Raw genomic sequence first — 55,466 nt, 5'->3', positions numbered from 1 at the left:
GCACTCGACGCCGAGACGCTGGCGGACGCCATCCTCAACACCGTCGAGGCGGGCGTCGCCTTCTACACCCCTGACGGCCAGCTCAGACTGTCGAACCAGCGAGCGGCCGACATGGTCGCCGCCGTCGGCTTCCGGCTCGACACGCCCCCGTACGCCGGCACGCACGTCCTCGCCGCCGACCGCAAGACGACCATCCCCGCCGAGGAGCAGATCATCCCGCGGGCGCTCCGCGGCGAGGAGATCGCCGGACACATGGAGTGGTTGGGTCCGGTCGGCGAGCAGCACGCGATCCTCGCGACCTCGAGCCGGGTGGTCCGCCCCGACGGCGAACTCCTCGGAACGGTCGTGGTGGCGCACGACGTCACCGAGCTCGCGAACGCCGTCAGCGTCCGTGAGGAGTTCCTCACCACCGTCTCGCACGAGCTGCGCACGCCGCTGACGTCCATCCACGGCTACCTCGAACTCGTCACCGACGACGCCGAGGTCGACGCGCCGCAGTTGCTGCCCGCGCTCGCCGTCATCCGCAGGAACGCCGAGGCGTTGGAACGGCGGGTCCAGGAGTTGCTGACGGCCTCGGACAGCACCGTGGTGCTGCAGCGGAGCAACGTCGACCTGGCCGTCGTCGCCGCGGACGCCGTCGCCGCTGCGCAAGCCACGGCCCCGAACGCGACGGTCACGCTCTCCGCAGACGGGCCGTTCATCGCCGCTGTGGACGCCGTCCAGGTCCGCCGGGCGGTCGCCGAGCTCGTCGTCAACGCCGCGAAGTTCTCCCCCGACGGCCGGATCCAGGTGACGCTCACCCGGGCGGAGCACGCCGTGCAGCTCCGCGTCTCCGATGACGGCGTGGGGATGACCGCGGACGAACTCCGTCAGGCCTTCGACAAGTTCTACCGAACGCCGTATGCGAACGAGCGCGCCGTCCAGGGGGTCGGGCTCGGCCTGCACGCCGCTCGGGCCATCGCCGAAGCGCACGGCGGATCACTCGTCCTCGCGAGCACGCCCGGCGTCGGCACCGAAGCGACGTTCACGATCCCCGTCGCCGGTCACGCGGCCGCGTGACCGGGCCGAGGGTCGCTCAGCTCCGGCGCTCCGACTCCCGGCTCCGGTCGGAGCCACCCACGGCCTCCGGCAGGGCGTCAGTCAGGACGATGACGAGGTCCTGGGCCTTCCAGTCGAGGGCGACGCACCCCTCACGCGCCTCGGTGAGCTGACGGAGCGTCGGTGTCCGCCCCTTCCGCGGGACGACGAACGATTCGATGTGCAGTACGTGTCCCTGGTCGCGGACGCGCGAACCGACCTGCTCGGCCCACGGCAGGCTCCGGAGGTACTCGTCGACCTGGCCGGTGACCGGGTGGGGCTTCGCGTCGTCGAAGGTGGTCGCCCTCGTGTCCATGAGGTCCGTGATCGCCGCGCGCAGGTTCTTCACCCCGTCCCAGAGGATGCTGGCCGCGATGAACAGGGCTGCGGCCGAGTCCGCCCACCAGAACCCGAGACCGATCCCGGCGACACCGACGATCGATCCGACCGCGGTCATCCAGTCGGCCTTGTTCATGTCGGCGTCGGCGTACAGCACCTTGTCGTGGAGCTGACGCGCCAGGCGCATCTTGATCCGGCCGAAGACGATCGGTAGGGGGATGGTGAGGGCCATCACGCCCATCATGAGCCAGCCGAGCCAGACCGGTTCGCCGAACAGGACGACGGCGCCGATGGGTGGGTGCTCCGCGGTGATGAGGCCAGAGACGGAATCGATGGTCAGGAAGGCCCCCATGGCGAAGAGTGCCACGCCCGCGACCAGATGGGCGACGCCGACGGCCCGGTGGAAGCCGTACGGGTACTTCGGCGTCGGCGGGCGGCGGATGATCCGCACCGCGACGAGGAACGCGATCGGCGGCGCCAGGGAGAGCAGGTCTTCGATCCACGCGGCCTTCATCGCCTGCGAACTGCCCATCACCAGGAAGACCATGGTGATCGCGACGGCCAGGAACGCGAGGGTCGCCCACTCGATCCGGATCGCCGCACGGAGCGCGCGTTCCTCCGCCTCCGGCAGCTCGGCGTGGCCGAACCGGGCGGTCATGATCGTTCCGCCTCGTCGAGGAACCGTTCCAGGGCCACTTGGAACCCGTTCTCCCCCAGGCGGACGATCATCACGTGCCGCTCCATCCCGTCGACGCCCTCGACCTCGCGGTACGGACGCGTGATCGCTCCGAGGTCCACCCATGGCGTGTCGTCGCGGAACCCGCCGAGCACGACGTCCAGCTCGCCTCGCTCGAGCGCTTCGAGCAGCGCGGTCTCGCTGCCGTCGGTCCATTCGATCTCCGCGCCGAGCTCGTCGGCGAACCGCGCGATCAGAGCCGGCTCGGAGCCTGCGGGTTCACCAGAGCCGTCGAGTTCCACCCACGGGGGGTTCTCGGTCACCCCGACCCGCATGACCCCGTCGGTGACCCGGTCGAGCGTGCCCTCGGGGTCCTTCGGCACCTGCAGGCCGCATCCGGTCAGGAGCAGGATGGCCGACACGACGGCGATCGATTTCAGGCGGGCGTTCCTCATGCGGCAGACGATAGCGAGGTTCAGTGCCGTCCGCACCCGCCTCCACGCGGCGCGCAGGAGGTGTATGGGGCCGACCCGCGACGACGACCAGGGGTACCCCGCGCACGCGGGATGCCCCTGGAACCGCTCGCCCGATTACGCCTTGATGAACGCGAGGAGGTCAGGGTTGATCACGTCGGCGTGCGTCGTGAGCATGCCGTGCGGGAAGCCCTCGTAGATCTTCAGGGTGGAGTCGCTCAGGAGTTCGTGCTGCTTGAGCGCCGCGTCCTTGTAGGGCACGACCTGGTCGTCGTCACCCTGCATGACGAGGACCGGCACCGTGATGGCCTTGAGGTCCTCGGTCTGGTCCGTCTCCGAGAACGCCTTGATGCCCTCGTAGTGCGCGATCGCGCTGCCGGTCATCCCCTGGCGCCACCAGTTGGCGACGACGGGCTCCGACAGCTCCACACCCTCCCGGTTGAAGCCGTAGAACGGGCCGGAGGCGACGGCCTGGAAGAACTCGGCGCGGTTCGCGGCGAGGGCGCTGCGGAACCCGTCGAAGACCGAGATCGGCGTGCCCTCGGGGTTCGCGTCCGTCTGGACCATCAGCGGGGGCACCGAGGAGACGAGGACCGCCTTCGCGACCCGACCCTGCGGCTGCCCGTACTTCGCGACGTACCGGGCGACCTGGCCGCCACCGGTCGAGTGGCCGATGTGGATCGCGTCGTGCAGGTCGAGGTGCTCGACGACGGCCGAGACGTCGCTGGCGTAGTGATCCATGTCGTGCCCGGTGCCGATCTGCGAGGAACGCCCGTGCCCGCGGCGGTCGCTCGCGATCACCCGGTAGCCCTCGGCCAGGAAGAACAGCATCTGCGCGTCCCAGTCGTCGGACGACAGGGGCCAACCGTGGTGGAACACGATCGGCTGGGCGTCGGTGGAGCCCCAATCCTTGTAGTAGATTTCTGCGCCATCGTCCGTGGTCACAAACGGCATGATCAACCTCCGCGTTCGAGTCCACCCCGAACCGCTCGGGGCGAGTGAATGAGTGATGTTCCCGCTCCCCGGTGGACGAGCAGTCGCTTCACGATATCCGCGCGGATGCAGCCACGCCCGGCCCTGCCCTGATGTCTCGACAGCTGTCGAGACGAGGTGCTGACCCCGTCGGATCGGTGCGGGCTTGCCAAGCCTCCGCCGGGCGGATAGCATCGCGTCATACGATTAACCGACTCGATGACGAGGACACCATGGCACGCAGGAAGCAGACGGTCACCATGTGGCAGGTCGCCGAGCGCGCCGGGGTGTCGCAGGCCACGGTCTCCCTGGTCCTCAACAACGTCGAGGGCAATCGGGTCGCCGAGGCCACCCGCAACCGCGTCCTCGACGCTGTGAAGGACCTCGACTACCGCACGAACGCGTTCGCGAAGTCCCTGCGCAGTGGCGAGTCCGGCATGATCGGCTTCATCTCCGACGAGGTCGCCAGCGCACCCTTCGCCGGCCAGCTCCTCAAGGGTGCCCAGCTCGCAGCCTGGGAGACCGGGAACGTGATCCTGAGCGTCGACACCTACAACGAGCCCGACCTCGAGGCAGCGGCGATCGACATGATGCGGTCGTACCGCGTGCGGGGCGTCGTCTACGCGTCGATGTACCACCGCCTCGTCGAGCTGCCCGCCTCTCTCGACGGGGTCCCCACCGTCATCGTCAACGCGCAGGACCGCGCCGGCACCGTTCCGAGCGTCTTCCCCGACGAGGAACTCGGCGGATACGCGGCGACGCGCCACCTCATCGAAGCGGACCACACCCGGATCGCCATGATCAACATCCAGGACGTCGACAGCGACCTGCCCGCCGGGATCGGCCGCCTGGCCGGGTTCCGGCGAGCGCTCGCCGAGGCCGGTATCGGCGAACGGCCGGAGTGGATCAGACACGGTTCGGGCATCGTCGAGGACGGTCTCGAGATCACGACCGCGCTGCTCGCCGCCGAGGACCGACCGACGGCCATCTTCTGCGGCAACGACCGCACCGCCTGGGGCGCCTACCGTGCCATCGAACGCCTCGGCCTCTCGGTCCCCGACGACTGCGCGATCGTCGGCTTCGACAACCACGAGATGATCGCGCCCTACCTCGACCCCGGATTGACCACCGTCGAGCTGCCGTATGAGCAGATGGCGCGCGCCGGCCTCGAGATCCTGCTCGCCGGAGGCGGCGATCAGCCCAGCAGAACCCCGATCGAATGCTCATTGATCCCCCGTGGATCCGTGTCGAAGGCGAAGGTGCCATCATGACCACCGCATCACCACCCCGTGTCAGCACGAAGCAACGTCTCGTCAGGCCCCGTCGAGGGCCTCGCGAGCATCTGAAACGCGCGCTGCGAAGTTGGCAGTTATACGTATTACTGCTGCCGGCGACCATCTCCGTGCTGCTCTTCAAGTACTGGCCGATGTACGGCGCGCAGATCGCCTTCCGCGACTACAACCCGGCGGACGGGTTCGCCGGCAGCCGGTGGGTCGGACTCGAGCACTTCGCGCGCTTCATCGAGTCGTTCCAGTTCGAACGCCTGCTGGCCAACACGCTGACGATCAACGGTCTCGGCCTACTCATCGCATTCCCGGTGCCGATCATCCTCGCGCTCATCGTGAACCAGCTGCAGAGCGAACGCTTCAAGAAGTTCACGCAGACCGTGCTCTACTCCCCCTCGTTCATCTCCGTGGTGGTCGTCGTCGGCATGATCCACCTGCTGTTCTCGCCTCGAGCCGGCATCGTCAACAATGCGCTCGTGGCGTTCGGCGGGGAACCGATCTTCTTCATGGGCTCACCCGACTGGTTCCGTCCGCTCTACATCGGCTCGGACATCTGGCAGAACGCCGGATTCTCGATGATCGTCTACCTGGCGGCGTTGACCGCGATCGACCCCGCACTGCACGAGGCGGCGCGCGTCGACGGCGCCAACAAGTGGCAGCGGATCCGCCACATCGACATACCCGGCATCCTCCCGGTGATCACCATCCTGTTCATCCTCGCCATCGGCAACCTCTTCAACCTCGGGTTCGAGAAGGTCCTGCTCATGCAGACCGACCTCAACCTGCCGACGTCCGAGGTCATCCAGACCTACGTCTACAAGGCCGGGCTGCAACAGGCGCAGTTCAGCTACTCGGCCGCGATCGGCCTCTTCAACTCCCTGATCAACCTGGTCCTGCTCCTGACGTTCAACTGGATCGCCAGGCGAGCAGGCCAATCGAGCCTTTGGTGATGACGCGATGACGCACACGATCTCCACCCCGCCCCAGCAGACCGAACGGCGCACCGTCCGGACACCCGTCCGCCCCGGACCGCCGCCTGCCCGGCCGGACCGCCGAGGCCGCCTCGCCGACCCGCTCTTCAACGTGGTCGCGATCGGCACCCTCGTCCTCGCGATCTGCGCCATCATCTACCCGCTGTACTTCATCGTCATCGCGTCGTTCAGCGAACCGGCGGAGATCCTCAACGGCAACGTGTGGCTCTGGCCGCAAGGGTTCACCGTCGAGGGCTACGCTCGGATCTTCGCGGACGCGACCATCTGGCGCGGCTTCGCGAACTCCGTCCTCTACACGGTCCTCGGCACGGCCATCAGCGTGATCTGCATCCTCTGCGGCGCCTACGCCCTGTCGCGCAAGGACCTCTACGGCCGCACCGTCTTCATGCTGTTCTTCATCATCACGATGTTCATCGACGGCGGGCTCATCGCCCGGTACCTCGTGGTCCGCGACCTCGGCATGCTCGACACCGTCTGGGCCGTCGTGCTCCCAGGGGCGGTGGGGGTCTGGAACCTCATCATCGCCAGGGCGTTCTTCGAGAACAACGTGCCGACCGAGCTCCGCGAGGCCGCGCAGCTCGACGGGGCGAACGACTTCCGGTTCTTCCTGCAGATCGTGTTGCCGCTGTCGAAGCCGCTCATCTTCCTGATGATCATGATCCACCTCGTCGCGAACTGGAACGCCTTCTTCGACGCCCTCATCTACCTCGACGACGAGAGCAAGTACCCGCTCCAGCTCGTGCTCCGCAACGTGCTGATCCAGTCCGAGGTCACCTCCGCAGGGGGCACCGGCGGCCTCGACTCCTACGCCGCCGCGCAGCGCATCGGTGAGCTGATCAAGTACGGGATGATCGTGATCTCCAGCATCCCGTTGCTGATCATCCTCCCCTTCATGCAGAAGCACTTCACCAAGGGCGCCCTCCTCGGCGCGGTGAAGAGCTGATCCCGCGCGCCTCTACATCCGCCGCCCGATCACCGCGGCGACGCCCGCCCAGCAGCATCCCTCTGTCCAGCAGCACCACCGTCCCAGCACCATCACCACACCGAAGGAAGACCATCATGAGACACCGTCGTTTCACCGCCATCACCGCCCTCGCGGCGGGTGGCGCCCTCCTCCTCGCCGGCTGCACCGGCGGCGGAGGATCCACCGAGGTCGCCGACAAGTCCGACGACTTCGGCTTCAACCAGACCGGCCTCCCGATCGTCGACGACACCCTCACCCTGTCGTTCGGCGGGACGAAGTCCGCGCTCGCCCCGAACTACGGCGACATGCAGCTCGTCCAGCAGTGGCAGACCGACACCAACATCGCCATCGACTGGAAGAACCTGCCCGAGCAGGTGTACGCCGAGAAGAAGAACCTCATGCTCGCGAGCGACGAGCTCCCGGACGTCCTCTACAACTCGGGGCTCACCGACGCCGAGATCGTGCAGAACGGCGAGAACGGCACCCTGCTCCCCCTCGAGGACCTCATCGAGGAGTACGCGCCGACCCTGTCCGGCATCCTCGAGGACCGCCCGGACATCCGCGCGGCGATCACGGCGTCCGACGGCCACATCTACACGCTGCCCTCCGTCGAGGAGCTCGGCATCCTGCAGTACCCGAACTTCCTCTACATCAACACCGCCTGGCTCGACGCGCTGGGGCTGCCCATGCCCAGCACGATCGACGAGTACCATGCCGCCCTCGAGGCGTTCAAGACGCAGGACCCGAACGGCAACGGCAAGGCCGACGAGATCCCGCTGTCGTTCCGGACGGACTCCTTCTGCGCCAACCCGAACGACCTCATCGCAGCCCTCGGTGGCCAGCCCGAGAACAACGACCACCGCATCGTGCGTGACGGCGAGGTCGAGTTCACGGCCAACACCGACGGCTACCGGGCCGGCGTCGAAGCCCTGTCCGACTGGTACGCCGACGGCCTGATCGATCCCGAGTCGTTCTCGCAGGACGACCTGGCCTACCTCTCGAAGGGCAAGGCCGACACCGCGGTCCTCGGCTCCTTCTTCTGGTGGGAACTCAAGGAGATGGTCGGCGAGGACCGGATGGGCGACTACGCCATGCTGGGCGTCCTCAAGGGTGTCGACGGCGAGCAGCTCGCGAGCGTCGCGAACAACCAGGAGATCAACCGCGGCGCGATGGCGATCACCCGGGCGAACCAGTACCCGGCGGCCACCATGCGTTGGGCTGACCGGCTCTTCGACCCGGTGATGAGCGCGCAGGTGAACTGGGGACCGGTCGGGGTCACCCTCGAGGAGAACGCCGACGGCGTCCTCGTGCAGATCCCCGCGCCGGCGGGCGAAGCCGAGGGCGAGCGTCGTCAGAAGGTCGCGCCCGGCGGTCCGAAGATCACGACGACGGAGGACTTCGAGACCGTGGTCGCCCCGGAGCCGCGGGCGAAGGAGCGCCAGGACCTCGTCAACGAGTTCTACGCCCCGTTCAAGGCCAACGAGGCCTACCCGCCGGTCATGCTCTCCAACGACGAGCTCGACGCGACGTCCTTCGCCGTGACCGACATCAACACCCTCGTCAAGGAGAAGTTCGCCAGCTGGATCGTGAACGGCACCGTCGACGACGAGTGGGACGGCTACGTCTCGCAGCTCGATTCGATGGGGATCGACGACGTCATCGCCACCTACCAGCAGGCCTACGACCGCTTCCAGGACGGCGGCGAGTAGTCCCGTCGGGGGCGGCGTCCGCGCCGCCCCCGACTCCGCCTCCCCCACCACACCGATCCACCGCCCGCACACCGACCGACATCCGTCAGGAGCATCATGACCACGCCCTCGACCGCCACTGAGCGGTCCCTTCGTCCGACAGCCCACTTCACCGCCGAATCCACCTGGCTGAACGACCCGAACGGGCTGGTGTTCCACGACGGCGTGTACCACCTCTTCTTCCAGAACAACCCCACCGGTTCCACCTGGGGCAACATCTCCTGGGGGCACGCGGTGTCCTCCGACCTCGTCAGTTGGGAGCACCGTCCCGTCGCCATCCCGGCCGAGGACGGCGAGATGGCCTTCTCCGGGAGCGTCGTCATCGACCACCGCGACACGGCCGGGTTCGCGATCGACGACCGGCCGGCGCTCGTCGCCGTCTACACCGCGGCCCGCCACCCGGAGGGCGACACTCCCGGCTCCCAGGCGCAGGCCCTCGCATACAGCACGGACGGCGGCGAGGTCTGGACCCGCTACGCCGGCAATCCGGTCCTCGACATCGGGTCGACCGAGTTCCGGGACCCGAAGGTGTTCTGGTTCGGCGACGACGGCGGCCACTGGGTGATGGTCGTCGCCGATCCGGTGGAGCACCGCATCGGGTTCTACACCTCGCCGAACCTGATCGACTGGACCCTCGTCTCGCACTTCGGCCCGGCGCACGCCACGGGCGGCGTGTGGGAGTGCCCCGACCTCTTCCCCCTCCGCATCCGCGGCACGGACGAGGTTCGATGGGTCCTCGTCGTGAGCCTCAACCCGGGGGCGATCGCCGGCGGGTCCGGCACGCAGTACTTCGTCGGCGACTTCGACGGACACGTCTTCACCGCCGAACGACTCAGCACCTCGGTCGATCCGGCCGACTACGACTGGCTGGACTTCGGCCGCGACTACTACGCGGCCGTGTCGTTCAGCGATGTTCCAGACGGCCGCCGACTCATGATCGGCTGGGCGAGCAACTGGGACTACGCCAACGAGACCCCGACGGGACCATGGCGGTCGGCGATGTCGCTCGCTCGCGAGATCGAGCTCGTGCGCACGGAGGACGGCCGGGTGCACGTCGCGCAGACGCCCATCCTCCCGGGGGACGACGTCACCCGCTTCGACGTCGCTGTGTCCTGCGCCGACGGCGTGCACACGACGCTGACGCTCACGCCGGAGACGAGCACCGACGAACGCTTCGTTATCACGGTCGACGGCTCGGAGCGCAGGATCAGCTGCGACCGCACCGACGCCGGGAACACGACGTTCCACCCGGCGTACCCTTCGGTCGACTGGGCCGCACTCCCGACCGACACCGACGACACCGTCCAGCTGACGATCATCGTCGACGCCCACCTCGTCGAGGTGTTCGTCGGCGACGGCCGCGTGACGTTCACGGAGCAGGTCTTCCCCGCGGCACCGTTCACGCGGCTCCACCACGGCGAGATCGATGAAGGCTGAGGGTTCCGACCGAGCGTCTGGCACCAGGGCTCCGACGCGGCAGACTGGCATTATGACGGAACACGCGAATCCACCCCGAGCTCGGCGGCGGATCGGCTGGTTCCTCCCCCTCGTCGGCGCTCCGGTCGTGTTCTTCGTCGGCATCTTCATCGCGGGCGTGCTCGACCAGCTCGGCGCTCCCGAACCCCTGTGGCGGGTGCCGTGGGCGCTCGCCATCGGCGGCTCCCTCGTCGCGGTCGTCGTCTTCCTCATCCAGGTCGTGCGGGCCCTCGGTCCGAACGCCGGTCGGCTGACGCCCGCGGAGGCGGCCCAGCAGGCAGCCGAGGTCGAGGAGTACGTCCGGCTCACCGGTGAGCAGCCGGAGCCGCGGCGGATCAGCGGTGTCCTGCTGGCGGTCGCCATCGTGCTCACAATCCTGTCGGCGATCATCCTGGTCGTGGCGTTCCAGGACATCGCCTCGATCCTGACCGCCCCCGGCGGCTCGAAGGCGTGGCTCCTCCTCGCGATCGTCGCGACGCCCGCCGCGTGGTGGCGCTTCGCCACCGCGCGGGCAGCCGAACGGGCGTACCGATCGGGGCAGGAGGCTCGCCAGGCACGGACGACGCCCGGCGCAGCGGGCGAGCCGGGCGCGGCAGGGGGCTGGCCGCAACCGGGTCCGAGTGCCGTCCGCACACGCCGCCATCGCATGTGGGTCCTCCCGCTCCTCGCCATCCCGGCCGTCATCGTCGTCGCCGTGCTCGTCATCGTCGGACTGCGCGCGGTCGACGCACCGACGGAGGCCATCCGGACGGTCTCGTTCACGATGGTCGCCGGGATCATCGTCGCCCTCGTCACACTCGTCGTCGGTGTCGTGCGGTTCCTCAGCGCTCCGCCGCGTCCCCGAGCGCCGCGCGCTCCCGGGGTGCCGACGGCCCCGCGACAGGCCGGGCTCTACGCGGACCTCGCCGCACAGGACGCTGCCCGGCAGGGGCTCACCCTCGAGGAGTACGGCGTCTACAAGGGCGACGTCGGCAGTCTCGTCCGGCCGGTCACCTCGGCCGGCGGGCTGTTGTTCATCGCCATCCTGCTGACCGTCCTCAACGTGTTCATCCTCGTCCTCATCGGTGTCGGGATCGCGCAGGCGAACGGGCTGGTGCCCACCAACCCGGACGACCACGCGCTGTCACCCGTGCAGTGGGGCTTCCTCGTCCTCGAGATGCTGTTCGTCCCGGTCGCGTGGTGGTACTACCTCGTCGAACGGCGCGCCCAGAAGCTGCGGATCGCCCGGGGCCTGCCGAAGACGCTCGGCTCAGCCGAGCTCCCGCCTCCCCTGGGCGTCGTGACCACTCCTCCGAACACGGAAGGCCCAGGGCCGGCACCCGGGCCAGCGCCGGTGCCCGTACCCGCGCCCGGGTGGGACGGCGGCCCCGCGCCCCAGTGGGCCGGCGGCCCGGACTGGGCGGCGAGCGTCGACGTCCACCGCCTCGATGCGTTGCGCTGGAGCATCGAGCAGGAGATCAGCACGCTCCGGGGGTTCCGACGCCGGTTGAAGACCGACGGCGAGTACTCCGTCTTCGGGCTGGTCCTCGGCATCCCGTTCCTCGTTCCGCAGCTCTTCGGAGCGATCGAGGCGTTCACCTCGGCACCCGAACCAGGCCTCGGCGCGCTCCGGGAATGGATCTCCCGGCCGGCGGTCGCCGGCTGGGTCATCGTCGGTCTCCTGCTCATCGCCGTCTCCGTGGTGTCCATCCAGGTACGGGTCCGGCGGGAGTTCGCGATCTACCGGCGAGCCGGCTGGGTGGCGTTGCAAGCACCGACGGGCCTGGTCGAATGGACCGGCGAGGGCTCGCCGCACATCACCTACGACCATCGGCTGGTCGGCGGCCCCAGGGAAGTGCGACCCCAGGATCTCGGTCGGGCGTTCATGCTGGTGTCGGGCCCCCGGATGCCGTCACCGGTGTTCGTCGGTGCCCTCCGGGCCGTGCGGGCGACGACGGTCGCGCGCCGGCTGGAGATCCACCGCCTGGCCGTCCTACGGCAGCAGATCGGCTCCAGGCGCGCCATCCCCGCACCGCTCGTGTTCGAGCGGACGGACGGGTGTCTGTTCGGGGCGCAGCACGACGGATGGCTCACGGTGGTGATCCCGCGTCCCGCGCAGGACGCCCAGCGGATCCGCCTCGCCCGGGTGAAGCTGACCCGCGCCGAGCGGGAGAGCCTCACCGTCTGAGGTGGCCCGGTGCGCCGAAGACACTCGTCTCACGGCGGGCGTCTCCGGGAATCCTCCGATCGGTCGATGGTCCGGTGTCGGCCTGGTGCCTACCGTTGCAGGATGCCCCGAGACCTCGCTGCGGACCATCCACCCCTGATCGGCGACAGCCGACCCGACCGCGATGGACTCGCGCGTCAGCGGCGGCTCCGGGCCGCCGGAGTCCTGCTGCTCGTCCACGGCGTCCTCATGGAGGTGCTCGTCGCCTGCGCGCTGCCGGTGATGCTCGTGCTCGGGGTGAGCCCGGCGGCCGTTCCCGATGGGATCGAGGTGTTCGCGCTCCCCTATCTGAACGAGAACCTGGCGTTGATGATGGTGATGAGCGGGATCTTCGGGATCCTCCGCACGATCGGTGCGGTCGGCGTCCTCCGGAATCGGGCCTGGGGATTCGAGCTCTCGGTCATCAACAGTGCCGTCACGCTCGTCCTGATGATCTTCATGTTGCCCGCCGGTGTCGCCGACGGGCTCCTCGCCGGTGCGGCGTTGACGCTGCTCCTCATGGCCCGATCCGGCGAGCGCCCGATCCTCCAGGTGCCATGAGGAGTGCCGGCGGCGGGCAGGGGCCAGCGTGGGATTGATGCAGCGGGAGGAGCGGGCCACGCCGGCCCAGTCCCCCGACTGGCGCGTGACCCGCACGATCGCGATGATCGTCGATGCCAGTGCCCCCGATGGCATCGTGCAAGCAGTCCGACTGGCCTCGCCGGACGCCATCCCTCGCGAGTGCGACCCGACCCGGCGCGCGAGCCCTTGGCCCGGCGCCGGTCGATCATCCCCAGCAGGAGCCACCCTGCCATAACTAAGCGGGCCGCACCAGTTAGTCGAAGAGCTCGTCCGATGGATCCCCCGATTTCCCGACCCATGGAACCGGGAGACCGGGACTGGTACCTTCAGAACCCCAACAGGGCCATCGCTTCGTGACGGCCCGATCACAGGCGCAGAGTCGAGGAGATCCGGATGCCGGCTACACGTCGCATTCCGACACAGGAGCGCGGTCAGGCGACACAGCAGGCTGTCGTCGAGGGAGCCGCGAAGGTGTTCGACCGCATCGGATTCGGGAACGCCAGTCTCTCGATGATCGCGGAGGCCTCGGGCGTCTCGCAGGGCTCGATGTACTTTCACTTCAAGTCGAAGGAGCAGATCGCCCTGGCGGTCATCCACGAGCAGCACGCCCGGTCCTTTCCCGTCATGGCGCAGATCAGCGCGCAGTACGACGGGGTCCTCGAGCGACTCATCCGCGCTTCGCGGGCCATCGTCGACCAGCTCGAGCACGACCCGGTCGTCCGCGCCGGCATCCGACTCGCCCTCGATGAAGGCTCGCTCAGCGCACCGGCGGGCGACTTCTACGAGGACTGGATCGCCGGGACCGCACTCGAGCTCGCTTCCGCACTCGACGAGGGCGTGCTGCAAAGCTCCATGAACGCGCCAGACCTGGCGCGGACCCTCATCGGCTTCTTCACGGGGGTGCAGCTCACCGCCCAGGCGACCCTCGGCCGAGGTGATGTCGCCGCGTCGGTCGACCGGATGTGGCGCCTCACGATCGACGCCATCGTTCCCGAAGCCGGTCGAGCCGCCGCGAACCGGATCCGCGAGCAGGCGTTCGAGCAGTAGTGGCCCGCGCTTCACGAGCGTGTCAGCGGCGCACCGCTCGTGTCTGCGGTCGACGGCAGGATGGACGAGTGATCACCGTCCTGTCCGCCCCGACCAATCGGGGCCTCCGACCGCCGCAGCGCGGAAGCGTGCCCGGCGCGGCGAAGGCTCCCGAAGCGCTGCGCGAGGCTGGACTGTTCAGCAGGCTCGCATCGATCGGCGCCCGAGACGGCGGGGTGGTCCTGCCGGGCCGGTATCTCGACGACGACGACGCCCGCGACCCAGGACGCGTGCGCAACCAGGACTCGCTCATCGACCACACCCGACGACTCTCCTCTCGCATCGAGGACGCGTGGTCATCGGGCAGCACTCCGCTCGTCATCGGAGGAGACTGCAGCGTCCTGCTCGCGGCAGGAGTCGCATCGGCGCGACGCGGGCGCATCGGCCTCATCCACGTCGACGGCCACACCGACTTCCGTCACCCGGGCAACAGCGCCGAGTGCGCGAGTGTGGCAGGAGAGGACCTCGCAGCCGCCGTCGGTCTGCACTGGCCGGCGATCGCCGACATCGACGGGCTCGCGCCCTACTTCGAGCCGGCTCGGACATCCCACCTCGGGCATCGCGACGACGACGAACATGCCGAGGAGGCACGTGCCCTGCTCGGCTACGTCGTCGCCGCGTCGGAGCTCGCCTCGGGCGGCCTGGCCGCGGCGACCGCATCCGCTCTCGAAGTGGCGGGTGCCTCGTATTGGGTGCAGATCGACGTCGATGTCCTCGATCCGACCGTGATGCCCGCGGTGGACAGCCGCGATCCCGGCGGCATCGACGCCGCACAGCTCACCGAGCTCATCAGCGTTCTCGCCCCTCGTGCAGCTGGCATCTCGATCACCGTGTTCGACCCCGACCTGGACCGGGACGGCTCGTATGCACGACTCCTCGTGGACATCCTCGCGCGCGGACTCTCTGCAGCCGTGCCGCGCAGCTAGGCTCGCCGCATGCTGCGAAGGGGGAAAGCATGACGGAGGTCGCCGCACCGCTGCTGGAGATGCTGTGGGAGGACGCCGATCCCGCGGAGGTCATCGCCGCACGGTTCGGGCTCGACGACGCCGCTGCGGCAAGCCGCTGGGTCGCCGCAACCGTCGGTGAGCACTGGGGCGTCGAGGTCGACTCGGTCACGCGGGTCGTGATGAGCGGCCACAACGCTCTGGCCTGGATCAGCGCGGCGTCCGGACCGTTCCTCGCGAAGTGGTCCGTCCTCCCGCCGAAGTTCCCTCGGCTCACGGCCCTGACCCAGCTCACCGCCTGGCTCGGTGAACAGGGACTGCCCGTATCGGCGCCCGTGCCCTCCCTCGACGGGCGGTTGCAGGTGGAGACCGGCGAGCGGACCTCGATGAGTCTCCAACACCAGATCACCGGGCTCCTGCTGGACGTCGCGGAACCCCAGCAGGTCCGAGCGGCCGGGGCCGCCCTCGCGAAGCTGCACTCGGCCTTGGCCCACTACCCGGACACCGAGGACATGGGTGCGTTCGCCGGCCCGCCCAAGCCGCTGGCGGAACGGATCACCGACTGGCTGGAGTCCGGTCGTTCGGGTGCACTGACGCCCGCAGCGCGTGAGCAGATGTTCGGGTTCCTCGCCGGTGCGCCGTCCGAGCAGTTGTCCGCGCAGCTCGTCCACGGGGATTTCCGGTCCTCGAACATCCTGTGCACCGGGCACGACATCACGGCGGTCTTGGACTTCGAGGAAGCCCGATTCGACTACCCCATCATGGAGTTGGCCCAATCGGCGGTGATGCTGGGGACCCGTTTCCGAGACTGGGGACCGGTCCCGCCCGACGTCCACACCTGGCTCCGCGAGGGGTACGAATCCGAGCGCCCGCTGACGACGGCGGAGGCCGGCTGGTGGAACCTCCTCGTGCTCTGGTTCTCCTTCCTCCTCGTCCCTCCGAAAGAAGATCCGACCGGATGGGGCCGGGCGGCGCGCGCGCTCCTCCCCGAGATGACCGCCTGACGCGGAGCGTCGACTGACACGTACCGCGGGCCCTGCTGCCGGTGCAGGTTCAGGTGAGGACGGGCAGCGCCCAGCTACTCAGGACCGCACCCGCGGCGAGCACCGCACCAGCCGCACAGACGAGGCCCGCACTGATCCTCCGGGCGAGACCGAGACGGCCGCGCAGCCGTGTGACGGTGTCGACGTACTCCTCCAGCTCCCCCGCGAAACGACGCAGCAGCGCATCGTCGGCAGGCGTTGTCGGAGTAGCGGTCGTCGGCTCGGACAGACGTTCCACCGCGCGCGCACAGGCTGCTATCCGCAGTTGCATCGCTCCCGCGACCTGCTGAACGATGACCCCTCCAGCCAAGATCAACGCCCCGAACGAGGTCACCAGGATCGGCAGCGTTTGCGCCAGTTCCGCCTCCGAGTAGTCGTCGAGCGGACCGACGTACGCCGCGCCCACAACGAAGCCGACGCCCAACACCGCCACGACGACGACCAACGCACCGGGCCAGGTGGCGAGGGGCTCATCGACCAGCTTCCGGAACCGCTGGATGTTCTGCACCTGAGCCATGCATCGAACCTACCGGCGTCAGGAATCCTCGTACAGCGCGGGTCGGATCGTCGGGTATGCCGGGCATCCGTACGGTTACCGCTAGTAACCTGGTACCTCCTAGCGACCGAAGGAGCGCGATGACCTCGAACCCGCCCGTATGGAACGTGATGCTGGACACCTGTCCGTCTCGGACCTCGCTCGCGAGGATCGCGAACAAGTGGACCGCCATGATCGTGATCGCGCTGAGCGAGGGTCCCGCGCGCTTCGGGACGGTCCGGCAGGCGGTCGGCGGGATCAGCGGGAAGGTGCTGGCCAGCACGCTGCGCGACCTCGAGCGCGACGGCATCCTCACGCGAACCGCCTACGACGAGATGCCGCCGCGAGTCGAGTACGAGCTCACACCGCTCGGGCAGACGCTGCGAGAGCCTTTGATGGCGCTGGGTCTGTGGGCCGAGCAGCACATCGAAGAGGTCCTGGGAGCACGAGACGCGTTCGACGACCGACGCGCCGACGAAACGGGTTCGACGCCGGAGTCCGAGAAGCTGCCACGAAGGGGCTTCTGACCCGGCTGGTTACCTTGATGTAACCGGGGCCCGGTGTGCGCTACTGGGCTCATGAACATTCTCGTACACGGCGCCACCGGCGCCCAGGGCGGCCCCGTCGCCGCCAAACTCATCGAACTCGGCCACACCGTCACGGCCGGCGTCCGCAACCCACAGGCGTATTCGGCTGGAAATGCGATCGCTCTCGACCTGGACGACGTCTCCACGCTCACCAAGGCCTACGAGGACGTCGACGGCGTCTTCGTGCACCTGCCGCTCGGTTCGCCCGAGCAGCTGCAGACCTGGGCGAAGACCATCGCCATCGCGATCGGTTCGGCTCGGCCCGCGCGGGTGGTGGTGTCGTCCAGCGGATACCCGGTCGACTTCACAGCCGAGCACCCCAGCGCGATCGTGACGCTCCTCCGTGGACTCGAGGGAAGCGGTGTGTCGACGGCGGTCGTCGCACCACGGTTGTACTTGGAGAACCTGCTGGCTCCGCACATCGTCGGCGCCGTCCGGACCGACGGCGTGCTGCGGTACCCGCTCCGCGAGGACTACGCCGTCTCCTGGTCATCCCACCTCGATGTCGCAGACGTCGCCGCCGGCCTGTTCGCCGACACCGACATCACCGGAGTCATCGATCTCGGCGCGCTACCGGGCCTCGTCGGCGCGGACCTCGCCCGGAGCTTCGGCGAACACCTCGGCCGTGAGGTGCGGTTCGAAGCGCAGAGCCCCGCAGAGATGGGCGCCGAGATGGCCGTCCTGATCGGCGAGGAAGCGATCAAGCCGGTCGTCGCGATGTACACCCACCGCTTGACCCAACCTTCGGACGTGATCGACGAGTCGACCAGCGCTCAGAAGCGACTGGGGATCGCGCCCCGCTCCGTGTCGCAGTGGCTCGCGGATATGGGAGTCTGACCCGCCGCGAGGCCGCCGACCCTGAACTGGCCCCGTCCAGGCGACACTGGACGGGGCCAGCGGACTAGAGTTCAGGCCAGGGGCGAGAGCGCGATGATGCGGAGGACCGGTGAGTTCTGAGACCTTCGTGTTGCTCGCCGTCTCCGTGATGGTCGCCGGGTCGTGCGCGCTGCTGTTCGTCGTCGACAGCCGCCAGTCGCTGTCCGGCCGGTACATCAACCTCTGGCTCACGGCCTCGATGCTTGCCGTGCTCTGCACCGCTTCCTATCTCGCCGCGACGGCGCTGGGGAACCCGCCGCTGGCAGTCGCGTTGGGGAACGGTGCGATGGTCGGGGCCGTCGGGTTCGTCTGGCTGGGCTGCCAGGCGTTCAACGGTCGACGGGTCCGGTTCTGGCAGGTCATCTCCGTGACACTGATCGCGACGATCCTGACGTTCCTCCCCGATCCCCACGCCCCGAACTGGGCGGGTGTCATCCCGAAACTGCTGGGCCTGAGCCTCTTCGCCACGCTGACCGCCGTCGAATCGCGGAAGGGTCTGTTCGGATCGTTCCGCGTGAGCTGGGCGATGACCATCGTGCAGGCCCTCCACGCGTCCTACAGTGCGGCACGGGCTGCGGTCTTCGGCCTCGACGGCCCCGATGGTGGCGTGTTCGAGCGCTACTTCAACACCGAGATCACGACGGTGATCAACCTCGTGTTCGTGGTCGTCACCACCCTGGTCCTGGTGTTCCTGCGGGTCGAAGAGCTCTCGAGTCGGCGTGCGAGCGGAGGCCCCGGTTCGTTCACGACGGCTCGTCGGCTCCAGGCACTCCATCGGGAGCACCCCGGTTCCGTGATCCTCTCCGCCGAGATCGTCGATCTGCCCGTGGTCAAGACCGCCTACGGCGTCGCGCACGCGAACGAGCTGGTGAGCCGGCTCATCGACAGTGTCGTCCAATCGAGTCCGGATGCCCTCGCCGTCGCCAGCACCCGTCGAGGCACGGTCCTGCTCCTGCTGCCGCAACAGGACGAGAACGGGGATCGGGCACTCGACGCGACGATCGAGGACGCCTACTGGAAGCTGTCGGTCGCGCTCGTCGACGGCTACGCGAGCACCCTGCGGATCACCACGCTCTGAGCCATGCCGCGACCACAAGCAGCGCGCCGGCGATCTCACCCCGGCTCCTGAACATCTCCCGCGCGCACCCAACGCGTTCATAGGAGTCGTCGTACCGCAACGCCCGTTCCCACGGTCGGGGGGGGGCGTGAGCGACCCGCCGGCCTGCGTCAGCGGGGGTCGAGGCGGCCGTTCGTGAAGGCGACCGTCGCGGCGGCGATCGTGTCGATCGGCACGTCGATTCCGGCAGAACCGACCTGGAGTCCGAGGTTGCTGATCGTCCGGTGGTGCTTCGGCTTCAGCGTCGACCGCACACCCTCGGTGGTTCCGGTGACGCCGTCGACCATCCGGTAGGTGAGCACGCGGTGCCGCAGCCGTTTGCGCGAGGTGACGGATGAGATCAGGTGCCACGGGAGGAAGATCGAGCCCTGCAGCATCGTCCACTCCATCCCTGCGGCGTCCAGTGTGAGGACGGAGCCGAGCGATGCCCGCTTGCGGGCCGTGCGGATCAGATACACCGTGCCGAACACCAGGTACCCCGTGGTCAGCAGGACCAGACCAGAGGCGAAGAGCGCCGAGCCGAGGCTGGTCTGCGTCATCCCCAGAGCAACCGCTCCGACAGCCGAGAGGACGGCGAGCACGCTGGTAAGCACGATCGTGTTGCGGAACACCCGCCGGATCGCCGGGGCGTCCGTGCCGACGATCAGCGGCGGGAAGGCGTTCGGCGTGTTCGTCATGCCCCGAGTCTGCTGCATGTCGGGCTCAGGGGTTGCTGCGGCGGCGAGTCGCTGTCGCGATGCGAAACGCTGCTCGTCCGGCGGAGCATCGACGCGGCCTGTCACGACGTCGCGGTATCGCGCGAACCCCTCGAACCCACCCGTCAGCCACCTCCTGAGGTCAGCCCCGCTTTCGACCGAGACGATCGCCGTCGGTCCGTCGAAGGTGGGCAGAGCGGCGGCGTCGCGCCCGGGCCCTGGGACGAGCAGATTCGGCGCCCCCTGCGGATTGACGATCACCAGATTGCCGGCGACACACAGCTCGAAGATGAAGTCGCACTCCTGCGCGGAAAGCGTCGCATGCCAGATCCCACCAGTGACCGGCCCCTCCTGATCGAGCGGATCAAGGTACAGGTCGGAGGAGGATCCGTCGAAGGAGAAGCGGTGGGGGGCGATAGCATGGCTCGCGTCGTCGACAGGTTCCGATGCCACCGCGGTGTGCCTCTCCAGGAAGTCCGCGAGCCCCGCGCGGTCCGCGTCCACGACCTCATCTCGGGTGAGATTCATGAAATACAGCGAGAAGCCCATACCGGCACGATAACGGACCCGAGAGTCGGGCGGCGGGCTCGATCGTGATCCATACTGGGGCGATGACGGCAGGTACGGCTCCCACCTGGGCCCTGGAGCGCGGGGTCTTCAGTAGCGGCGACGAGACGCTCCGAGCGGCGATCGTCCGTTCAGGCGGGACGATCCTGGAATGGAATGACGCCTGGCTGGCGGACGGCCGGCTTCCGGACGTTCCGGGGGCAGTGGTCTTCCACGGCTCCCTGGCGAACGCGGACTGGATCGTCCGAGAGACCGACTGGCGACCTGGCGCCTTCTGCGCGACCGGCCGGTTCGCGTGCTCGAGCTGGCACCCTGCCGTGCGTGAGCTGCTCCTGACACCGACCTCGGTGCTGACCACGGTCTCGGAACTCGTTGCGACGGGCGCACCCGAATCCTTCGGTGACCGCGTGTTCGTTCGTCCCGACAGTGCGCTGAAGCCGTTCAGTGGCCGCGTCCTCGAGCGCGCATCGATCACCTTGGAGTCCCTCGACCACGGCTTCTACTACGACGACGCGGACCTCCCCGTCATCGTCTCCCCCGTGGTCGAGGTGCGCGACGAATGGCGTCTGGTGGTCATCGACGGAGCGGTCGTCGCCGGCAGCGGGTACGCCGCCGACGGGCGAACGGCCGGGGCACCGCTCGGTGCAGACCATCCCGCGTGGGTGTTCGGTGCGGGCGTCCTCGAGTCCCTTCCGCTCCCTGAACCGGCGTTCATCATGGACGTCGGCGAGGGCCCGGACGGCCTGCGGCTGGTCGAACTCAACCCGTTCAGCGGTGCCGACTTCTACAGCTGCGACCCGGACGCCATCGTCCACGCCGTCAACCGCCTGCTCAGCGCAGCCGATTGAGGCGGAGTTCCAGGTCTCGCTAGACGAGTTCCAGAACGGCGGTCGAGCCGAGCACCATGCCGATGGCCGCTTCGGTCTTCGCGTCGTCGGTGTACGCGCCCAGCCGGATGTCTCGGCGACCACCGCTCATGAAGGTGAGTTCCACGAAGACGGTCTCGACGGCCTCTGAGCCCTCGACGTCCTCGTCCCGGTACAGCTTGGTCTCCCACGAGACGCTCACGATGCTCTCGGTGTTGAAGAATTCCCGCTTCTTCCCGGTGCCGACGTCAGCAAGGAACCATGCCATGTTTGTCCCACATTCTCCGGCCGAAAATCGACCAAGGATCGTATTCTACCGGCGATGTCGACGCGAACGGATTCGGACGGGTCGTCCGCCGGACTCCGCGTCCGGCTGGAGCGCGGCGCAACGGCTACGGACGGATCAGCACCTTGAGTGCCTCACGGGAGTCCATGAGGCGGTAGGCCTCGGCGATCTCGGAGAGGGGCAGCTCACGATCGAAGACCTTGCCGGGTGTGATCGTCCCGTCGAGGACCTGCGGCAACGCAGCTTCGATGTAGGCGCGGACGGTCGCCGGGCCGCCGGTCAGGGTCACGTTCTTCCCGAACAGCGACGAGAACCCGATGGGCGCGTCCTCGTACTGCGGGACCCCGACGCGCGAGATCGTTCCGCCGGGGCGCACGACGCCGTAGGCCTGCTCGTACGCCGGCAGGTGTCCGACGGCTTCGAGCACGACGTGCGCGCCCTCCCCGCCGGTGAGCTCGAGCACCCTCTGGACACCCGCGTCGCCCCGTTCGGCAACGACGTGGGTGGCGCCGAACTCTCGGCCGAGGTCGGTGCGGGCCTCGTGACGGCCCATCAGGATGATCGTCTCGGCGCCCAGTTGGCTCGAGGCGAGGACGGCGGACAGGCCGACGGCGCCGTCGCCGATGACGACGACGGTCTTGCCGGCCTCGACCCCGCCCGTGTGTGAGGCGTGGTACCCGGTGAGGTACACGTCCGAGAGCGTCAGGAGTGAGGGCATCAACGCCTCATCCGTCCCCGCTGGGATGACGACCGCGGTGCCGTCGGCCTGGGGCACCAGCAGCTGCTCGGCCTGGGTCGCGGATGACGCGCCGTCGAAGAACCCGCCGTGCACGCACGAGGTGGTCACGCCGTCACGGCAGAACGCGCACGTGTTGTCCGACCAGGCGAACGGGACGATCACGGTGTCCCCGACGGCGAGGCGTTCGACGGCATCGCCGACCTGCTCGACGACGCCGATCGCCTCGTGTCCCATCCGGCGTCCTTCAGGGGTCTCCTCGAGGGAGTGGTACGGGTGCAGGTCGGAGCCGCACACGCAGGCGTAGGTGACGCGGATGATCGCGTCCGTCGGATGCTGGATCGAGGGCTCGGGGACGTCTTCGACGCGGACGTCGCCGGCGTTGTACATCAGGGTTGCTCGCATGAGCGTTCCTCTCGTGTCGGTCGTGCAGTGTGGTGCGGTGCAGTGTGGTGCGGTGTGATCGCGCTTCAGCGGTTGTCGTACTCGGCGTCGGTGACGTGATCGCCCCAGTGGGCACTGTCGTCGCCGTCGGGGGTCTCCCAGAGCGCGAGGTGGGTCATGAAACTGTCGGGTGCTGCGCCGTGCCAGTGCTCCTCACCGGGAGGCGTGTACACGGTCTGTCCTGCGCGGACCTCGATCACGTCGCCGCCGCGCGCCTGCACGAGCGCGGTGCCCTCCATGATGCGGAGCGTCTGGCCGAGCGGGTGGGAGTGCCAGGCGGTGCGAGCTCCGGGGCTGAACCGGACCAGGCCGGCGCTCAACCGTTGGCCTTCGTCCTGCGGAGCGACGACGGGGTCGAGCCACACGTCGCCGGTGAACCACTCGGGAGGATTCTTCACCGTGGGGGTCGTGGGGAGGATGCGCATGATCGTCCTTTCTCTGGATGGGTCGTGGCGATGGCGACGGTGGACGGTGAGCCCTGCCCGGTCCACCGGACGGAGGCGCCCGAACGTCACATCACGAGTGAAACGCGATCTCGCGCAAGCAGGGAGTCTCTCTCGAACGGTGTACTGCCAGTGCATCCCACACCCGCACGGACCGCCGTACGGTGGGTGGCATGGACAACAAGGCCGAGGTACGTGAGTTCCTCATGTCACGGCGCGCGCGGCTCTCGCCCGCGGATGTCGGACTCACCGCCGGTGCGAACCGCCGCGTGGCAGGACTGCGCCGATCAGAGGTCGCGATGCTCGCCGACCTGAGCGTCGAGTACTACGCCAAGCTCGAGCGCGGTGACATCGCGGGCGCATCCGCCGCCGTGCTGGAGTCGCTCGCCCGGGCGCTGCTCCTGGACGAGACGGAGCGGATGCATCTGCTCGATCTCGCACGTGCGGCCGACGGCATCCCGACATCCGGCCGCCACCGGCGTCGTGCCAACGCCCAGCAGCCCTCCCGCGTCGCGTTGCAACGCACGCTCGACGCGATCACCGGCGGCCCGGCGTTCGTCCGGGACCGTCACCAGAACCTCGTGGCGACGAACCCGCTCGGCGCTGCGTTCTACTCGCCGGTCATCGGAGCCGGCGGGAGGATCCCGAACCTGGCGCGATTCCAGTTCCTCGACCCGGCCGCGCGCGACTTCTACCCCGACTGGGAACTGTTCGCTCAGATGTGCGTCGGCATCATGCGGGTCGAGGCCGGCCGGGATCCACACGACCGCACCCTGCAGGATCTGGTCGGTGAACTGACCACCCGCAGCGAGACGTTCGCCCGACTCTGGACGGCGCACGACGTCCGTACACACGGATCCGGCACCAAACGGTTCCACCATCCCATCGTGGGACAACTCACGCTCACCTACGAGGAACTCGCCGTCACGGCCGAGGACGGGCTCAGCCTCCTCGTCTACACCGCCGAACCCGGGTCTCCATCCGCCGAGCGCCTCCAGCTCCTGGCGAACTGGGCATCCGAGGCCGCGATCACGGAGCACTCATGACCCTCACGGAACTGCTCGCCGCCCTGAACGCCGGCGAGACCATCGCAGGCGGTTCTCCCGGGCACGCGGTCATGCACGACACCAGCCAGGAAGCCCTCCGGATCGCGGGCGAACTCAACGCCGGGTATCACCCACCCGCCCGGGTGAGGGAGCTGCTGGCCGAGCTGACCGGCCGTCCCGTCGATGAGACGGTGACGTTGTTCCCTCCGTTCACCGCCGACTTCGGCAAGAACATCCGACTCGGCGCCCGGGTTTTCATCAACTCCGGATGCCGCTTCCAAGATCAGGGCGGCATCTCGATCGGCGACGACTGCCTGATCGGGCACAACGCCGTCATCGCCACGCTCCAGCACGGCATGCAGCCCAGCAGGCGGGCCGACCTCATCCCCTCCCCCGTCGTGATCGGGCGGAACGTCTGGCTTGGAGCCAACGTCACCGTCCTCCCCGGGGTCACGATCGGTGACGACTCCGTCATCGGCGCCGGCTCGGTCGTCACGAAGGACATCCCCGCTGGGGTGATCGCCGTCGGCTCCCCCGCGCGCGTCGTCCGCGCCCTCGACGATTAGCCGGCGTCGACCGGTTTCGGGGCGTCCACTCCCGCGGCCGGGCATGCGGCCACCTCAGACCGCGAAGTCGCTCGGCCACCCGTGATCGGCCAGGGACCGGCGGACACGTTCCACGTCCTCGTCGCTCGGCAGCTCTGCGGTGACCTGGGCGATCGCCGTGGCGACGTCGACCCGGCTGAGCGAGGGATCACCCTCCGCCGCGAGGCGCGCACCCACCTCGGCGACCTCGGCGTCACTCAGCCGCCGGCGGAGGAGCGCCACGAGGGGGACGAAGTCCTGCTCCGGCAACCCTGCGGGGTATCCGGCTCGGAGCCAACGCACGATGCGGGCGACCAGCCCTCCGCGCTCCCCGAGCAGGTTCGCGCGATCTCCGCCGGCGTCGGTGTGATCGGCCGCTTCCGCACGGACGTCGTCCGGGCTGCCGAGCGGCCACCCCGCGCTCGCGAGCCGGGCAGAGACCCGGACGAGGTCCTCCGGGAGCGCCGGTCCGAGGAGGAGCTGTTCGACCCGCGCCCGCAGCCGATCGTGGCCGACCGGCTCGCCTGAGGCATCCGCGTTCTCGGCCTCGACGATCAGGCCGCCGACGACCTGGTCCAGCTCCTCGGGGGTGAGGCTCCGTCGAAGGATGCCGAGCAGCGGCACGTAGTCGTGCTCGGGCACGCCCGTCGGGTATCCGGCGCGGAGCCAGCCGACGACCCGCGCCACCACGCCGGACCCACCGTTCGCGACCTCGACGCCGGTCGCGTCTCCGCCGTTCTGCTCCGACATGCTCAGCCCTTCGGGGTGAAGGTCGGGAACACGTGGTCGAAGCTGACCTCCTGCCCGAAACCGGTGGCGACGATGATCGTGAGTCCGACCAGCACCGCCGCGACGACGACGGCGAAGCACAGGACGCCGATCGCGCGGAGCAGCGCCGGCGGAAGCGCGGGCGTGCCGGATCCGCTCCGGTCTGCGGAACCGGCGCCTCCGGCGACCGCGAACGACCGGACACCCACGGCGAACAGGGTGGGAAGACCCGCGCCGAGCACGAGGGCGATGACGGCCACCTGGGCGGCGGCTTCGAGGAAGAGCATGAACATGTCCGACGTCCTTACGCTGCGGTCTGCTGCGACGAGCGGGCTGGGGCGTCCTGCCAGTCGTCGTTCACGTTGTGGGATCCGATGCTGTCGCGGCGGGATCGGAGGTAGATGAAGAGCGCGACGCCGGCGAGGATCGCGACCATGAGGATTCCGCCGATCGCGCCGCCCACGAGGTGCCCGACCCACCACATCACCGCACCCATGAGCGCGGCTGCCGGCAGCGTGATGACCCAGGCGACGACCATCCGGAGGGCCACCCGCCAGCGCACCTGCGCCCCCGGTCGGCCGACCCCGGAACCGAGGATCGATCCGGTCGCGACGTGGGTGGTGCTGAGCGCGAAGCCGAGGTGGCTCGAGGCGAGGATGACGGCGGCGGAGGAGCTCTCGGCGGCCATGCCCTGCGGGGTGTTCAACTCCACGATGCCCTTGCCGACGGTGCGGATGATCCGCCACCCGCCGATGTAGGTGCCGAGCGAGATCGCCAGGGCGCACGCGAGCTTCACCCACAGCGGAACCGACTCGGTGTCGTCCCAACCGCCGGCCGCGATGAGCGCGAGGGTGATGACGCCCATCGTCTTCTGTGCGTCGTTCGTGCCGTGGGCGAGCGAGACGAGCGACGCGCTGCCGATCTGCCCGATCCGGAACCCGCGGTGGAGACGCCCCTGAGCGATGTTGCCGATGACGCGGAAGACGAGCCAGGTACCGATCGCGGCCACTGCGCCGGCGAGCACGGGCGACATGAGCGCCGGGAGGATGACCTTGCCGACGACGCCGTCGAGCTTCGAGCCGTCACCGGCCCAGTTCACGCCGTTCAGGCCGAGGCCCGCGAGCGTCGAGCCGATGAGACCGCCGAAGAGCGCGTGCGAGGAGCTCGACGGCAGCCCGAGGAGCCAGGTGAGCAGGTTCCAGATGATGCCACCGATGAGCCCGGCGAGCACGATGAGCAGGAGCGCCGAGCCGCCTCCTTCGAGGAGCGCCGGGTCGGGAGCGCCCGACGAGTCCTGGATCTTGACGACCGCGTTCGTGACGGTGAGCGCGACCTCGATGCTCAGGAACGCGCCCACGAGGTTCAGCACCGCCGAGAGGGTGACCGCGACCTTCGGCGGCAGCGCGCCGGTGGCGATGGAGGTCGCCATCGCGTTCGCGGTGTCGTGGAATCCGTTGGTGAAGTCGAAGGCGAGTGCCGTGATCACGACGAGCGAGAGCAGGATGATGGGGTCCACGGCGACGAGCTTGCTCCTCGATCGCTGGATCGACAACGGGTGCTCGGGCGGATTCACCCACTGTTCACGTTTCGTGGAAGCCGTCGGCGGCACGCGGCGGAAAGCGACGCCTACCGAGCTGTGTCGCTCGTCAGTCCACTGGCTGTCCCTTCTCCGGTGCTGAGCGCGACAAGGTCCACTACCGTGGTCGCATGAAAGCACGAGCGGTGACCGTGGGAATGCCCGTCCGTGACCTGACGCAGGCGATCAGTTGGTATCGAGCTGCTTTCGACCTCGGCGAGCCGGACCAGCTCCCGATGGACAACCTCGCCGAGTTCGATCTCGGAGCGTTCTGGCTGCAGTTGGCTGAGGATCCTGAGCTGGCCGGCCGACAAGGCATCTCCGTCAACATCAGTGTCGTGGACGCCGCCGCGGAACGTCAGAACCTGCTGTCTCGCGGCCTGGCCGTGACCGAGGTGCAACGATTCGAGGGTGTCGTCGAGTTCTTCGCGTTGACCGATCTCGACGGCAACACGATCGGTTTCGTCACCGAGCTCGGCTGATCACGCGGCGCAGTCGAACGCGAGCGCCGTGATCACCCGGGCGCGCAGGCTGATGCGGCCCGCGGCGACGAGGTGGGACCCGACCTCAGCGACCGACCAGACCGGCCGACCAGAGGACGAGATTCACGAGGATCGCGACGACTCCCACGACGAGGACGACGGCTGTCCAGAACATCACGATGCGGAGCAGCCGAGTCTGAGGCGATTCGCCGGGTCGATTCCAAGGTGCGGGAGCCATGGAGAAACCCTAGCGTTCGGTCGGCGACGCCGTCCACAACACCCCGGATGTGCGCTTCTCCTGGTGTGGTCTTCGGCATCGCCGCGGCCACCACGTCGACGGTGAGCGCCCGCACGCCTTGACCGGGCCCGAGGGCCGCGGACCGTGCTCAGCTGTGCGTCGTGTTCGCCCGCATCTCCTCGACGGTCATCTCCGGTGCACCGCCGGCGGCCGCCGCAGGGTCCATCCAGACGAAGTCCCAGTGGTGGCCGTCGAGGTCGTCGAAGCTCTTCGAATACATGAAGCCATGGTCCTGCTCGCCGGCAGGTGTCGCCCCGCTCGCGATGGCCTTCTCGAAGATCGAGTCGACGTCGCCTCTGCTCTCGGCACTGAGCGCGAGCTGCACCTCGGTCGAGGTGGTGGCGTCGATGATCGTCTTGCTCGTGAACTCCGCGAAGAACTCCCGCGTCAGCAGCATCGCCGTGATCGTGTCGCTGATGACCACGCTCACCGCGTTCTCGTCGCTGAACCCCTCGTTGATCGAGTACCCGAGTGCCTCGAAGAACGCCCGTGACCGGGCCAGATCGTTGACGGGCAGGTTGACGAAGATCATGGTGGGCATCAGGGCCATCTCCTTCGATGGTGCCGGCGGCCCGGTGCCGTCGATCGTGTCTGAATCCTGGCGAGGGTGGCGGACGACGTCAAGAGGGACTTGAGGAGAGACGGTCGGGTTGCTGACCTGATGCGTTCGCGTCAGTCTTTCCGCCGCCGGAGGATGCTCCACCAGACGAGCCCGGCGAGGCCGATCGCGAGGTACACCGCGCTGAGGATGTAGCCTCCGGCACTGCCTCCGCCCATGGCTGTGGTGACCGAGACGAGGAAGGCTGCGAGCAGTCCGAGGACGGTGATCCATGCTGCGATCCGGCGCTGTATCGTGCGCCTGTGTGCGGTGGTCATGGATGGCCTTTCCGGTGCGCGTTCGAGCGTGATTCCCATGGGGAGGCTGCAACGCACCCTACCCGGCCCGCCTGGTCGACGAGGTCGGCAACCGGTCCCGGTGATCGGTGGTCTCGGTGTATCCGTGCGGCGCCGGTAGCCCATCGTCGCCGAGACTCACGAAGACGATCCGTTCGATGGTGAGGATGCTGCGGCGACTCACCATGTTGCGCACTTCTGCCCGCATCGTGAGCGAGGTCCGGCCGAACGAGGTCGCGCGGAGCCCCATCTCGATGAGGTCCCCTTGGAGGGCGGAGGAGACGAAGTCGATCTCGGAGATGTACTTGGTCACCGCCCGCGGGTTCCCGAGTTGCAGGATCGCGTAGATCGCCGCCTCCTCGTCGATCCAGCGCAGGAGGCTGCCTCCGAACAGACTCCCGTGTGCATTAAGATCCTCCGGACGGACCCAGCGACGCGAATGGAACGTGATCCCCTGCGCCTGCTCCGACCGCGCTGCAGAGCCGCTCGACCCGACACTCACGGTTCGGCCTCAGATCACCGGCAGGATGATGTCCCGCACCAGCGCGTCGAGCTTGGCATCGGCCTCGAGGAACTGACGCAGCGTCCGGCGCGTCGCACCGAAGTCGTCGAACTCGTCGATCGACATGCCGTCCACCAGGTACGCCCTCCGGAATTCCGGGACGCGCTCCAAGAGCGTGTCGACGATGTGCTGAGCGACCGGCACGTCGATGCGGTGCGGGTCGACGGGGATCCGGTTCTCGTTGATGCGCAGCTGCCAATCGAACGGAGGCGAGACCACCAGATCACCGCCGACCAGTTCGGACCACTGCAGGTGGTTCCGGAAGGCAGCGGAGAGGATCCTCGACCGGTACCCGCGTTCGGTGAAGATCCGGTGAGCCTCCTTCAACGCGGCTACGCCCGCCCACTCGAGGTAGCCGGGATCGATGAGGATGCGGTCCTTCGCGACGGACGCCTTGAGCCAGTCGTCGAGGCGCCCGCCCATGATGGTGACGACGGAGCCGAACTCCCAGTCCGGCAGCCCTTCAGCAGCCCGCCGATCAAGACCGCGCTCGATCGCCTCGCCGACAGCGACGGCCTGCGCCACCGTGAACGAGACCGTCGCGTTGATGCTGACACCGCGATAGGTCGCTTCTTCGATCGCGCGGATACCGACAGCGGTCGCGGGGATCTTCACGATGATGTTCTCGGCCAACGCCGAGAACCTGACGGCCTGCTCGACCAGTGCGTCGGCGTCTCGGTGCAGGCGCGGGTCGGTCTGGATCGAGAGACGACCGTTGCGGCCGTTGCTCTCCCGGAACGCCGGTTCAAGGAGCACGGCCGCCTGGATCGACAGTTCCTCGACCACCTTCCAGCCGAGCTCGGACTCCCCTGCCGTCGGGAACTCGGCAGCGAGTGCAGCGATCCTCGGCGCCCAGACGTCGAGGTTCTGTGAGATCGCGGCGAGGGCGATGACCGGGTTGCAGGTCGCGCCGACCGCACCGAACGCGATCGACCTGGCGAGTTCCCGGGGGTCCGCGGAATCGTTCCACAGGCTCGTCGGCGTCGAGGCCGCCGCGACGGCGAGCGGCAGGGTTTCGGCTGTGGTGAGGGTGTCGGTCATCAAAGTGCCTCCGGGAGTCGAGTGGGCGATCGCCGGAGCTGCGGCGACGCAGTGCGACCAGCCTACCCACTCCTTGACAATATGTCCTAACAATATGATCCAGGATCCTGGCCGACCTGACATACTCGCCTTTTGGAAAGCCCTGATATTGTCAGGACAAGTTTTCACTACGCATCGAAGGAGCCGCATGGCACAGCCCGAGCAGACGCTCCCCGTCGAACTGTTCCTCGATCTGGATCGGTCCGGCCCCGTGCCGCTCTACTACCAGATCGCGACCCGGCTCGAGCAGGCCATCCATGATGAGACACTGCCTGCGGGATCGCGCCTCGAGAACGAGGTCGCGCTGGGCAATCGCCTCGGGCTCTCCCGCCCGACCATCCGTCGAGCCATTCAAGAACTCGTAGATAAGGGCCTCCTCGTCCGTCGGCGTGGCATCGGTACCCAGGTCGTCCACGGCAAGGTCACGCGCAACGTCGAACTCACGAGTCTGTTCGAGGACCTGGAGCGCACGGGCCAGAAGCCGGAGACCGACGTCCTCTCCGCCGAGGTCACGTCGGCGGACGAGAAGGTCGCTGACGCCCTCGGCGTGGCGACCGGGAGCCCGATCGTCCACATCAGGCGACTGCGCCGGGCGGACGGCGTCCCGCTGGCGATCCTCGAGAACTTCCTCCCCGAAGACCTCACCGACCTCGATCTCGGGGCACTCGAACACCACGGTCTCTACCAACTCCTCCGGGCACGCGGCGTCACGATGCGCGTCGCCAAGCAGCGGATCGGTGCGCGGGAGGCGTCAGGGGCGGAGAGCGAGATGCTCGACGTCCGGAAGGGGAGCGCCCTCCTGACCATGTCGCGAACCGCTTTCGACAACTCCGGGCGGGCGGTCGAGTTCGGCCAGCACGTCTACCGACCCGATCTGTACTCCTTCGAGGTCACCCTCGTCGACCGGTAGCGACCCGATCGCGCGACCTCAGCGCGCCGGAACGGCGAGCTCGCCGGTCAGGTACTGCGCGCGCCCGAAGCCGAAGGACCAATCCTGCGGCCCATTCTCGACGTAGCCGATGAAGATGTCCGCGCCGTCGACGCCGACCTCGGCGAGGCGGTCGGCCACAGCCGCGTAGAGCGCCTGCTTGGCCTCGTCGCTTCGACCGCGCTGCGTGAAGATCTGGATCATGACGACGCCGCCGGAGCGCTCGAAACCAAGCCCCGCATCCTCAGCGATGATCTGGCCGGCCGGATGCTCGGTCACGATCTGGAAGCGATCACGGGGCGGGATCCGGTAGACGGACACGATCGCCTCGTGGATGGCGTTTGAGATCTCTCGGACGTTCGCTGCATCACGGCCAGTGGTGAGATCGATCTTGACGAGCGGCATGGGCGCCTCCTATGCATGCAAAGTTTGTAAGGACATTCTTACTTTAGCGCGGGTTCGAGGCATTGTCACGTGAAAGTAAATATGTCCTGACTTTCTATTGCCCTCTTGTCAGTTCTTCACTACCTTGAGCCCTGCAATGATGCACGGGCCGCCCGAGGCCCACCCCTCGAAAGGACACAACGAAGTGAACACCTCAGCACGACGCTCGCTCCTCGGCACGATCGCCCTCGTCGGCGTCGCCGCACTCGCCCTGGCTGGTTGCACGGCGACCCCGAGCGCCGGCAGCAGCTCAGACGCCGGGCTCGCCTCCGGCTTCGGATCGCGCGCCGACAACCGCGACGCCTATTTCTTCACCTACTACAACCCCGCCAGTGACCCGTTCTGGGCGCAGATCCTGAAGGGCGGCGAGGACGCCGCCGAACTCGGTCACCTGAATCTGACCCACCAGACCGCGGAAGGCGACCCGGACAAGATGGTCGACCTGGTCGGCACGGCCATCGCGACGAAGCCCTCGCTCATCTTCATGCCGTTCAACGAGGGTGAGAAGTGGTCGAAAGTGGCCTGCGACGCCCACGACGCCGGTATCACCGTCATCGCATACAACGTGCCCGCTCCTGACAGCGCGAAGGACTGCGTGTCCGGCTTCGTCGGCCAGGACTTCACCGAGGTCGGCACGCTCGTCGGAGAGCGCCTCCTGAAGGAAGTCGACCTCAAGGAGGGCGACAAGGTCATGTTCCCGGCCGAGGAGCCCGAGCAGGACTACGCGATCAAGCGCGGTGGCGGCGTCCAGAAGGCCCTCGACGCGGTCGGAGCCAAGGGCGAGTACCTCCGTACCTCCGGTGCCGATGAGGAGGCGCTCAACTCCATGACGTCGTGGCTGACGGCGAACCCCGACGTCAAGGCGATCGTCCCGCTGGGCGGAACCCCGCACCGCAACGTCGTCGCCGCCATGGAGGCCGCCGGAATCTCCGTCCCGGTCGTCGGCTTCGACACCTCCCCCCAGGTGATCCAGGGCATCAAGGACGGCAAGATCCTCGCGACCGCCGATCAGCAGGGCTACGTGCAGGGCTACCAGTCGGTCATGCAGGGAATCCTGTCGATCGACTTCGGCCTCTCCGCCGCCAACATCAACTCCGGCGGACTCGGCCTGATCGACAAGTCCAACGTCTCCTTCCTCGAGGAGAAGGACCTGCAGGGCATCCGCTACTGACGCCCGCGCACAGCGCCGGGGGCCGATCCACGACCCTCGGCGCACCGCACGGCACCCCTCTCCGAACCGACCGCGATCCGTCGCGCACCGAAGGACCCCCATGTCTCAACCACCCACGCGCGAACCCGCGCCCATCCTGACCGCACCACTCTCCACGGAGAGCATCTCCCAGCCACGCAAGCTGTCCGACAACCAGCCGCACGGATTCGTCGACCGACTGCGGGACACGATCACCTACACCCGCGGACGCGGCGCACTCGAGATCGGCATCATCTTCGCGATCGTCCTGCTCGGCTTCATCATCGCCGGCGTGGTCGCACCGGACGCGTTCCCGTTCCTGTCGCCGAGCAACCTCTCCGGCGTCATCTCCCAGTCCATCCCCGTGCTCGCCATCCTCGGCATCGGCGCCGGGATCCTCATGATCGCCGGCGAGTTCGACCTGTCGCTCGGTGCGAACATCGGCTTCTCCGCGATCATCTTCATCCGCGTCTCCGAGGCCGTCGGCTGGGGCTGGGGTGCACTCGCAGCGATCGCCTGCGGCACCGGCATCGCGCTCATCAACGGCCTCATCGTCGTCGTCACCAAGATCCCGTCCTTCATCGCCACGCTCGGCATGGGGTTCTTCTGGACCGGTGCAAGCCTCTTCGTGAACGGCACGTCGCCCGCAATCCTGTCGAGCGCGAAGGACGACACGCTCGTCACGCTCTTCGCCGGTGACTTCGGGCTGTTCCGGTCACAGCTGGTCTGGTTGCTCGTCATCGGCGTGATCGGCTGGCTCTTCCTCCACCGGCACAAGCGCGGCAACCACGTCTACGCCGTCGGCGGTAACGCAGCCGCGGCGAAGGCGATCTCCATCAACCCGGCCGTCGTCCGGCTCATGGCGTTCGGCATCTTCGGCGGACTCGTCGGGTTCGCCTCGATCCTCATCGCGGTCCGCACCTCGTCGATGCAGCCGGGGAGCACCGACGACTACACGCTCATGGCCATCGCCGCCGCCGTCGTCGGCGGAACCTCGCTCCTCGGTGGTCGAGGCAGCATCGTCGGCATGATCATCGGCGCCGCCCTCATCCGCATCATCGAGAACGGACTCATCCTCGCGAAGGCGCCCGGCTTCTACATCCAACTCTTCGTCGGCCTCATCATCGTCATCGCCGCCATCTTCAACAAGCTCATGGAAGGAAAGGCCTCGTGACCATCGACGCCACCATCGAGACCGCGACGCCACTCCTCAGGATCGAGGGGGTCACCAAGCGATACGGAGCCAACACCGTCCTGAACGACGTCTCCTTCGACATCGGCCACAGTGAGGTCGTCGGCCTCCTCGGCGACAATGGTGCCGGCAAGTCGACGCTCGTGAAGATCATGTCGGGCGTCGTCCAGATGTCGTCGGGTTCGTACACCTGGGAAGGTCAGCATCACGACACCGTCAACCGGGCACTGACGGAACAGCTCGGCGTCGAGACGATCTTCCAGGACTCGGCGCTCGTGCCACAGATGTCCATCACCCGAAACCTGTTCATGGGTCGGGAGATCACCAACCGTCTCGGTCTCATGAAGATGAAGCAGATGGACGCGATCACCTCGGAGATCCTGGACACCGTCGTGACGATCGAGGGCATCAAGTCCTCGAAGCAGCTCGTCGCCTCGCTGTCAGGCGGCCAAGCCCAGGCGGTCGCCATCGCCCGCGCTGTCCACTTCAAGCGGAGCCTCCTCATCCTCGACGAACCCACCTCGGCCCTCGCGGTGCGGGCGACCGAGGCGCTGCTGAACTATCTCCGACAGTTGAAGTCGGAGGGCGTGAGTTCGGTGCTCGTCACCCACAACCTGCACCACGCCTACCAGGTCTGCGATCGCCACATCGTGATGAACCACGGGCGGAAGATCCTCGACGTCCGCCGCGAGGACACGACCGTCGAAGAACTCACTGCTGCGGTCGTCGAGGGCGCGGTCGGCGTTGAGCGGTTCCGCACCGGCGCGTTCTGAATCGGAGCCACCTCCTGCGAGCCCTGCCCCCACCGTTGCGTGGCGGCAGGGCTCGCTTCGTGAAGACGCTCATGTCGGCACTAGCGCTTGTTGGCAGAATGTCCTAACATAAGGACACATTCTCACCCGGTTCAGCGTCGACAACCGGCCCATCGGGGCTGGAGGCGGGAACACGCAAAGGAGCGAACAACGTGTCTCATGGTGGAACGATCACCAATGCCGTGAAGGTGGCCTTGCCACCCCTCGGCAACGGCCCCTACAACAAGCGCCTCGGCCTCGTCGCCGTCATCGCGACCTTCGGCGGGCTCCTCTTCGGCTACGACACCGGGGTGCTCAACGGCGCCCTGTCGTTCATGATGGAGTACTTCGGGCTCAACCCCTTCCAAGAGGGCCTCATCACCTTCACCCTGCTGATCGGTGCTGCTGTCGGCGCCTTCTTCGGCGGGCGACTGTCGGACCGACTCGGTCGGAAGCGCAACATCCTCATCATCGCCGTCCTGTTCTTCATCGGCGCCGGCGGCTGTGTCATCGCTCCGAGCTACGAGATCCTCCTCGTCTTCCGCTTCATCCTCGGTCTCGCCGTGGGTGGCGCCTCGGTCACCGTGCCGGTCTACCTCGCCGAGGTCGCCCCGTTCGAGAAGCGCGGAAGCCTCGTCTCCCGCAATGAACTGATGATCGTCGGCGGGCAGTTCCTCGCCTTCGCCATCAACGCCATCATCGGCAATGTCTGGGGGTCCAACGACCACGTCTGGCGCTACATGCTCGCCATCGCCGTGATCCCGGCGTTCGTCCTGTTCTTCGGCATGCTCCGGATGCCCGAGAGTCCGCGCTGGCTCCTCGCTCGCGGTCGCGACGACGAGGCCCTCGAAGTGCTCCGGCAGGTGCGCTCCGAGGAGCGGGCCGTCGCCGAGATGGAAGAGGTCCGGCAGCTCTCCGTGATCGAGAAGGACGAGCAGTCCGGCACCTTCATGGACATCGTGCGGACCCCGTGGATCCGACGCCTCCTCTTCATCGGCATCGGCATCGCCGCCTACCAGCAGCTCACCGGCATCAACTCGATGATGTACTACGGCACCCAGGTGCTCGAGGCGGCGGGCTTCACCCGGAACGCCGCGCTGAGCTTCAACGTGCTGAACGGTGTGATGTCCGTCACGGCGATGCTCGTGGCGCTCTCCATCATCAACCGCTTCAACCGTCGCTCGCTGATGCTGTTCGGCTTCATCGGGACCACGACGATGCACCTGCTCGTCGGTGCCATCGGCCTGGGGCTCCCCGAGGACAACCCCGTCCGCCCGTGGCTGCTCCTCGTCGCGATCCTGCTCTTCATCGGGATCATGCAGGGCACCATCGGTCCCCTCGCGTGGCTCATGATCGCCGAGATCTTCCCACTCAAGATGCGCGGCGTCATGATCGGCATCACCGTCCTGGTGCTCTGGTCCACGAACGCGATCATCTCGCTGGCGTTCCCCTCGCTCGTCGAGTCCCTCGGCTTCGGAACGTTCCTGCTCTTCGCAGCGGTCGGTCTCCTCGCCATCCTCTTCGTCGCGACGAGCGTCCCGGAGACGAAGGGCAAGAGCCTGGAGTCCCTCGAGGACCACTTCAAGGAGCAGTACAAGACGTTCTGATCGGCAGCCGCTGTACCGCCGAACGGCCCGCCCTCATCGAGAGGGCGGGCCGTTCGGTCGTGGGGGCTTCATCCGCGGGCTCCGTGTGCCGGAGGCGTCAGACGGACGAGACGTCGACCCACGCGCCGAGCCGGTCGCTCTGGCGCGCCGCTTCGAGGATCGCGAACGTCGCCAGCGAACCCTCGACAGCGACGGGGAACCCGCCCGACCCGGAGTCGACGGCGTCGCGGACACCCGCGTAGAAGTCCTGCCACCGGCCGTCGGCCCGCGGGTAGGGTCGACGCTCACCACCGACCGTCGTCAGCCTGCCCCACCGCTCGCGCGGCTCGACGCCCCACCCCCGGTCGCCAGGTCGCAGACCGGCGAGCACCTGCTCGGTCTGGATGTCGAGTCCGTCGAGGGTGATGGTCCCGGAGCTTCCGGTGACCCGAAGGCGCGGCCGGCCGTCCGGTTGGAGGACGTCGGACGCGACGATCGACCGGACACCGTTCCGGTGCTCGATGACCAGATCGAACGCGTACTCGTAGGCGTCAGCGGGTCGACGGTCGATCGTCGCGAACACCCGGTCCGCCGGTCCGAGGGCTTCGCGCACCTGGTCCACGACATGACTCCCGAGGTCGAGGAGCTGGCCGCCCCCTGACCCGTCGGCAGTCGCCTCGGGCTCCCAGCGGTCGAGCACGTTCTCGACCGTCCGGAGGTCACCGACCGCTCCGGAACGGACGATCGCCCGCAGCGTCCTGGACTCCGAGTCCCACCGCCGGTTCTGGAACACGCTGAGCGGCACGCCCCGCTCGGCGGCGTAGGAGACGAGCTCGCGGGCCTCGGCGAGACTGACGGCCATCGGTTTGTCGACGATCACGGGTATGGCCGCGTCGATCACCTGTTTCGCGAGATCGATGCGTCCTGACGGCGGCGTCGAAATCGTGACGACGTCGACGCCGGATGCCAGCAATTCGGCCAGGGTGTCGAAGGCTGGGACACCAGGATGATCCGATGCCAACGCCGCGCGCCTCGCCGGCGAACGGGTCACCACACCGGCGAGGACGCCCTCGCCGAGTGCGGTGACGAACGGGGCGTGGAAGGTGCGCCCGCCGAAACCGTATCCGACGAGGCCGAGTCTCACGCGTCGGCTCCCGCTCCCTCACCCGAAGCGGCCGCGCGGCCGGCGTCGATAAGGGCGCGGAGGCGCTCGAGCTGGAACCGCGAGACCTCGTCGGCGCGCTCGTCCTCCGCGAAGACGTTGGACACGACGATGGCGTCCTCGCGATCGAGGAAGCCCGTGCGGCCCAGCGTCGCGAAGAGTCCCGACCAGTCGACGTCGCCGTCACCGATCGCGAGGTGCTGGTGCACCCGTGCCGCGTTGCCCGGCGGGTTGCTGATGTACCGGAGGCCGTGCGACCGGTGGTGGTCGAAGGTGTCGGCCGCGTAGACCGCGCCGAGACGTGCGCCGATCTCGGGCAGCAGGGTGGCTGCGCGGTCGCCGTAGTGGAAGGTGTGCGAGGCGACGTAGACGAAACCGACGGATGACGAGTTCAAGCCGCGGATGATCCGCCAGGCCTCGAGCCCATCCTCGACGAAGTCGTCGGGGTGCGGGTCGAAGTTGATCCGGACACCCTCCCGCTCGGCGAGCGGCAACAGGGTCTCCATCGAACGGTAGAACGCCGCCTCCGAGTCCTCGCTGCGCTCCGGCCGGCCGCTGAACTCGGTGTTGAGGGTGTCGACACCGAGCTCGACCGCCAGCCGGATGATGCGCGAGAAGTTCCGGACGGCAGCCTCCCGCTGCGGCTCCTCGGGTGAGGAGATGCGCTGCACCGGAAGGAGTGCCGGGATCGTGATCCCGGCGTCGGCGACGCGCTTGCGCAGGGTGGCGACGAGGGCGTCGTCGGCCTTGGGGTAGCGGAAGAACGGCCCGAAGTCGGCGTGCGGCGTCAGCTGCAGGTGGTCGTACCCGAGCCGTGCGGCGATGTCGGGGAAGTCGAGCAGCCCGTGGTCGTGGTGGTACGGGGTCGGGTCGAGAGCGATGCGGACCATCGGGGAACTCCTTCGTCAGTGCGTCCGGCCGGCGTCGCGAGGGACCCCGACCGGACGCGGATCAAGCGTAGAACGCGGGGCGCTCGGGAACAGCGACGGGCACCGGGCCGTCGGTGGTGAGAGCTGCGACTCCCGCCTCGCAGGCGAGCGCTACCTTGTAGCCGTCCCACGCGTTCGGGCCGTCGACGAGGGTGCCGGCACGGACGGCGTCCACCCAGCGCTGCACCTGCTCGTCGTAGGCCGCGGCGAACCGGGTCACGAAGCTCGTGTGGTCGGCGACGCTGAAGCGGCCGTCCTTCCACTGCTGCAGTCCCGCTGGCTGGCCGATGCGCGCGATGCTCTCGGCGAAGACGGCTTCGGTCGCGACCTGGTAGCCGAACTGGACGCTCACGTTCATCTCGACGTCGACGAGGACGCCGTTCGCGAGCTCGATGATGACGAGGATCGGCTCGCGCAGGTGGTCGGGGCTCAGCCGGTTGCGACGCGGGTACTTCACCTCGACGCTCGCGACGGTGGAGCCGGCCACCCATGGGAGCACGTCGAACTCGTGCACGACGGAGTCGGTGATGAGCATCGTCTGCGTGTAGGTGTCGGGGACGACCGCGTTGCGGTGGACACCGCGGAGCATGAGGAGCTCGCCGGCCTCGCCGGACTCGATGAGGGCGCGGAGCTGCTGGTACTCGGCGTCGAACCGGCGCATGAAGCCGACCTGGATGTGCGGGCGGTCGAGCTGCTGCTCGGCCTCGAGCACCCGCCACGACGACGTGGAGTCGGGCGTCAGCGGCTTCTCGCAGAGGATCGGCAGTCCGGCGGCGAGTGCCGGCAGGAGCACCGGCTCGTGGAACTGGCCGGGGGTCGCGATGAGGACCGCGTCCACGGCGCCGGCCGCGATCGCGTCCTCGATCCGGGTGAACGCCTGGGCACCGGGCGCGTTGGCGGCCGCAGCTGCGGCACGGCCGGCATCGGGTTCGATGATCGCCGCGACGACCGCACCGCTCACGCGTTCGGTGATCCGTTTGACGTGGTCGGCTCCCATCAGGCCGGCACCGACGATGCCGACCCGGAGGTCGCCCGTCCGTGCGTCGGTCCCCGTAGGGCGGTCGGTGGTCTGGGTGGTCGTGCTCATGGCGTCGGTGCCTTCCGTGGGTTCTGGCTGGTCGGGATTCGTCAGCTGACGCGGGCCGCGGCGGTCTCGCCGAAGATGTGCTCGCGTGTGCGCTTGGCGATGGGGAACGGGCGGTCGATCGAGCAGCCGTACATGTCCTGCTCGACGATGCCGAAGATCTGCGGGTCGAGTGCCGCGACGCGCTCGATGATGGGGCCGAGCTCCGGGACGCCGAACGGCGGCTCGACCATGATGTCCTGGGTGACGGCCTCGGCGAACGGCACGTCGTTCTTCAGGACGTCGAACAGCAGGCTCGTGTCGACCTGCTTCAGGTGCAGGTAGCCGATCCGCGAGGGGTGGTCGTCGATGAGCTTGAGGTTGTCGCCGCCGTAGTAGGAGAAGTGGCCCGTGTCGAGGCAGAGGTTCGTGTACCGCTCGTCGGTCTCCGCGAGGAAGCGCTCGACCTCTCTCGTCGTCCCGACGTGGCTGTCGGCGTGGGAGTGGAACTGCTGCTTGATTCCGAACTCCTCGAGGAGGGCCTTGCCGAGGCGGTCGTGACCCGCGGCGAGCTTCGCCCACTGCCCGTCGTCGAGGGTGCGCGCCTCGAGGACCTCACTCGTCGCGTCACTGCGCCACAGGTCCGGGATCACGACGAGGTGCTCGGCCCCGAGCTTCGAGACGAGCCCGGCGATGTCGAGCGCCTGGTCCCAGGCGCGCTTCCACTGGTCGTCGCCCTTGTGGAAGCCGGTGAAGACGGTTCCCGCCGAGAGCTTGAGCCCACGGGTGCCGAGTTCGTCGGCGAGCTGGTTCGGATCGGTGGGGAGGTACCCGTACGGGCCGAGCTCGATCCACTCGTAGCCGGAAGCGACGACCTCGTCGAGGAAGCGCTCCCACGGGACCTGCTTGGGGTCGTCGGGGAACCAGACACCCCAAGAGTCGGGAGCGGTGCCGATACGGATCGACGGGGTGGTGGTGGATGCTGACATCGGGTTCCTTCGGTACTCGTTCGTGGGGTTCTGGTCGGTCACTCAGCCGAGCAGCGGCTTCTGGGTGGCCTTGATCTCGGCGTATTCCTCGTACGCACGCTGCGTGCTCGGCAGCTCGGAGACCGCGGGGACGGGGACGTCCCACCAGCCTTCGCCGTCAGGCGCATACAGCAGCGGGTCGCTGTTGATGTGGATGAGCGTCGTCCGGTCGGAGGCCTTCGCCGTTGCCATGGCCGCCCTGAGGTCGTCGATCGACGAGGCGCCGGGCTCGACCTCGATCACGTCGACGCCGTAGCTGCGCGCATTGGCGGCGAGGTCGATGGGCAGGATCTGCTCGCCCTGGAAGTTGCGGGCCTCAGGGTCGAGGCTGCGGTACCAGGTGCCGAACCGCTCGGATCCGACCGTCTCCGAGAGGTGTCCGATCGAGGCGTACCCGTGGTTCTGGATGAGGACGACGATGAGCTTGATGCCCTCGGCGACCGCGGTCACGAGCTCCGTGTGCAGCATGAGGTACGACCCGTCGCCCACCATCACGACCACGTCGCGGTCGGATCCGCTCGCCTCGGCACCGCGCTTCACGCCGAGCCCGCCGGCGATCTCGTATCCCATGCAGGAGAAGGCGTACTCGACGTGGTAGCCGAGGGCGTCCCGCACGCGCCACAGCTTGTGGAGGTCGCCGGGGAGCGAGCCGGCCGCCTGCACGATCACGTCCTCAGGGTCGGTGCTCGACTGCACGGCACCGATGATCTCGGCCTGGCCGGGGAGCGCGAGTCCGGACGGCACGAAGGCCTCGTCGACGACCGCATCCCATGCCGCCTTCTCGCGGCGGACGGTCTCGGCGTGGTCGGCGTCGACGCGGAACCCGGCGAGCTCGGCCTGCAACGCTTCGAGCGTCTCCCGCGCATCCGCGACGACGGCGATCTGCGTGCCGTGCTTGTACGCGTCGAAGCTCGCGACGTTGACGTTGACGAAGGTCACACCCTCGGCCTGGAACGCCGTGCGGCTCGCCGTGGTGAAGTCGCTGTAGCGCGTCCCCACACCGATCACGACGTCGGCTTCCGCCGCGAGACGGTTGGCCGCCGTGGTCCCGGTGGCGCCGATCGCGCCGACGTTCTGGGGGTGGTCCCACACGAGCGAACCGCCACCGGCCTGGGACGTGCCGACGGGGATGCCGGTCGTCTCGACGAGCAGCCGCAGCGCCTCCTCCGCGTTCGAGTAGATCACTCCCCCGCCGGCGACGATGATGGGACGCTTCGCCCCGCGGATCGCCGTGACGGCGCGAGCCAGTGCCGCACGTTCCGGCAGTGGACGGCGGAGGTGCCACTCGCGGTCCTGGAGGAACTCGATCGGCACCTCGACGGTCTCCGCCTGCACGTCCTCCGGCAGGGCGATCGTGACCGCGCCGGTCTCGGCCGGGTCGGTGAGGACGCGCATGGCGGCAAGGGCGATCGAGAACAGCTGCTCGGGCCGCTGCACCCGGTCGAAGAAACGGGACAGCGGACGGAACGCGTCGTTGACGGTGATGCCGATGTCGTGCGGCAGTTCGAGTTGCTGGAGGACCGGGTCGGCGACGCGTGTCGCGAAGGTGTCACTGGGCAGCAGGAGCGCGGGGAGCCGGTTGGTGGTGGCGAGGGCGGCACCGGTGAGCATGTTCGCGGCACCCGGGCCGACCGAGGCCGCACTCGCGAAGGTGCCGAGGCGTCGGTGCATGCGGGCGTAGCCGACGGATTGGTGCACCATCGCCTGCTCGTTGCGCGCCTGGAAGTAGGGCATGAGGTCGGGCTCGAGCGCGTTCGCCTGTTTGAGCGCCTGCCCGAGACCTGCGACGTTGCCGTGCCCGAAGATGCCGAACATGCCGGGGATGGTCCGCTCCCGGTGGTCACCGTCCACGGTCCACTGGTGACCGAGGAACTCGACGAGCGCCTGGCTCACCGTCATCCGCTTCGTCCTGGGGTTCGTCGCCATCACTGCTGTCCTTCGTCGTCGGTGCTGTCGTTCGAGTGGTGCGGTGCCGCATCGGCCGTGTACGGCAGGCGCGGGTCGACCTCCTGGCCGGCCCAGGTCTGGCGGATCCACGCGTGGGCGGGGTCGTCGCTGATGCGCCAGACCCGTTCGTCGTCGGGACCCGCCATCACGTTCAGGTAGTAGAGGTCGTATCCCGGAGCCGCGACCGCCGGCCCGTGGTAGCCGAACGGCACGAGCGCGATGTCACCCGTGCGGACGATCGCGGTGATGTCGATCTCCCCGGCGGGCGAGGAGTAGGTGGCGAACATACCGAACGGGTCGGCGGACGCCGGTGCCGTCAGCCCCTTCGACACGGCGGACTCGAAGTAATAGATCTCCTCGAGTCGCGACTCCTCGCCGGGCACCGACTCGTCGTGCTTGTGCGCGGGGTACGACGACCAGTTCTCCGCGGGGGTGACGACCTCGCAGACGATGAGCTTCGCCGCATCGAGCGCGTCCGGCGTGCCGAAGTTGTGCACCTGTCGGCTGGACCGCCCAGCACCGCGCAACTCGACGGGCACCTCGTCGGCGCGCACGTGGCGGGTCGGGAGCGCGGTGCTCGCGGGTGCCTCGGCGACGGCGACCCGGCCGGAACCGCGCAGCGTCCCGGCCGCCCCGACGCCGAGGTACAGGACATCGGTGGGGCCGTCGAAGACGGACGCTCGACCGCCGAGTACCGCGGTGTCGGCGTTCCCCTCGCCGTCCGACCACTGCACGGAGAACGAGCCGGCGAGCGGGACGACGATGCGCTCCACCGCACCGGCCGGGAGCCCGAGCTCGTCGTCACCGGAGAGTTCGGCGACACGGAGGCCGGTGTGCTGCCAACCCTCGGTCGCCCCGTCGACGACGCTCTCCCAGCCGTCGCGGGAGAGGTCGCCCTGCTCGTACATCCACTGCATGGTGTTCACTCCGTCGTGTGTGGTTCGATCTTGCCGCTCGGCCCTGCCCTTCGACAGGCTCAGGGACCGCTGGTGAAAGGGCTGCCGAGGGGCCCGGTGCCTCAGTTCTGGGGGAAGCCGAGGTTGATGCCGCCGTGGGAGGGGTCGAGCCAGCGGGCGGTGATGGCCTTCTGCTGGGTGAAGAACCGGACGCCTTCGGCGCCGTGGGCCTTGGTGTCGCCGAAGAGGGAGTCCTTCCAGCCGCCGAAGGAGAACGTGGCGACCGGGACGGGGATGGGCACGTTGATGCCGATCATGCCGACCTGGATCTCGTTCTGGAACCGTCGGGCGGCGCCGCCGTCGTTGGTGAAGATCGCGGTCCCGTTGCCGAACGCGCCGCCGTTGATGAGGGCGACGCCTTCTTCGTAGGACTGCACGCGGACGATGGCGAGGACGGGTCCGAAGATCTCCTCCGTGTAGACCTTCGACGTCGTGGGGACGTTGTCGATGAGGGTGGGGCCGAGCCAGAACCCGTTCGGGTCGCCGTCGATGGGGGTGTTGCGGCCGTCGACGACGATCGTCGCGCCGTCGGCTTCGGCGATGTCGAGGTAGGAAGCGACCTTGTCGCGGTGCACCTTCGTCACCAGCGGTCCCATGTCGCAGTTCCGACGACCGTCACCGATCCGCAGCGTCGCCGCCCGCTCGGCGATCTTCGCGATGAGTTCGTCCGCGACCGGCTCGACGGCCACGACGACGGAGATCGCCATGCACCGCTCGCCTGCTGAGCCGAAGCCGGCGTTGATGGCGGAGTCGGCGACGAGGTCGAGGTCGGCGTCCGGGAGGACGAGCATGTGGTTCTTCGCCCCGCCGAGCGCCTGGACCCGCTTGCCGTGCGCGGTGCCGGTCTCGTAGACGTACTTCGCGATCGGGGTGGAGCCGACGAAGGAGATCGCGCGGACCTCGGGGTGGGTGAGGAGCCCGTCGACGGCCTCCTTGTCGCCGTTCAGCACCGTGAACACGCCGTCCGGGAGCCCGGCCTCTTTCCAGAGCTTCGCGAGCCAGATCGCCGCGGACGGGTCCTTCTCGCTCGGCTTCAGCACGACCGTGTTGCCGGCCGCGATCGCGATGGGGAAGAACCACATCGGCACCATCGCGGGGAAGTTGAACGGCGAGATGATGCCCACGACCCCGAGCGGCTGCTTCGTGGAGTACACGTCCACGCCGGTGGAGACCTGCTCCGAGAACTCGCCCTTCAAGTGGTGCGCGAGGCCGGTCGCGAACTCCACGACCTCCTGCCCGCGCGTGATCTCACCCAGCGCGTCCGAGACGACCTTGCCGTGCTCGGCCGTGATGATCTCCGCCAGGTCGCCCTTCTTCGCCTCGAGCAGCTCGCGGAATTTGAAGACGATCTGCTGACGCTTCGCCAGCGACAAGTCACGCCAAGCCGGGAACGCCTTCGCAGCCGATGCGACAGCTGCTGCGATCTCGTCCTGATCGGCGAGCGCGACGTGCTTCGTCGCGACACCGAGCGCCGGGTCGTAGACCGGGGCGGTGCGACCGGAGGTGGAGGGGGCTTCAGCGCCATCGATCCAGTGCGGGACGACGGGGAGGGAGTCAGTGCTCATGATGCGGGTGGTTCCAATCTATGAAGGATCAGCGATCGCGGCGGATCGGGAGACTCAGGAGGGGAGGTCGGCGTGGACGAGCCCCGCCGCGGTGTCGACCGCAGCGGAGACGTCGCCGTCGGCGGGGTAGATCAAGGTGCGTCCGACGACCAGACCGCGGACACCGGGCAGTTCGAGGGCACGCTCCCAGGACGAGTAGACGTCGTCCTGGTGACCGTTCGGCTCGCCACCGAGGAGGAGTGTCGGCATGGTGGTCGCCGCCATGACGCGCTCCATCTCCTCGACCACCGGGAGTTTCATCCAGGTGTACGCGGAACTCGAACCAAGGCCGGCGGCGATGGCGATCGAGGTGATGACGGCCTCCGGCGAGAGATCGTTCACGATCCGACCCTCGCGCCACTCGCTCATGAACGGTTCGAGCATGATCGGCACCCGGGCCGCGGCGGCCTGGTTGACGGCGCGTGCGTTCGCCTCGATGGTTGCGACCGATCCGGCGTCGCCGAGGTTCACCCGGAGGAGGGTTTTGGCGAAGTCGAGACCGTCTCGGACGATGCCGGGAATGTCGTAGCCGGTGAAACGGTCGTCCATCTCGAACGCGGCGCCGCGCAGCCCGCCCCGGTTCATCGATCCGACCACGACCTTGTCGTCGAGCAGACCGAGGAGGGCGAGGTCATCGATGATGTCGGGGGTACCGAGCACGCCGTCGACGCCAGGACGCGAGAGCGCGAGCGCGAGGCGGTCGAGGAGCTCGTACCGGTCGGCCATCGCCATCGCCTCGTCGCGCACCCCGAGGGCTCCGCGAGCCGGGTGGTCGGCGGCAACGATGAAGAGTCGGCCGTCACCGCGGATGAGCTCGCGGCGGCGGCGGTCGGTGTGGGCTCGGGTGATCGCTGCCGGGTCCGATGCACGGACCTCGCGCAGGCGCTCGAACTCGGTTTCACGGAGGAAGCGCGATGTCCTGGTGTTGTTCACGATGGTCATCGGGCACCTCCGAGTTCTGCAGCACCGACGGTGCTGATGCTGTCGAGGATCTCGAGGACCTCGGCGGAGTTCGGCATGGCGGTCGAACACTCACGCCGCGAGGCGACAATCGCTCCGGCGATGTTCGCGAACCGCAGGATCTTCTCGAGACCCCAGCCTTCGATGAGGCCGTGACAGAGGGCGCCACCGAAGCTGTCCCCCGCGCCCAGTCCGTTCACCACGTCCACGAAGTACGGCGGAACCTCGACGGTCTCGTCGCGCGTCTTCGCGAGGACGCCCTTCGGGCCTTGTTTGACGATGGCGAGTTCAACGCCGCGTTCCAGCAAGGCGTCGGCAGCGCGGTGCGGATCGGTCTCGCCGACGGCCACTTCGCACTCCTCACGGTTGCCCACCGCGACCGTGACGTGCTCGAGTGCGCGCCCGACCTGGGCGGTGGCCTGCGCGGCCGAGTTCCAGAACATCGGGCGGTAGTCGAGGTCGAGGATCGTCAGGGGCCGACGGGCTCGGGCTTCCCACGCGGTGAAGTGCGCCGAGCGGCTTGGCTCCTCACTGAGTCCCGTCACCGTCGCCCAGAACACCTTCGCGCGGTAGATCGCGTCGAGGTCGAGCGACTTCGAGGTGATCGTCAGGTCGGGCGCTTTCGGCTTGCGGTAGAAGTACAGCGGGAAGTCGTCCGGCGGGAAGATCTCGCAGAAGGTGACCGGCGTCTGCAGCTCGGCCTCCCATCCGACGAACTCGTCGGCGACGCCGAGGCGTCCGAGTTCGCGGTGGACGTATCGACCGAAGGGGTCATTGCCTGTCCGGCTGATGAGCGCCGTCGGGTGCCCGTGCTGGGCGGCCGCGACGGCGACGTTGGCGGCGCTTCCTCCGAGGTACTTGCCGAAGGTGTCGACGTCCTCGAGCCCGATGCCGTCCTGCAACGGGTAGATGTCGACGCCGACGCGTCCCATGGTGACGACGTCGTAGGTGGTGGCTGATGGAGCGGTCATACGTCTCTGTACAACTTTCTGTGAGCTGTTCGATGAGGCCACGACCAGCATACACAGAATGTCTTAACAAATGAACATACCGACGCTCGAAAGCTCAAGAGAGACCGGAAGGTGGCAGGGAGCAGCGCACAATGGTCGCCCAGAGGCAGAGTCCGTGTCCGGAGAAATACTTCGCGCCGCGGACCCGGTCCTGGCGACCGAGTCCGTCGATGTAGGCGTGCACAGCTTCGAGCCGGTCGCGGTTCATCTGCGTGTCGTAGTCGACGGAACAGTCGGCACAGGACCAGATCGACAGGAGGTTCCCCGGAACGGTGATGCCGAGCTGTTCCCCCGGAGGCCGCAGCGATCGAGGCGCGTTCGACGAGCCTTCGCGACAGATGCGACCCTCAGACGGTCTGAACGCGCACCCGAGGTTCCGACGGATGGACTATGTTCCGCTTCGTGCTGCATCACCTGCAGGTACTGCGGTGTTCTCCGCGAACTGTGTGCGGTGCAACTCCTCGTATCGGCCGCTCAGAGCCAGGAGCTCCTCGTGGGTACCCCGCTCCACGATCGAACCGTCCTCGACCACGAGGATCAGGTCTGCGCTGCGGATGGTCGAGAGGCGGTGGGCGATCACCATCGCCGTTCGGCCCTCGAGTGCCTCGCTGAGCGCCGCCTGCACAGCGGCCTCCGATGTCGAGTCCAGCGCCGCCGTCGCCTCGTCGAGGATGACGACACGTGGCTGGGCGAGGAGGAGCCTCGCGATGGTCATCCGCTGGCGTTCGCCACCCGACAGCCGGTAGCCGCGCTCGCCGACCATGGTCTCGAGCTGGTCCGGCAGCGACCGGATGAGCGGCTCGAGTCGCGCACGGCGAACGGCGTCCCACACCTCGTCGTCGGACGCCTCCGGCCTGGCAAGGCGCAGGTTGGAGAGGATGGTCTCGTGGAACAGGTGGCCGTCTTGGGTCACCATGCCCAGGGTGTGCCGCATCGAGGCGAAGCTGACGTCGCGAACGTCGGTCCCCCCGAGGCGCACGGCGCCGCTGTCGACGTCGTACAAGCGTGAGAGGAGTTGGGCGATCGTCGACTTACCGGCGCCGGACGTCCCGACGAGGGCGACGGTCTGACCCGGCTCGATCCTGAAGGAGATGCCGTGCAGCACCTCGTCGCCGCCGCGGGTGTCAAGCGTCGAAACCTCTTCGAGCGAGGCGAGCGACACCCTGTCGGCGGACGGGTAGGCGAAACTCACATCGTCGAACTCGACGGACACGGGGCCCTCGGGGACGGTGACGGCGTCGGCCTTCTCCTGGATGAGCGGCTTGAGATCCAGCACCTCGAAGACGCGCTCGAAGCTGACCACAGCGCTCATGATCTCGACCCGGGCGTTCGCGAGGCCGGTCAGGGGCACGTAGAGCCGGGTGAGCAGGAGCGCCAGGGTGACCACCTCCCCGGTGTCGAGCTGGCCGGCGAGTGCGAGGGTGCCGCCGAGCCCGTACACGAGCGCGAGGGCGAGAGCGGAGACGAGCATCAGCGCGGTGACGAAGACGAACTGCAGCATCGCCGTGCGTACCCCGATGTCTCTCACCCGGGCGGCGCGCACGCGGAACTCCTCGGCCTCCTCGTCAGGCCGGCCGAACAGTTTCACGAGGGTGGCACCGGGTGCCGAGAACCGCTCGGTCATCTGCGTGCTCATGGCCGAATTGTGGTCGGCGGCCTCGCGGCGCAGCGCAGCGAGGCGACGGCCCATGCGCCGCGCAGGGATCAGGAAGATCGGGAGCATGATCACGGCGAGGACCGTCACGAGCCAGGACGTGCTGAGCATGACGATCAAGGTGAGGATCAGGGCCACGGTGTTCGTGACCACGCCGGACAGCGTTCCGCTGAAGGCCTGCTGAGCGCCGATCACGTCATTGTTGAGGCGGCTCACCAGGGCGCCGGTCCGCGTTCGGGTGAAGAATGCGATCGGCATCTTCTGCACGTGGTTGAAGACGGCGGTGCGCAGATCCAAGATCACGCCCTCGCCGATCCGTGCCGAGAACCATCGCGTCACGAGCGACACGGCGGCATCCGCGAGAGCGACGAGGGCGATGACGACGGCGAGCCACACGATGGTCGTGACCGCTCCGCGGGCGACGATGACGTCGACCACCTTGCCGGCGAGCACTGGCGTCGCGACCGCGAGGAAGGCTCCCCCGATGGACAGCGTGATGAAGATCACCAGCTTCGCCCGGTAGGGCACTGCGAACGTCAGGATCCGCCGCACGGACTCACGGGAGAAACCGTGCTTGCCTTCCCTGGCGGACGAGATCTTGTAGAGCGAGCTCCAGGCCGCGCTTTCCATGCTCATTGCGGTTCCTTCCGTGGGCGCCAGCCCCAACGTAGATGCCTGGCACCCAAACCCGAAATCCTCCTCACCTGTGTCGCCGTGGCGGTGACGCTCGGCCTCGCAGGACTGGGAGCACCATGTTCTCCACCCGTTCCGGTCTCGACGACGCAGCGCCCGCGATCGGCTTCTCGCTCGGAGCCCAGCTCGCCATCCGACTCGCCTCCGGACATCCTGAGCTCGTCAGCCAAGTGATCGTCGTCAGCGCTCAGGCGAAGGCCATGCCGTCCACGAACGTCACCTTGCGAGCGCTCGGAGTCGCTGCTCCCCTGGCTCGCAGAACTTCCCGACACCATGCCGTCGCGCGGCTCAGCCTCGTAGCGCGACGAGCTCGGCGGCACACACCTACAGGCATATAACCGGGGCCGCCGTGGACCGTTCCGACGGAGGCGCGAGGCGCGGAACACGGAACACACACGTCCCCTCCGCGTTGCTGGACTGATGCGGCCGACGGTCGAACGGCCGTAGCGGGGTCGTCCGCAGTGGCATACGCTCCGGAACACACGATGAGGGCGGGACCATGGCGCAACGGTGGGTGCTGGTGCATGAGGGCTCGGTCTATGACCTGCCGTCGCAGGCGGTGGCTCGGTTCATGCAGCGACGGATCAGCAGGGCTCGATCCTCAGGCGAGGCGCTCGCTGTTGCGCATTCCGGTGCCCGGGTCCGTCGACGTCGTGACGGTGGTCATCGACGCGAGCACACGCGTGTCCGTGCGGCCTCGTCGCTACTCATGACGAGCGCACGGGCTCCTGGATGCGCCGAGCGCTTGCTCCTGCAGAGCCTGACGATGCCGACCTGGAGTCTCGGGAACGCTCGTCGCAGGCGGATGGTGCTCGGCCGACAGTTTCCAGGTCATCGACGACTTCTGGATGCGACGAACTCCGGGAAATCGACCGGCTCTATCCCACCTGGGGCGAAGAAGTGGCGGACACAAGCGGCGACACTCGCCTCCAGCTCTTCCGTCGAGAATCCACTGGATGAAGACGTCGACCCGATGGTGAAACCGTCAGCAGGTCCGGTTGGTCCGTTGATCCATGAGAAGTCATAGGCTCGACGTCCGTCTGGCTCTCGGCGCACCTCGACAGAGAAGCGTTCGCCCTCAACGTCGATCAACATTGATGACCAGGGTACGTCCTCATGAGATAGCTAGCGCTTTGAGCATGTACTGCCAGCGACGCTGAGTGATGACAGAAACCCTCCATTCAGCGATACAGTCCACCGGCACGGACCGCGCAACCGAGGACAGAGCGGAAGATCTCATGACTCACAGCGATTCCCACGTGCTGGCGTTTGAACACGTCGGCATCACGGTCGCCGACCTCGACCGAACAGCGTCGTTCTTCTGCGACGTCCTCGGCTTCGAACTGAAGCGCCGGTCGCGCACACACGGTGACGCAGCGCATCACGTCACTGGCGTGGCGGATGCAGACATCCAGCACGTTTTCCTCACCGCTGGCGACCTGGAAGTCGAGCTGCTCGCGTACCAGTCACCCGACCGCCGTGCCGCTGGCGCGCCTGGATCTGAGACGCCGGGGTTGATGCATCTCGCTCTGCGCGTCGACGATCTCCCTGGCATCGTCCAACGAGCTGGAGCGTACGGCTGGGTTCCTCCCGGGCGGCCCCGCCGGATGACAACCGGGCCCCGAACCGGGTTCCTGATGAGTTACCTCCGCGATCAACAGGGCGCGACGCTGGAACTGATCCAGGGCACGACCGATCCCTTCGAAGGTCGCAGCACCAACAGAGATCGTTTTCGAGCTGGTCTGGTCGACTGACGATCGTGCACAGTAAATACGTGAACGAAATCCATGCCGAGCTGAGCCGAGAGGCGACCGAGGCCCTGAACGCCTCGATGCCCGATGCGGTCATCACCGCCAGTCGCGCACGAATCGCGATGTATATGCTCTTCACCGCGTGGCTCCTCGTCCCCGCCTTGGGTTTTTTGGTCGCGATCTTCGGCCCGGCGCTTGTCAACGGCTTCCCTGGCTTCGTCACGGTGGTCGGCCTGATCGTCTTGGTGTTGATAGCGGTGATGGTGACGGCCTTAGTGATCGCCCTCCGCGCCAAGCGAGCATTCAACCAGATCGCTCAGATCATCCAACGTGAACGCCACGCAACCCTCGTCCGCGTCGTGAATCGCCAGATATTCGTGCGCCGCTAGGTCGCCCCGCCGGATCCGCTTCCACGACATGCGGTACACCTGCGCGTCGCTCCTGCTAGCCCAAGGCGTGCAGATGCGCGGGGTCATGGAGATCCTCGGGCACGCCAACATGGCGATCACTTCCGACATCTAATCCCACGTCGCACCGACGACCCTTCGGAACGCCTCAGACGCGATGAATGCCGCGCTCGACTCCCCCGCCGCAGGACCGGAATGACCATGCACGTTCACCGTTGTTCGCTACCGTTCGCGGGGTCGTCGCTACATGCGTTGCTACACGCGTTGCTACACGCGTTGCTACACGCGTTGCTACATTTTCGCGCCTAGCCGGCAGCTGTCGCGCAGTTCGGCCGGTCGGACGGGCCTTTGAGTGGGCAAGAAAATAGCCGCTGACCTGGGTTTTCCAGGGCAACGGCCGGGTGATGCTGGTGGAGCCGCCCAAGGGAATCGAACCCTTGACCTTCTCATTACGAGTGAGATGCTCTGCCGACTGAGCTAGGGCGGCGCGTGCGCTGGTCGCCCGGCGCACGAGTATCCATGTTAGCGCAGCTTTTGCACGGTCGTGTACAGCTCGGCGAAAGAACGACGGATCCGCTCCGCGAGCGACCCGGGGGTCGGCGCATCGGCCCAGCAACGCCACGCGTGGCGGAGACCCGCGAACCCCACCATCGTCATCATCCAACACCGGTCGAACAGGGCTTCCGAGTCCCCCGCGAGCGCGGGCTCGTCGTTCAGCACTCGCCGCTCGACGACCTTGTACAGGCCTTCTTCGAAACCGCGCATGCTCGCGATCCGCGCCCCGAGGAGGTGCGGGTGATCACGCAGTACGTCCTTGCGGAGGTGGTGGATCTCCACGTCCTCGTCGGCATCGCCCACCGTCCGGGCCAACAACTCACCGAGATCGGTGAGGACGTCGGTCGCCGGGCCCGCGGTCAGGAAGGCTTCGAGGGCGTCGCCGTCGGGGATCAACGGGATGTCGCCGATCAGCGCCTCCTCCTTCGTCCCGAAGTAGTTGAAGAAGGTCCGCGGTGAGATCTCCGCCCGCCGGCTCACCTCCTCGACCGTCACGTTCTCGAGGCCGTGCTCCCCCGCGAGCGTCAACACCGCGTGCTGGATCGCCCGACGCGTCGCGAGACGCTTCCGCTCGCGGAGCCCGAGTTCGGCCGGCACCGTCATGGTCATCGAGGTCCCGCGATCAACTGCACATCGGGTCCTTCGACGGGACGGTGCCGTCGATGAGGTACTGGTCGACCGCCTGGTTCACGCAGTCACTGCCCTTGTTGTAGCCGGTGTGCCCCTCGCCCTTGTAGGTGATGAGCTGGCCCTGGTCGAGCTGCTCCGCGAGGTTCTGCGCCCAGACGTACGGGGTGGCCGGGTCGTTGGTCGTTCCGACGACGAGGATCGGAGCGGCACCCTTCGCGTGGATCTCGCCACGCTCGGTCCGCGTCTGGTACGGCCAGTTCGCGCAGAACGTGTCACCGTAGGCCATGTACTCCCCGATCACCGGAGCGGCCTGCTCGAGCTCCTTCGCCTCATCGGCCATCTTCGTCTTGTCGTCGTCGTAGCTGTAGTCGAGGCAGTTGATCGCGTTGAAGGCCTCGGTCTGGTTGTCGGTGTACTTGCCGGAGTCGCCACGGCCGTTGTACCCGTCGGCGAACTGGAACGCGATGTCCGTGCCTCCCTGCGTGACCTCGTCGAACATCCGACTCAGGTACGGCCAGGCGTCTGCCTGGTACAGCGGGTAGATGATCGCGGTGAGCAGCGTGTTGCCGCCGAGCTCGCGACCGTCGTCAGCGGGGATCGGCTTCGCGTCCACCTCGTCGAGGAGGGTCTTGATCTCCGTCATCGCGTCGTCGACCGAACCGGAGAACGGGCAGTCCGTCCCCGACATGCAGTCCTCGAGGTAGGCGCGCAACGCGCTCTCGAAGCCCTTGGCCTGTTCCTTCACCACCTCGAAGTTCGACGTCGACGGATCGATCGCGCCGTCGAGGACGAGACGCCCGACGTTCTTCGGGAAGAGCTCGGCGTAGGTCGCACCGAGGAAGGTGCCGTACGAGTAACCGAGGTAGTAGAGCTGCTTGTCGCCGACGGTAGCGCGGAGCATGTCGAGGTCCTTGGCGGCACTCTGCGTGTCGACGAACTCGAGCATCTTGCCGGTCTCCTCCGCACAGGCGTCACCGAAGTCCTTCGCGGCCTTCTCGTTCGCGGCGATCCACTCGTCGGAGCCTCGCTCACCCGGCGTGACGTCGTACAGGTACGCGTCCATCTCCGAATCACTCAGGCAGGTGACGGGCGTCGACTTGCCGACACCACGAGGGTCGAAGCCGACGACGTCGAAGTTCTCCTGGAGGTCCTTGTCGACCGCGAAGTCGAGGCTGTCGGCGACGAGGCTGTAGCCGGAACCACCCGGGCCGCCGGGGTTCATGAAGAGCGAACCGATCGGCTTGCCGTTCGTCGCCTGGTGACGCACGAGTGCGAGGGACAGCTCGCCGTCGGACGGGTTGTCCCAGTCGATGGGCGCCTTCGCCGTGGCGCACTCGAAGCCGTCGACGCACCCGCTGGTCTTCCAGTCGAGCTTCTGCTCGTAGAAGGGCTTCAGCGCCGCATCGACGTCACTGGTCGACGCCGAGGACGACGGCGTCGGTTCGGCGGCCTTCGGGGGCAGGAACGCCGTGACGCATCCACTCAGCGTGAGGGCCGCCACTGCGAGACCGGCGACGAGCGCGATCCGTGCCGTCCGCCGCGCACCGGGACCCCTGCGGCGGGATCCACCTGCCGGTCCCATCGAGGCCGACGGCTGCTGCCTGGGCGAAGTCACAGAGGCTCCCTACCGGACCGCCGACACGAGCATGGCCTCCAAGGCCAGCGCCGGGGCGACGTTCCCTTCGATTCGTGTTCGGGCGACGGAGATCGCCTCCAAGGTATCGATCGTAACCGCCGGAGTCGTCCGCCGAGCGGCATCCTCCAGTTCCGGACGCAATTCCCGGTTGATGATCGTCGCGTCGTGCCCCAGCTGGAGGAGCACGATGTCGCGATAGAGCGACAGCAGGTCGACCATGATGCGGTCGAGCCCGTCACGGAGACTCCGTGTCGCGCGCCGCTTCTGGTCCTCCTCCATCGCCCGCACCTGCGAGCGGAGAGCGGGAGGAACCGACTGGCCAGGCTCGACCCCGAGCGACCGCAGCGTGCTCTCGCGTTCGGCCTCATCCCGCAACGAGGTGTACGCCTTCGCATCGTCGCCGGCGAGTTCCAGGAGCCGCCCGGCCGTGACGACGGCCTGACCGGCACTGCGGATGTCGAGGACAGCCCGCAGGGTGGACTCACGACGTTGCCGGGCTCCGGGATCGGTCGCCAGACGGTGGGCCATCCCGACGTGACTCTGGGCCTCGCGGGCTGCTCGCTCCGCGATGTCGTGGGCCACACCGTCGCGTCGTTCCAGCAGCTCCGCGACGTCGTCGATGGTCGGCACGCCGAGCCGGACGGAGCGCACGCGGGACCGGATCGTCGGCAGCAGGTCCGCCTCGCTCGGCGCGCACAGGACCCAGATCGTGCTGCTCGGCGGCTCCTCGAGGGACTTGAGCAGCAGGTTGGAGGTGCGCTCCGTCATGCGGTCGGCGTCTTCCACGACCATGACCCGGAAGCGCGCCACCGACGGTGCACGGTACGCGTTGCGGACGAGATCACGGACCTCGTCGATCGTGATGATGACGCGGTCGGTGCTCAGCGCAGAGAGGTCGGGGTGGGTGCGCGCCTCCACCTGCCGGCGAGTGACGTCGTCTCCCCCGGGCTCCCGGCTGAGGAGCGCGGCGGCGAACGCATAGGCAAGGGTCGACCGGCCGGAACCGGGCGGACCGGTGATGAGCCAGGCGTGGGTCAGGCCTTTGGGTTCGACCGGGTCCGACGCG

The 55,466-nt window shown here is 67.9% G+C and carries 56 protein-coding genes and 1 tRNA gene (2 of these 57 cut by a window edge); 26 read left to right on the top strand and 31 right to left on the bottom strand.

Annotated elements, in window-relative coordinates:
- On the top strand, nt 1-1,059 hold the 3' portion of the coding sequence (locus QRN27_RS12930) for a sensor histidine kinase (RefSeq protein ID WP_285042573.1). Its footprint begins 576 nt before the window's first position; the window shows 1,059 of its 1,635 coding nt (coding positions 577-1,635); the start codon falls outside the window, past its left edge; the stop codon is at nt 1,057-1,059.
- 16 nt (nt 1,060-1,075) lie between these two features.
- Here the strand turns inward: QRN27_RS12930 and QRN27_RS12925 are convergent, their stop codons facing one another.
- The 3 genes from QRN27_RS12925 to QRN27_RS12915 all read right to left on the bottom strand — a co-directional run bounded on the left by QRN27_RS12925 (nt 1,076) and on the right by QRN27_RS12915 (nt 3,519).
- A complete protein-coding gene (locus tag QRN27_RS12925) occupies nt 1,076-2,074 on the bottom strand; it encodes a cation diffusion facilitator family transporter (RefSeq protein ID WP_285042572.1) in 999 nt (332 codons plus the stop codon).
- The gene (locus QRN27_RS12920; protein ID WP_285042571.1) at nt 2,071-2,547 is read right to left on the bottom strand and encodes a transporter substrate-binding domain-containing protein; all 477 of its coding nucleotides are present in this window, start codon (nt 2,545-2,547) and stop codon (nt 2,071-2,073) included. The genes QRN27_RS12925 and QRN27_RS12920 overlap by 4 nt, the downstream gene beginning before the upstream one ends.
- 135 nt (nt 2,548-2,682) lie before the next feature.
- Nucleotides 2,683-3,519 carry an alpha/beta fold hydrolase gene (locus QRN27_RS12915; RefSeq protein WP_194670838.1) on the bottom strand — a complete coding sequence of 279 codons (837 nt, stop codon included), beginning with the start codon at nt 3,517-3,519 and terminating at the stop codon, nt 2,683-2,685.
- Between the two features lie 251 nt (nt 3,520-3,770).
- Here QRN27_RS12915 and QRN27_RS12910 point away from each other — a divergent pair, with 251 nt between their 5' ends.
- The 10 genes from QRN27_RS12910 (at nt 3,771) to QRN27_RS12865 (ending at nt 15,804) form a co-directional block, all read left to right on the top strand.
- Nucleotides 3,771-4,808: a LacI family DNA-binding transcriptional regulator gene (locus QRN27_RS12910; protein ID WP_285042570.1), complete on the top strand. Its 1,038-nt coding sequence runs from the start codon at nt 3,771-3,773 to the stop codon at nt 4,806-4,808.
- Entirely contained in the window at nt 4,805-5,773 is a 969-nt protein-coding gene (locus QRN27_RS12905) for an ABC transporter permease (RefSeq protein WP_285042569.1), read from the top strand. The genes QRN27_RS12910 and QRN27_RS12905 overlap by 4 nt, the downstream gene beginning before the upstream one ends.
- Nucleotides 5,774-5,780: 7 nt before the next feature.
- On the top strand, nt 5,781-6,758 hold the full coding sequence (locus QRN27_RS12900) for a carbohydrate ABC transporter permease (RefSeq protein ID WP_285042568.1): 978 nt from the start codon (nt 5,781-5,783) through the stop codon (nt 6,756-6,758).
- A gap of 116 nt (nt 6,759-6,874) precedes the next feature.
- Nucleotides 6,875-8,488, top strand: coding sequence for an ABC transporter substrate-binding protein (locus tag QRN27_RS12895; protein ID WP_285042567.1), 1,614 nt, complete (start codon nt 6,875-6,877; stop codon nt 8,486-8,488).
- A gap of 96 nt (nt 8,489-8,584) precedes the next feature.
- Nucleotides 8,585-9,964, top strand: coding sequence for a glycoside hydrolase family 32 protein (locus QRN27_RS12890; RefSeq protein WP_285042566.1), 1,380 nt, complete (start codon nt 8,585-8,587; stop codon nt 9,962-9,964).
- Between the two features lie 52 nt (nt 9,965-10,016).
- Nucleotides 10,017-12,170 carry a hypothetical protein gene (locus QRN27_RS12885; protein ID WP_285042565.1) on the top strand — a complete coding sequence of 718 codons (2,154 nt, stop codon included), beginning with the start codon at nt 10,017-10,019 and terminating at the stop codon, nt 12,168-12,170.
- Nucleotides 12,171-12,272: 102 nt separating this feature from the next.
- The gene (locus tag QRN27_RS12880) at nt 12,273-12,749 is read left to right on the top strand and encodes a hypothetical protein (protein ID WP_285042564.1); all 477 of its coding nucleotides are present in this window, start codon (nt 12,273-12,275) and stop codon (nt 12,747-12,749) included.
- Between the two features lie 414 nt (nt 12,750-13,163).
- Nucleotides 13,164-13,817, top strand: a complete 654-nt coding sequence (locus tag QRN27_RS12875; RefSeq protein ID WP_285042563.1) for a ScbR family autoregulator-binding transcription factor — start codon at nt 13,164-13,166, stop codon at nt 13,815-13,817.
- A 68-nt stretch (nt 13,818-13,885) separates the two neighbouring features.
- A complete protein-coding gene (locus QRN27_RS12870; RefSeq protein ID WP_285042562.1) occupies nt 13,886-14,782 on the top strand; it encodes an arginase family protein in 897 nt (298 codons plus the stop codon).
- A 29-nt stretch (nt 14,783-14,811) separates the two neighbouring features.
- Complete coding sequence (locus QRN27_RS12865; RefSeq protein ID WP_285042561.1) at nt 14,812-15,804, top strand: phosphotransferase; 993 nt, start codon at nt 14,812-14,814, stop codon at nt 15,802-15,804.
- Between the two features lie 49 nt (nt 15,805-15,853).
- Here QRN27_RS12865 and QRN27_RS12860 read toward each other — a convergent pair whose 3' ends face one another.
- Complete coding sequence (locus tag QRN27_RS12860; protein ID WP_285042560.1) at nt 15,854-16,360, bottom strand: hypothetical protein; 507 nt, start codon at nt 16,358-16,360, stop codon at nt 15,854-15,856.
- Nucleotides 16,361-16,479: 119 nt separating this feature from the next.
- On the opposite strand from QRN27_RS12860, the gene QRN27_RS12855 reads away from it, so the two are divergent.
- The 3 genes from QRN27_RS12855 to QRN27_RS12845 all read left to right on the top strand — a co-directional run bounded on the left by QRN27_RS12855 (nt 16,480) and on the right by QRN27_RS12845 (nt 18,919).
- Nucleotides 16,480-16,905 carry a winged helix-turn-helix transcriptional regulator gene (locus QRN27_RS12855; protein WP_285042559.1) on the top strand — a complete coding sequence of 142 codons (426 nt, stop codon included), beginning with the start codon at nt 16,480-16,482 and terminating at the stop codon, nt 16,903-16,905.
- 51 nt (nt 16,906-16,956) lie between these two features.
- Nucleotides 16,957-17,802: an NmrA family NAD(P)-binding protein gene (locus QRN27_RS12850; protein WP_285042558.1), complete on the top strand. Its 846-nt coding sequence runs from the start codon at nt 16,957-16,959 to the stop codon at nt 17,800-17,802.
- A gap of 109 nt (nt 17,803-17,911) precedes the next feature.
- A complete protein-coding gene (locus QRN27_RS12845; RefSeq protein WP_285042557.1) occupies nt 17,912-18,919 on the top strand; it encodes a hypothetical protein in 1,008 nt (335 codons plus the stop codon).
- A 149-nt stretch (nt 18,920-19,068) separates the two neighbouring features.
- On the opposite strand, the gene QRN27_RS12840 is transcribed toward QRN27_RS12845, so the two are convergent.
- Nucleotides 19,069-20,181 (bottom strand): hypothetical protein, encoded by a 1,113-nt coding sequence (locus QRN27_RS12840; RefSeq protein WP_285042556.1) that lies wholly within the window; start codon nt 20,179-20,181, stop codon nt 19,069-19,071.
- An 83-nt stretch (nt 20,182-20,264) separates the two neighbouring features.
- On the opposite strand from QRN27_RS12840, the gene QRN27_RS12835 reads away from it, so the two are divergent.
- Nucleotides 20,265-21,068: an ATP-grasp domain-containing protein gene (locus QRN27_RS12835; RefSeq protein ID WP_285042555.1), complete on the top strand. Its 804-nt coding sequence runs from the start codon at nt 20,265-20,267 to the stop codon at nt 21,066-21,068.
- 19 nt (nt 21,069-21,087) lie between these two features.
- Here the strand turns inward: QRN27_RS12835 and QRN27_RS12830 are convergent, their stop codons facing one another.
- The 3 genes from QRN27_RS12830 to QRN27_RS12820 all read right to left on the bottom strand — a co-directional run bounded on the left by QRN27_RS12830 (nt 21,088) and on the right by QRN27_RS12820 (nt 22,977).
- Nucleotides 21,088-21,354 carry a hypothetical protein gene (locus QRN27_RS12830; protein WP_285042554.1) on the bottom strand — a complete coding sequence of 89 codons (267 nt, stop codon included), beginning with the start codon at nt 21,352-21,354 and terminating at the stop codon, nt 21,088-21,090.
- A 124-nt stretch (nt 21,355-21,478) separates the two neighbouring features.
- Complete coding sequence (locus tag QRN27_RS12825) at nt 21,479-22,513, bottom strand: zinc-binding dehydrogenase (protein ID WP_285042553.1); 1,035 nt, start codon at nt 22,511-22,513, stop codon at nt 21,479-21,481.
- 65 nt (nt 22,514-22,578) lie between these two features.
- Nucleotides 22,579-22,977: a (R)-mandelonitrile lyase gene (locus QRN27_RS12820; RefSeq protein ID WP_285042552.1), complete on the bottom strand. Its 399-nt coding sequence runs from the start codon at nt 22,975-22,977 to the stop codon at nt 22,579-22,581.
- A gap of 191 nt (nt 22,978-23,168) precedes the next feature.
- Here QRN27_RS12820 and QRN27_RS12815 point away from each other — a divergent pair, with 191 nt between their 5' ends.
- Together QRN27_RS12815 and QRN27_RS12810 are read left to right on the top strand one after the other, a co-directional pair.
- On the top strand, nt 23,169-24,041 hold the full coding sequence (locus tag QRN27_RS12815) for a helix-turn-helix domain-containing protein (protein ID WP_285042551.1): 873 nt from the start codon (nt 23,169-23,171) through the stop codon (nt 24,039-24,041).
- The gene (locus QRN27_RS12810) at nt 24,038-24,607 is read left to right on the top strand and encodes a sugar O-acetyltransferase (protein WP_285042550.1); all 570 of its coding nucleotides are present in this window, start codon (nt 24,038-24,040) and stop codon (nt 24,605-24,607) included. The genes QRN27_RS12815 and QRN27_RS12810 overlap by 4 nt, the downstream gene beginning before the upstream one ends.
- A 54-nt stretch (nt 24,608-24,661) precedes the next feature.
- Here the strand turns inward: QRN27_RS12810 and QRN27_RS12805 are convergent, their stop codons facing one another.
- The 3 genes from QRN27_RS12805 to QRN27_RS12795 are packed head-to-tail and all read right to left on the bottom strand — an operon-like array spanning nt 24,662 to nt 26,909.
- A complete protein-coding gene (locus QRN27_RS12805; protein WP_285037358.1) occupies nt 24,662-25,375 on the bottom strand; it encodes a DUF3349 domain-containing protein in 714 nt (237 codons plus the stop codon).
- A gap of 2 nt (nt 25,376-25,377) precedes the next feature.
- Nucleotides 25,378-25,686, bottom strand: coding sequence for a hypothetical protein (locus QRN27_RS12800; protein ID WP_056013265.1), 309 nt, complete (start codon nt 25,684-25,686; stop codon nt 25,378-25,380).
- Between the two features lie 11 nt (nt 25,687-25,697).
- Nucleotides 25,698-26,909, bottom strand: coding sequence for an inorganic phosphate transporter (locus QRN27_RS12795; RefSeq protein WP_056013532.1), 1,212 nt, complete (start codon nt 26,907-26,909; stop codon nt 25,698-25,700).
- Nucleotides 26,910-27,100: 191 nt separating this feature from the next.
- On the opposite strand from QRN27_RS12795, the gene QRN27_RS12790 reads away from it, so the two are divergent.
- Nucleotides 27,101-27,451, top strand: a complete 351-nt coding sequence (locus QRN27_RS12790; RefSeq protein ID WP_157580503.1) for a VOC family protein — start codon at nt 27,101-27,103, stop codon at nt 27,449-27,451.
- A gap of 85 nt (nt 27,452-27,536) precedes the next feature.
- Here QRN27_RS12790 and QRN27_RS12785 read toward each other — a convergent pair whose 3' ends face one another.
- From QRN27_RS12785 to QRN27_RS12765, 5 genes are all read right to left on the bottom strand, one after another.
- Nucleotides 27,537-27,689 carry a DUF2474 domain-containing protein gene (locus QRN27_RS12785; RefSeq protein WP_157580506.1) on the bottom strand — a complete coding sequence of 51 codons (153 nt, stop codon included), beginning with the start codon at nt 27,687-27,689 and terminating at the stop codon, nt 27,537-27,539.
- 148 nt (nt 27,690-27,837) lie between these two features.
- Nucleotides 27,838-28,290, bottom strand: coding sequence for a VOC family protein (locus QRN27_RS12780; RefSeq protein ID WP_285042549.1), 453 nt, complete (start codon nt 28,288-28,290; stop codon nt 27,838-27,840).
- Between the two features lie 131 nt (nt 28,291-28,421).
- Complete coding sequence (locus QRN27_RS12775; RefSeq protein ID WP_285042548.1) at nt 28,422-28,625, bottom strand: hypothetical protein; 204 nt, start codon at nt 28,623-28,625, stop codon at nt 28,422-28,424.
- Nucleotides 28,626-28,683: 58 nt separating this feature from the next.
- Nucleotides 28,684-29,145 (bottom strand): acyl-CoA thioesterase, encoded by a 462-nt coding sequence (locus tag QRN27_RS12770; protein ID WP_285042547.1) that lies wholly within the window; start codon nt 29,143-29,145, stop codon nt 28,684-28,686.
- A gap of 9 nt (nt 29,146-29,154) precedes the next feature.
- Complete coding sequence (locus QRN27_RS12765) at nt 29,155-30,246, bottom strand: transaldolase family protein (RefSeq protein WP_285042546.1); 1,092 nt, start codon at nt 30,244-30,246, stop codon at nt 29,155-29,157.
- A gap of 187 nt (nt 30,247-30,433) precedes the next feature.
- Between QRN27_RS12765 and QRN27_RS12760 the strand changes: the two genes are divergently transcribed.
- Complete coding sequence (locus tag QRN27_RS12760) at nt 30,434-31,195, top strand: GntR family transcriptional regulator (RefSeq protein ID WP_285042545.1); 762 nt, start codon at nt 30,434-30,436, stop codon at nt 31,193-31,195.
- An 18-nt stretch (nt 31,196-31,213) separates the two neighbouring features.
- On the opposite strand, the gene QRN27_RS12755 is transcribed toward QRN27_RS12760, so the two are convergent.
- Entirely contained in the window at nt 31,214-31,618 is a 405-nt protein-coding gene (locus tag QRN27_RS12755; RefSeq protein WP_285042544.1) for a tautomerase family protein, read from the bottom strand.
- A 184-nt stretch (nt 31,619-31,802) separates the two neighbouring features.
- Between QRN27_RS12755 and QRN27_RS12750 the strand changes: the two genes are divergently transcribed.
- The 4 genes from QRN27_RS12750 to QRN27_RS12735 all read left to right on the top strand — a co-directional run bounded on the left by QRN27_RS12750 (nt 31,803) and on the right by QRN27_RS12735 (nt 36,436).
- Nucleotides 31,803-32,828 carry a substrate-binding domain-containing protein gene (locus QRN27_RS12750; RefSeq protein ID WP_285042543.1) on the top strand — a complete coding sequence of 342 codons (1,026 nt, stop codon included), beginning with the start codon at nt 31,803-31,805 and terminating at the stop codon, nt 32,826-32,828.
- 100 nt (nt 32,829-32,928) lie between these two features.
- On the top strand, nt 32,929-34,020 hold the full coding sequence (locus QRN27_RS12745) for an ABC transporter permease (RefSeq protein ID WP_056006360.1): 1,092 nt from the start codon (nt 32,929-32,931) through the stop codon (nt 34,018-34,020).
- Nucleotides 34,017-34,811, top strand: coding sequence for an ATP-binding cassette domain-containing protein (locus QRN27_RS12740; RefSeq protein WP_285042542.1), 795 nt, complete (start codon nt 34,017-34,019; stop codon nt 34,809-34,811). Before QRN27_RS12745 ends, QRN27_RS12740 begins: the two co-directional genes overlap by 4 nt.
- Nucleotides 34,812-35,002: 191 nt before the next feature.
- Nucleotides 35,003-36,436, top strand: a complete 1,434-nt coding sequence (locus QRN27_RS12735; protein WP_285034805.1) for a sugar porter family MFS transporter — start codon at nt 35,003-35,005, stop codon at nt 36,434-36,436.
- Between the two features lie 97 nt (nt 36,437-36,533).
- Here QRN27_RS12735 and QRN27_RS12730 read toward each other — a convergent pair whose 3' ends face one another.
- The 10 genes from QRN27_RS12730 to QRN27_RS12685 all read right to left on the bottom strand — a co-directional run bounded on the left by QRN27_RS12730 (nt 36,534) and on the right by QRN27_RS12685 (nt 49,364).
- Nucleotides 36,534-37,559: a Gfo/Idh/MocA family protein gene (locus tag QRN27_RS12730; protein WP_285042541.1), complete on the bottom strand. Its 1,026-nt coding sequence runs from the start codon at nt 37,557-37,559 to the stop codon at nt 36,534-36,536.
- Nucleotides 37,556-38,467 carry a sugar phosphate isomerase/epimerase family protein gene (locus QRN27_RS12725; protein WP_285042540.1) on the bottom strand — a complete coding sequence of 304 codons (912 nt, stop codon included), beginning with the start codon at nt 38,465-38,467 and terminating at the stop codon, nt 37,556-37,558. The genes QRN27_RS12730 and QRN27_RS12725 overlap by 4 nt, the downstream gene beginning before the upstream one ends.
- Before the next feature lie 61 nt (nt 38,468-38,528).
- Nucleotides 38,529-39,593: a Gfo/Idh/MocA family protein gene (locus QRN27_RS12720; RefSeq protein ID WP_285042539.1), complete on the bottom strand. Its 1,065-nt coding sequence runs from the start codon at nt 39,591-39,593 to the stop codon at nt 38,529-38,531.
- A gap of 41 nt (nt 39,594-39,634) precedes the next feature.
- Nucleotides 39,635-40,558: a sugar phosphate isomerase/epimerase family protein gene (locus QRN27_RS12715; protein WP_285042538.1), complete on the bottom strand. Its 924-nt coding sequence runs from the start codon at nt 40,556-40,558 to the stop codon at nt 39,635-39,637.
- Between the two features lie 42 nt (nt 40,559-40,600).
- Nucleotides 40,601-42,523 carry a 3D-(3,5/4)-trihydroxycyclohexane-1,2-dione acylhydrolase (decyclizing) gene (gene iolD, locus QRN27_RS12710; RefSeq protein ID WP_285042537.1) on the bottom strand — a complete coding sequence of 641 codons (1,923 nt, stop codon included), beginning with the start codon at nt 42,521-42,523 and terminating at the stop codon, nt 40,601-40,603.
- The gene (iolB, locus tag QRN27_RS12705; protein WP_285042643.1) at nt 42,523-43,461 is read right to left on the bottom strand and encodes a 5-deoxy-glucuronate isomerase; all 939 of its coding nucleotides are present in this window, start codon (nt 43,459-43,461) and stop codon (nt 42,523-42,525) included. Before iolB ends, iolD begins: the two co-directional genes overlap by 1 nt.
- Nucleotides 43,462-43,562: 101 nt before the next feature.
- On the bottom strand, nt 43,563-45,065 hold the full coding sequence (locus tag QRN27_RS12700; protein WP_285042536.1) for a CoA-acylating methylmalonate-semialdehyde dehydrogenase: 1,503 nt from the start codon (nt 45,063-45,065) through the stop codon (nt 43,563-43,565).
- Nucleotides 45,066-45,119: 54 nt separating this feature from the next.
- On the bottom strand, nt 45,120-46,046 hold the full coding sequence (locus tag QRN27_RS12695) for a class I fructose-bisphosphate aldolase (protein WP_285042535.1): 927 nt from the start codon (nt 46,044-46,046) through the stop codon (nt 45,120-45,122).
- Nucleotides 46,043-47,035 (bottom strand): 5-dehydro-2-deoxygluconokinase, encoded by a 993-nt coding sequence (gene iolC, locus QRN27_RS12690; RefSeq protein WP_285042534.1) that lies wholly within the window; start codon nt 47,033-47,035, stop codon nt 46,043-46,045. Before iolC ends, QRN27_RS12695 begins: the two co-directional genes overlap by 4 nt.
- A gap of 427 nt (nt 47,036-47,462) precedes the next feature.
- Nucleotides 47,463-49,364: an ABC transporter ATP-binding protein gene (locus QRN27_RS12685; protein ID WP_285042533.1), complete on the bottom strand. Its 1,902-nt coding sequence runs from the start codon at nt 49,362-49,364 to the stop codon at nt 47,463-47,465.
- A 1,220-nt stretch (nt 49,365-50,584) separates the two neighbouring features.
- Between QRN27_RS12685 and QRN27_RS12680 the strand changes: the two genes are divergently transcribed.
- The 3 genes from QRN27_RS12680 to QRN27_RS18355 are packed head-to-tail and all read left to right on the top strand — an operon-like array spanning nt 50,585 to nt 51,694.
- Nucleotides 50,585-51,175, top strand: a complete 591-nt coding sequence (locus QRN27_RS12680) for a VOC family protein (protein WP_285042532.1) — start codon at nt 50,585-50,587, stop codon at nt 51,173-51,175.
- 20 nt (nt 51,176-51,195) lie between these two features.
- Nucleotides 51,196-51,561 (top strand): hypothetical protein, encoded by a 366-nt coding sequence (locus QRN27_RS12675; RefSeq protein ID WP_285037370.1) that lies wholly within the window; start codon nt 51,196-51,198, stop codon nt 51,559-51,561.
- A complete protein-coding gene (locus QRN27_RS18355; RefSeq protein ID WP_350224101.1) occupies nt 51,536-51,694 on the top strand; it encodes a tyrosine-type recombinase/integrase in 159 nt (52 codons plus the stop codon). The genes QRN27_RS12675 and QRN27_RS18355 overlap by 26 nt, the downstream gene beginning before the upstream one ends.
- 296 nt (nt 51,695-51,990) lie before the next feature.
- On the opposite strand, the gene QRN27_RS12670 is transcribed toward QRN27_RS18355, so the two are convergent.
- The 4 genes from QRN27_RS12670 to QRN27_RS12655 form a co-directional block, all read right to left on the bottom strand.
- Nucleotides 51,991-52,066, bottom strand: a tRNA-Thr gene (locus tag QRN27_RS12670).
- Between the two features lie 35 nt (nt 52,067-52,101).
- The gene (locus QRN27_RS12665; protein ID WP_056776292.1) at nt 52,102-52,743 is read right to left on the bottom strand and encodes a TetR/AcrR family transcriptional regulator; all 642 of its coding nucleotides are present in this window, start codon (nt 52,741-52,743) and stop codon (nt 52,102-52,104) included.
- A gap of 13 nt (nt 52,744-52,756) precedes the next feature.
- Nucleotides 52,757-54,379 carry an alpha/beta hydrolase gene (locus QRN27_RS12660; protein WP_350224100.1) on the bottom strand — a complete coding sequence of 541 codons (1,623 nt, stop codon included), beginning with the start codon at nt 54,377-54,379 and terminating at the stop codon, nt 52,757-52,759.
- Between the two features lie 9 nt (nt 54,380-54,388).
- Nucleotides 54,389-55,466, bottom strand: the 3' portion of a protein-coding gene (locus QRN27_RS12655) for a DNA polymerase III subunit delta' (protein ID WP_056014551.1). The gene runs 56 nt beyond the window's last position; only the last 1,078 of its 1,134 coding nucleotides appear in the window; its start codon lies beyond the right edge, outside the window — the gene reads right to left on this strand; it ends in the stop codon at nt 54,389-54,391.

Origin of the sequence: Plantibacter sp. LMC-P-059a (genome assembly GCF_030209505.1) — a bacterium.
Lineage (GTDB): Bacteria > Actinomycetota > Actinomycetes > Actinomycetales > Microbacteriaceae > Plantibacter.
The sequence above is the reverse complement of the archived record's forward strand: the minus strand, read 5'-3'. Positions and strand labels throughout refer to the sequence as shown.

What these genes read in the sequence shown, in the direction of transcription:
- QRN27_RS12925 (WP_285042572.1), bottom strand. Translation starts at nt 2,074, where the DNA reads ATGACCGCCCGGTTCGGCCACGCCGAGCTGCCGGAGGCGGAGGAACGC.
- QRN27_RS12920 (WP_285042571.1), bottom strand. Translation starts at nt 2,547, where the DNA reads ATGAGGAACGCCCGCCTGAAATCGATCGCCGTCGTGTCGGCCATCCTG.
- QRN27_RS12915 (WP_194670838.1), bottom strand. Translation starts at nt 3,519, where the DNA reads ATGCCGTTTGTGACCACGGACGATGGCGCAGAAATCTACTACAAGGAT.
- QRN27_RS12910 (WP_285042570.1), top strand. Translation starts at nt 3,771, where the DNA reads ATGGCACGCAGGAAGCAGACGGTCACCATGTGGCAGGTCGCCGAGCGC.
- QRN27_RS12905 (WP_285042569.1), top strand. Translation starts at nt 4,805, where the DNA reads ATGACCACCGCATCACCACCCCGTGTCAGCACGAAGCAACGTCTCGTC.
- QRN27_RS12900 (WP_285042568.1), top strand. Translation starts at nt 5,781, where the DNA reads ATGACGCACACGATCTCCACCCCGCCCCAGCAGACCGAACGGCGCACC.
- QRN27_RS12895 (WP_285042567.1), top strand. Translation starts at nt 6,875, where the DNA reads ATGAGACACCGTCGTTTCACCGCCATCACCGCCCTCGCGGCGGGTGGC.
- QRN27_RS12890 (WP_285042566.1), top strand. Translation starts at nt 8,585, where the DNA reads ATGACCACGCCCTCGACCGCCACTGAGCGGTCCCTTCGTCCGACAGCC.
- QRN27_RS12885 (WP_285042565.1), top strand. Translation starts at nt 10,017, where the DNA reads ATGACGGAACACGCGAATCCACCCCGAGCTCGGCGGCGGATCGGCTGG.
- QRN27_RS12880 (WP_285042564.1), top strand. Translation starts at nt 12,273, where the DNA reads ATGCCCCGAGACCTCGCTGCGGACCATCCACCCCTGATCGGCGACAGC.
- QRN27_RS12875 (WP_285042563.1), top strand. Translation starts at nt 13,164, where the DNA reads ATGCCGGCTACACGTCGCATTCCGACACAGGAGCGCGGTCAGGCGACA.
- QRN27_RS12865 (WP_285042561.1), top strand. Translation starts at nt 14,812, where the DNA reads ATGACGGAGGTCGCCGCACCGCTGCTGGAGATGCTGTGGGAGGACGCC.
- QRN27_RS12860 (WP_285042560.1), bottom strand. Translation starts at nt 16,360, where the DNA reads ATGGCTCAGGTGCAGAACATCCAGCGGTTCCGGAAGCTGGTCGATGAG.
- QRN27_RS12855 (WP_285042559.1), top strand. Translation starts at nt 16,480, where the DNA reads ATGACCTCGAACCCGCCCGTATGGAACGTGATGCTGGACACCTGTCCG.
- QRN27_RS12850 (WP_285042558.1), top strand. Translation starts at nt 16,957, where the DNA reads ATGAACATTCTCGTACACGGCGCCACCGGCGCCCAGGGCGGCCCCGTC.
- QRN27_RS12840 (WP_285042556.1), bottom strand. Translation starts at nt 20,181, where the DNA reads ATGAATCTCACCCGAGATGAGGTCGTGGACGCGGACCGCGCGGGGCTC.
- QRN27_RS12835 (WP_285042555.1), top strand. Translation starts at nt 20,265, where the DNA reads ATGACGGCAGGTACGGCTCCCACCTGGGCCCTGGAGCGCGGGGTCTTC.
- QRN27_RS12830 (WP_285042554.1), bottom strand. Translation starts at nt 21,354, where the DNA reads ATGGCATGGTTCCTTGCTGACGTCGGCACCGGGAAGAAGCGGGAATTC.
- QRN27_RS12825 (WP_285042553.1), bottom strand. Translation starts at nt 22,513, where the DNA reads ATGCGAGCAACCCTGATGTACAACGCCGGCGACGTCCGCGTCGAAGAC.
- QRN27_RS12820 (WP_285042552.1), bottom strand. Translation starts at nt 22,977, where the DNA reads ATGCGCATCCTCCCCACGACCCCCACGGTGAAGAATCCTCCCGAGTGG.
- QRN27_RS12815 (WP_285042551.1), top strand. Translation starts at nt 23,169, where the DNA reads ATGGACAACAAGGCCGAGGTACGTGAGTTCCTCATGTCACGGCGCGCG.
- QRN27_RS12810 (WP_285042550.1), top strand. Translation starts at nt 24,038, where the DNA reads ATGACCCTCACGGAACTGCTCGCCGCCCTGAACGCCGGCGAGACCATC.
- QRN27_RS12805 (WP_285037358.1), bottom strand. Translation starts at nt 25,375, where the DNA reads ATGTCGGAGCAGAACGGCGGAGACGCGACCGGCGTCGAGGTCGCGAAC.
- QRN27_RS12800 (WP_056013265.1), bottom strand. Translation starts at nt 25,686, where the DNA reads ATGTTCATGCTCTTCCTCGAAGCCGCCGCCCAGGTGGCCGTCATCGCC.
- QRN27_RS12790 (WP_157580503.1), top strand. Translation starts at nt 27,101, where the DNA reads ATGAAAGCACGAGCGGTGACCGTGGGAATGCCCGTCCGTGACCTGACG.
- QRN27_RS12785 (WP_157580506.1), bottom strand. Translation starts at nt 27,689, where the DNA reads ATGGCTCCCGCACCTTGGAATCGACCCGGCGAATCGCCTCAGACTCGG.
- QRN27_RS12780 (WP_285042549.1), bottom strand. Translation starts at nt 28,290, where the DNA reads ATGCCCACCATGATCTTCGTCAACCTGCCCGTCAACGATCTGGCCCGG.
- QRN27_RS12775 (WP_285042548.1), bottom strand. Translation starts at nt 28,625, where the DNA reads ATGACCACCGCACACAGGCGCACGATACAGCGCCGGATCGCAGCATGG.
- QRN27_RS12765 (WP_285042546.1), bottom strand. Translation starts at nt 30,246, where the DNA reads ATGACCGACACCCTCACCACAGCCGAAACCCTGCCGCTCGCCGTCGCG.
- QRN27_RS12760 (WP_285042545.1), top strand. Translation starts at nt 30,434, where the DNA reads ATGGCACAGCCCGAGCAGACGCTCCCCGTCGAACTGTTCCTCGATCTG.
- QRN27_RS12755 (WP_285042544.1), bottom strand. Translation starts at nt 31,618, where the DNA reads ATGCCGCTCGTCAAGATCGATCTCACCACTGGCCGTGATGCAGCGAAC.
- QRN27_RS12745 (WP_056006360.1), top strand. Translation starts at nt 32,929, where the DNA reads ATGTCTCAACCACCCACGCGCGAACCCGCGCCCATCCTGACCGCACCA.
- QRN27_RS12725 (WP_285042540.1), bottom strand. Translation starts at nt 38,467, where the DNA reads ATGGTCCGCATCGCTCTCGACCCGACCCCGTACCACCACGACCACGGG.
- QRN27_RS12720 (WP_285042539.1), bottom strand. Translation starts at nt 39,593, where the DNA reads ATGAGCACGACCACCCAGACCACCGACCGCCCTACGGGGACCGACGCA.
- QRN27_RS12715 (WP_285042538.1), bottom strand. Translation starts at nt 40,558, where the DNA reads ATGTCAGCATCCACCACCACCCCGTCGATCCGTATCGGCACCGCTCCC.
- iolD (WP_285042537.1), bottom strand. Translation starts at nt 42,523, where the DNA reads ATGGCGACGAACCCCAGGACGAAGCGGATGACGGTGAGCCAGGCGCTC.
- iolB (WP_285042643.1), bottom strand. Translation starts at nt 43,461, where the DNA reads ATGCAGTGGATGTACGAGCAGGGCGACCTCTCCCGCGACGGCTGGGAG.
- QRN27_RS12700 (WP_285042536.1), bottom strand. Translation starts at nt 45,065, where the DNA reads ATGAGCACTGACTCCCTCCCCGTCGTCCCGCACTGGATCGATGGCGCT.
- QRN27_RS12695 (WP_285042535.1), bottom strand. Translation starts at nt 46,046, where the DNA reads ATGACCATCGTGAACAACACCAGGACATCGCGCTTCCTCCGTGAAACC.
- iolC (WP_285042534.1), bottom strand. Translation starts at nt 47,035, where the DNA reads ATGACCGCTCCATCAGCCACCACCTACGACGTCGTCACCATGGGACGC.
- QRN27_RS12685 (WP_285042533.1), bottom strand. Translation starts at nt 49,364, where the DNA reads ATGAGCATGGAAAGCGCGGCCTGGAGCTCGCTCTACAAGATCTCGTCC.
- QRN27_RS12680 (WP_285042532.1), top strand. Translation starts at nt 50,585, where the DNA reads ATGACAGAAACCCTCCATTCAGCGATACAGTCCACCGGCACGGACCGC.
- QRN27_RS12665 (WP_056776292.1), bottom strand. Translation starts at nt 52,743, where the DNA reads ATGACCATGACGGTGCCGGCCGAACTCGGGCTCCGCGAGCGGAAGCGT.